The sequence below is a fragment of the Halorubrum sp. Atlit-26R genome, from assembly GCF_003666015.1.
Classification (GTDB): domain Archaea; phylum Halobacteriota; class Halobacteria; order Halobacteriales; family Haloferacaceae; genus Halorubrum.
On record NZ_QPLT01000019.1, the window covers coordinates 1 to 57,241 of the forward strand.

Consider the following 57,241-nt stretch of genomic DNA (forward strand, 5'->3'; position numbering starts at 1 on the left):
CCGGTCGTTACAGAGTGTCTGTGAGACGATGACGGCGCTGTATCCCCGCCCTACTGCGCTACTCGGTCGCTTCGCTCCCTGCGTTGCTCTTTGAGGACGGGGCATTAGCGCCTGAATTTTAGGTAAACTACCGCCCTACTCGCTCACGGCTTCGCCGTTCGCTTCGTTGAGGATTACCCGTGCGCCCGGGCTGGCGTTCTAGCTGTCAGAGGCGGGTTCGTGATCACCGTTCAACGTACCAGCCACAACCCCGAGTTAGCTTTGATCTGCTCTGTTGAATCCGATGATGACGCGGGGATTGTAGGTACACAGTATCAAGTTGCTCCCGAATCAATCGGCTTTATCCACCAGTATCTGCGGTGGAGAACGACTCCACGAAAGCACCAATCGAGAGGTCACTTCTGACAGTTGTTCTTCCAGCTGATTCTATAACCGATCCCGATGCCTTCTGCGGATTCAACAGAGCGAATAACTACAAACGCATTTTACGTCTCTCAGCGTCTTCGGTTATTTTATTTGTACAGACTAACCACATCGAATCTGTATGGCCCTCCAACTCAGCCATGCGGTTAGCGACGGCATTCGCCGAACAGTCTCCCGAACTGGTGGAATCCTATTACTCGGATTTCTCGCGATACAGTTCGGGCTTCAAACGAGCGCCAACAGCGCCGTGTTGGGGCTTCTCCCGCCAGAGGCTGCCGAACAGTTCGGTCAGAACGCTGGGATCGCGCTTCCGATTCCCGGAAGCGTCGGTGTCGCTCTGTTCGTCGTGCTCGTGGTGTTGAGTTCGACGTACTTCGTCATTCTCTCGCGAACGTTTGCTCGACCGCAAAGCGAGATGTCACGATTCCCTGCGACGTCGGGACGGCGGCTTGGACGGACTACGGTCTTCGCACTTGTCGGCGGACTAATCGTCTCAGTCTTGATCATGCTTGGTACCGTCCTCTTAATTTTCCCGGGGCTGTTCCTCGCGGCCTCCTTCCTGTTTTTCATTTTCGCCGTCGCTGTCGAAAATCAAGGAATCATCAGTAGTCTCAAGCGGAGCTGGGGGCTGGCCCGTGGATCTCGGCTCAAGCTCGGTATCCTCGTTGTTGTGACTGCGGTCTTTGGCGGTGTAATCGGGGCTATTACGCCGTTGTTGACTCTTGCCGGCCTACCGGTCGCAGCCGATATTGCGACGATCGTTCTCACAACGGCGTTCTTCGTGCCGTACTACGGGATCATCGCATCGGCGTACCTCCAACTGCGAGATGAACAGGATGCCCCGAACGGGTCGACACAGAACCCGGTTGACGCATCAGAGACTCCCAAGCTCTAGCGGACGACAAATACAGGGCGACGAGCCCAGTACCCCAAGAAACATTGCCGGACGAAACAGGAATCTGGGGATAGCAGTTGAGAGTGTATTGGGTTCGAGATTCCTGCTGGATCACCATTTATATCGGGGGGATCCATCTCAAAATTGCTTTCCAAAACAAAATTTTGATACAAGTGGCCCTGTTGAAACCCTTGCTGACAAACATGACTGGAGAGTAGTTGGAGGAAGATGGATGCTCTCCCGAAGTCACGACTCCTTCGATTCGTCGAACGTGCTGTCGTGCTGGCTCGCCGTGCTGTTTCTCGGTTCTCGACTCGCTATTCGCGGAAGCGGTTCACGCTCCGCCAGCACGTTGTCTTGCTCTGCCTCAAAGTAAAGAAGACGACCATGTACCGCGACCTCGTTGACGAACTCATCGAGATGTCCCGCATCCGTGACGCCCTCAACCTTGATTCGATTCCTGCCCCCTCGACACTCTGCAAGGCATTCGACCGCTTGGAGATGGCCGTCTGGCGAGTGTTACTGAACGTCTCGCTCGCGGACTTACCCCTGAATGGTGTGACCGGTATCGATGCATCCGGTTTTGAGCGTGCGCACGCCTCAACTCACTACACGAAGCGAACGAACCTCACTATCCAGCAGTTGAAGACAACACTGTTGGTCGTACGGCGACCAACGCCGTTCTCGATATTCACGTCACGACTACGCGGAAGCACGATACACAGATTGCGCCACTGGTAGTGAAACGGAACGTACAGTCCATCGCGGTGTTGACCGCTGACAAGGGATACGACGATCAGAAACTCCGGCGGCTTGCCCGTGCCCACGATATTCGACCACTCATCAAGCATCGTGAGTTCACACCTCTCCACAAAGCGTGGAATGTACGGTTGGACAGTGATCTCTACCACAGGCGGAACATGAACGAGACAGTCAACGCGGCGATCAAACAGAAATTCGGTGCATTCGTCCGGTCACGTCTCTGGTAGAAGCAGTTCCGCGAACTCGTTATCAAGTGCATCGTTCACAACGTGGAGCGAAGCCTCGCTATTTCACACGAAGAGTGCAACTGTCCGTGATTCCGAGAGGAACGGACTGCTGAATATAGAGAGTGAGTTCAGCAAGCCATTGATGTTTGTTTCACTCGACCAGTAACAAAAAATCCCTCAGGTAGTGCGCATTTGCTGCTTCAATCTCGCACCGCTGTCTGTTCCGGAGGATATAGGTCGTATCACAGACATACAGTAGACAGTTGAATATGCGCGACGCTATAGCCGAGACACTTCCGGGGTGGGCCACCTATCTTGCGGTGGTTTTCACCGTCGTCCTTGGTTTTCTTGTGGGCGATTTCTTTGGACTCGGTATTCTAAGTCGGGTTGTGGTAACTCTAGTCATCTATGTGATATTTAGTAAGACACTCGGCCTCATTTTGAACTAAAGAAGTATATACAGTTGCTTTTGTTGAGATCGAGAACGCTATGAATCTAACACCGAGACCAGCGGGGTCGAGTGACCGACTTGCGCGTTGTATTCAGCAGGACTGCTGAAACCCATCATCGATCGAGGGTTTCAACAAGGCCTATTCTTCAGATATATTTTCGCCTGAAACAGCCGGTCGATGAGAGCTGCGTATCTATCTCCCGCGAACGAGTGGCGGCACGAAGGCGTAAGCACAGACAAGTAGACTGGCAATGAAGAGAGGGAATGCCAATGGGTCTTCTCGAATGATTAGCCCTGTTGCAAGAACCGATACCGCTACAGCGACGAGTGCTGTGCGGATTGAACGGAGATGTGCAAGGAGCACCGTCTGCTCGCCAGCCATATGTGGAGCATACGTGTATTCGGTATTAGCCTTGTGGAGTGAGGCTACTGTATTGACCGCGACCAGGTTATAATATGTCACTTGCTGAGGATTCAACAGAGCCGGATGATCTGGAATCGACGATCGAACACTTGGATGTCGATCGGGAGGAAGCGGACATGGATGAGTTAGCTGCGCGGAAATCTTTGACTGAATTGGTAGGGGGAACTGGTGAGAAGTAGTTACGACGGTACGAATAGCCGGAACGGACGAAGAAACCGGACCAGAGCGCGCCAGGTGTTGTCCTTGACGAACGCCCACGTCCCGATCTTCGACTCGTCAAGGTACCACTGACCGCCGTCGCTGTAGGCGGTGTCCGCCTGCTCGTGGTAGTCCAGTGCCTCGCGGACACGTGATTCGGTCATGTCACAGGCATCAGCGAGTTCCGAGACCGTCTTCGGCCCGTCCTTCAGCTCCTCTGCCACGAGGTGGCCGACCTGCATCGACAGAAACACTTCACTGGAGTCGGCGTCAGCCATCTCGTCCTCGTCCGACCGGATGCCTTCCTGAAGGCTATAGAGTGCGTCCAACAGAAGCCAGCCACCGACCCCGACTCCGACCGCGGCGACAGTCGTGTCTCCCTGCGCCCAATAGGCGACCCCACCAGCAGCTACGACAACGAGGCCGAGCGCGAGTCGGAAATGGCGTTCATCCAGTCCGGGCAACGGGTTCGCGAGTTCGGCGGATTCACCCACGAGTACGATAGCTACGACGATGATGGCTTGTGACCAAGTGAAACCGAACGCGATACCGAACAGTGCGATCAGCCCCACCGCGTAGGCGGCACGACGGACGAGGCTGGTTCCTAGGAGGGAGTCGGTCGGAGACATCATGTGTCAAGACAGCGCCCAACTCTTAAAACAGTCAGGCCACGGTGCCATGGTCGGAAACACCAATGCGGATGTGTCGTTGCTGATTACATCCTCTATCTTTTGTACGCAGTTCGTACCAGCTTCTAGGAGTACCCACAGTCCTCGTACGAAGGTTATATGATGCTTCTCGGTCAATTCTCAATCCGTATGTCCCCGTCGCTCCTCCAGACTGTGCCATCGACGTGGCGATTCGCGCTCATTGGCGCGCTCGCTTCGTTGCCGGTTGCTGCCATGATCGATCTGCTACCGAACTCGGAGGCGACTATCGGTGGTGGTGTTGTGATCATCGGAGCGTTCATCGCCGGAGTCATCGCTGCGGTCCGTGTTACAGACCCAGATGCTGCCGGACTTCGCGCTGGTTTCCTCGGTGGCATCCTCGGGATCTGTTCGTTCATTGTGACTGTAGTCAGTACTGCGACCAGCGGTACGGCTGCGGCATGGCCGCTTTCCAGGGTTGTATTTTGGATCTTCGCTATTGTGCTGGTTCTGTGCGCTTCCTCGGTATTCGGTCTGGTATGCGGTCATGTCGGAGGGTGGATAGCAAACACCGTTCTCTCACGGGTGCCGATCGGCGTGAACGCAACATGATATCCCGTGGTGGGATCCCCGCGTCTTCAGGCGCGGGAGGAGGTCAAACGTCGTTAGTTATTCACGACTAAATTCGTGGCCTTCTTCTCTCGGAATCAATGTGAAATATCCACTATTCGACAATGACGGCGCCACGGTGTCCGAGAGCATGGTGGGGTTTACAGCCGTATCTGAAGACGCCGGTTTCGGAGAACGTCTCTTCGAAGTGGACGCCAGACTCAACGTGAATCGACTCACTACCGAAGTCATCATCTCTGAATTCGATATTATGTGCGCCACCCTTCCCAGTCCACGACCACCGGACTGTCGTACCGGCTGAGACTTTCACCGCGTGGGGGTCGAACGCCAAGTGACCGCCATTACCCTTCGCTCCGGTGGTTATCTCGACGAGGTCAGTGTCTGTTTGGTCCGTAATGGTTCCATCGTATCCGTTTGTTCCAGCGAGCCACTCGTCGACAGTCGGATACTCGCTCGACGGGGCGGTGTCGACCACGACGACACCTCGCATCCCCGCGTCGGCATACGGTTCGCTGACGTATTTGTGCGTCCCTTCCGCGTCGAAGGTGTGCTCAAATGTTTCCCCAGCCTCCGAAAGCGGCTGCCCACTGTCGAAAGCCCCATCGGTCGCTACAACGTTGTACTCAACGTCGTCCGAGATCCACTCCCACGTTACCGTAGTCTCCGGTGTCACCTTGATCGCGGGCGGGGAGAACGAGTTTGTATTCGACATACCGAGGTACACTGTCGGCGGGTCGTCATACCGGAGATCGCGGATCCGGTGCGTCTGTGGATCATTCGCGGTCGCGAGCCAAGTGTCAAGGGAGTTCTCTCCGTCGCTATCGTCTGCTGTGGCAGTTGTACTCGTATCGTGCGTTCGTAGTGCGCTCACTCCGGTCAGCGAACCGAGTCCAACAGCTGTACTTACGGCAAGGAATGTGCGGCGATTGTTGGAGGGCATTCCGTCTTGTCGTCGGTGCGATAATATATACAAACTTGTGGGTAGTTTCAGTTTATTAGAATTAGACCGTTTAGCGTCTTTTACAGCGGTCATGAGGGGTGTCCGACAGATGAACAAGGCGAGTTCTTCGGAACTTGACCCTGAGATAGTTCACAACTTCTCGAGTCCAAGATCGACGGCAGTAGCAATACTCAGTGTCGAATCCGGCCACACTATTCAAACTAGTTTATAACCAATATGATTAAGATGCGTCACACATGATCTAATTCAAAATGAGAACGCAAGATCTGCCTTCGAAGGCGCCGGGACACTACCGGCAGTCACATCCCCATCCATACTACATTCCAGAAAAGTTGCCCGTCTCATCCCCAATCGAGATCGATGACGAGCTCACATCGAGGATATCGGACGCAACGTTTCAACTCGGACGTATCGATGGAATAAGTCCAACAGTCGATTTCTCGCCGGTGTTGTACACATCGCTTCTCAGACTCGAAGCCGTCGAGACCGCCGAAATAGAAGGGGCAGACATCGAGATGGACGAGGTATACGCGTACCACACACGGAGTAAGTCTGGCAACACTGAGAGTGTGAGCCGTGACTTACAAGAGGTCCTCAACGCCGAACGCGCTCTCAGAAACGGATTTGACGCGATTAAAAGCGGTGAGCCAATCTCGTTAGCATTGCTGAAGTCACTACATGAAACACTGCTCGAAGGGGTTCGGAATGAAGGCGAAATTGTCGGAGAGTGGCGAGATAGTGACGTTCATATTCCGTCACCACGTCGGAGTCAGTCTCCGTTCGTTCCGCCACCAGCAACCAGCGTCCCGGAATTGATGGAGTCTCTTGAGGCGTACATCCAAATGGGAGGTGAGTATCACCCGTTAGTCGACCTAGCGATCACTCATTACCAGTTCGAAACAATCCATCCCTGCTCGGATGGCAACGGGCGGCTTGGACGCATCTTGATCGTGTTACAACTCTGTGAAGCCGGCTATCTATCCGATCCGTATCTCTATCCGAGTGCGTACTTCAACCGGAACAAACAGGAGTACGTTGAAAAGATGCGGGCGGTCAGCGAAGGGGGCAACTGGCGTGACTGGATTGCGTTCTTTATTAAGGGCATTGAAGAACAAGCTCGAGATTCCTACGAGCGAACGTTCGAACTGATCGAACTGCGCCGAAAATACGAAGAGCAGTATCCGAGCCAAAAGACGAGCCACAAGCTCGCGCGAAATCTATTCGAGCTTCCGTACTTCACTGCGAACGACGTCACAGAACGGTTCAATGTGAGTCGACAGACTGCCTACAACGCGATCGAAGAGGTCCAAACAGACGGCCTGGTTGTTGAAGTGACTGGACAACAGCGCAATCGAGAGTACAAAGCAATCGATATCTTCGATATCCTAGAGCGAGCTCCACACCGTTGATTAGGTTTCTGGACGTTTCCGGAAACGGAGTGTTTCCACAATCAAAATCGGGAGACAGCGACAGTATAGGAGGAGCATTTCAACAGCGATGAGGAGCTTTCTGGAACTGACCCGGTGAAGTTTTTATAACCTGACCGGAAATTACTCTGGCAGAAACAAATGATCCGTGATGCTCGCGTCCTCCGCGCCGGGTTCGTCCCTCGAGAAGTCGAGCATCGCGACGCCGAAGTCAACCACCTCTCGAGCGTTCTTGAACCGATCACGAACGGAGAGCCAGCTAACACGGCTATCGTCACCGGTCCGAGCGGTGTCGGTAAAACCTGTGTCTCGAAGTTTGTTACCGAACGGCTCCGCGAGGAAGTGCTCGACGTCGAGGCCACCTACGTCAACTGCTGGCGAAACTACAGCCGCTTCCGAACGCTGTACCAGATCCTCGACGACATCGGCGCGACGATAGACATCCATCGCCAGTCGACACCCCACGACGAGCTCATTGACCGGCTCCAACAGTACGACGGCCCGCGAACTGTCGTCATTCTCGACGAGGTCGATCAACTCGAAGATCCGAGTCTCATCTACGACCTCCACAGTATGGAGCAGTTCGCGGTGATCTGTATCGCGAACAAAGAAGAAGAACTGTTCAGCCGCGTCGACGACCGGCTTGTGAGTCGCCTACGCTCCAGCGAACACGTCCGGATGGACAAGTACCACGACGAGCAGCTGTACGATATCCTGAGTGCGCGGGCAAAGTGGGGCCTCGAAGAGGATGTCATCACCGACGATCAGCTCTATCAGATCGGTGATGCCGCTGCTGGTGATGCTCGGCTGGCTATCGGGATGCTCCGGAGCGCAGCCAGCACAGCTGACCGCGAAAATTGCGAGGAGATCACCAACGACATGCTCCTAGACGCTGCTGAAGATGCTCGGGCTCAAATTAAGCAGAAGAGCCTGGACTCACTCACGCCGCATCAGCGAGTCGTCTACGATATTGTTCGCGACCACGGCCCGATCGGGCCGAGCGAGATCCACGAGCGCTATACCGAGGACGTCGATGACCCACGGACGAAGCGGACTATCCGCACGTACCTCTCGAAGATGGCCCAGTACAACCTCCTCGAGGCGAAAGGAACGAGTCGGGACCGAGAGTACTCACTCGTCGATTCGGCAGCTGCGTCGCCGGTCTCGTAAGTCGACGGGCGAGCCGCGGACCTCCGCATCGACCGCGTCGCGGTCCCGAGGCGAGACTGGGACCGACTCGTCGACTCGTTCGGCGGTGCCAGCCTCCTAGTTGCGTGCGGCGGCCGTCAGGGGAATTCACAGCGAGATGTCCGTCCCGTCCCCCGCCGCCACGGCCTCTCGGTAAACGGTCTCGCCGGCCGCAGCGTCCAGCGTCGCGGACCCGACGCTGACGACCACCACGACCCCGTCGGGTGACTCGCGGACGTACCCGTCTGCGAGGGGAACGCCGAGTTCGACCAAGTCGTCCGCGTCGAGGTCGCTCGCAAGGAGGTCGCCGGTCTCGGCGACCTCCGCTGGTACGTCGGCGAACGTCCGTTCCGCGCGCTCGAGGACGCGAGGGTCGATCTCCTGCATCTCCGCCGTGAACGCGCCGACGGCGACGACGAGACTCCCCGCTTCGAGCGCGTCGGACGGAAAGACGGGCTCGGTTGCGGTCGTCGCGGTCACGACGACGTCGGCCCCCTCGACGGCCGCCCGGGAAGTGTCGACCGCGCGCGCCGGGATCCCCTCCGCGCTCAGGTCCGCGGCGCACGCGGTCCGCGAGTCGCTCGGCGAGTGGATCCGAACGTCCGAGAGCGCCGCGACGGTCGCGATGGCCCGGGTCTGCCAGCGTGCCTGCGTGCCCGCGCCAAGAACGCCGAGCGTGAGGTCCTCGCCGTCCGGGTCTGGGGCCAGTTTCCGAACCGAGACCGCCCCGATACAGCCCGTCCGGGCGTTGGTGATCGTCGTCCCCGCCATGAACGCCTTCGGGAGGCCTGTCCGGGCGTCCGTGAGCGCGATCTGGGCGTTGACCGTCGGAAGCCCCCGCTCCGGGTTCCCCTCGTGGACGCCAACGAGCTTCGTCGCGTAGTGGTCCGCGCCGTGGACGTACGCCGGCATCGCGATCCCGGTTCCGGCGGAATCGTCGCCGTCGAGACCCGCACCGACCGGAAAGTGCGGTCGCGGGGGCCGCTCGACCTCGCCGGCGGCCTGTTTCACCAACGCGTCGTCCACCACGTCGACGAGCGCCGCCAGATCGAGGTTCCGTTCGACCTCCGTCGCGGAGAGTACGAGCACCATGTCCGAGGCGTCGCTCCCCGGTGACTTAGACTGCTCGTCGACCCGGCCGGTGTCATACGCTTATTTCTCGAGGGGTCGATCGATGGCTATGGACGCACTCGTCGTCGGCGGGGGGATCATCGGCCTCGCCGCCGCACACTCGCTCGCTGACCGCGGCGTGGACGTGACGCTCGTCGAGAAGGGATCGCTGGGGAACGCGAGCACCGCTCGCTCGGCCGGCGGGATCCGGTCGCAGTTCTCCACGCGTGTGAACGTCGAACTGTCGCTCGCCAGCAAGGCGGTCTGGAACTCGTTTAAGCAGCGCTTCGGTGTGGACATCGGGCTCCGGAAGAACGGCTACCTGTTTCTCGCGCGGACCGACGAGACCGCAGAGCGGTTCCGCGAGAACGTCGACATGCAGCGCGAGCTCGGCGCGGAGAGCGAACTGCTCACGCCCGCGGAGGCGACCGAGCATTGTCCAGGACTCGATCCCGACCCCTTCGTCGCGGCGACGTACAACCCCGACGACGGGATCGCCGACCCGAACCTCGCCGTACAGGGATACGCCGAGGCCGCCCGCGAGCGCGGCGTCGACATCCGGACGAGGACAGCCGTCACGGCCCTCCACCGCGAGGGCGGTCGCGTCGTCGGCGCGGACATTCGGGCGGTCGGCGCGGACGAAGCCGAGCGCCACGAGGTCGACTGCGTCGTGAACGCGGCAGGCGCGTGGGCCGCCGCAATCGGCGAGATGACCGGCGTGGACCTCCCGATCGCGCCCCGGCGGCGACAGATCGCCGTAGTCGACCCATCACCGCCGGTGCCCGAGTCGGTGCCGCTGACGATCGACCTCGAGACGGGGTCGTACTTCCGGCCCGAGCGGGACGGAGTGGCGCTCGTTGGCGGCCACTTCGACGAGGACGACCCCGATCGAGACCCCGACGCCTACGACGAGGGGATGGACGTCGAGTGGGCGGCACGCGCGGTCGAGCACGCCGCCGCGTACACCGAGTACTTCGGGCTCGATAGCCGGATCAAACGCGGCTGGGCCGGGCTGTACGCGGTCACGCCCGACCACCACCCGGTCGTCGAGGAGACGGTCCCCGGTTTCGTGACCGTCGCCGGGTTCTCCGGACACGGGTTCCAGCACGCGCCCGCCTCCGGACGGATCGCCGCCGACCTCGTCGTCGATGGGGAAACGGATCTCCTTGACGCCTCGTCGCTTTCGGCCGATCGGTTCGAGCGCGGCGAAACCCTCACCGAGCGAAGCGTCGCCTGACCGACCAAGGGACGATCACGGGGGTAAGTCGACTTCGGAAACGGCCTCGGAAACGGCCGCGCAGTCCGAATATCCGGTGACTGAGTTCGAATGAGCGCTCGGTCGATTCATTTCTGGAAACCCGGAAGCGCCGCGCCGGCGCTTATTGAGACGGTGAACGGGTATCGGGTATGGGAGACCACGCAACATCGAACCGATTGGCGGTGGACCAGCCGACACGGGGCGCAGACCGCAATCGATCCCTTGCTGACCAAGCCGATCCGGCTACGGACGAGATGCTGTTGCCGTCACTCAACGACGGCATCACGCTGCTCGATGTCGAGGGAGGCCGCGGCGTCCCGATCCTACAGTCGCTCGTGCTCGACCATCTCCTCCTACACGACGGGCCCGCCTTCTGGGTCGACGCAAACGGCCACGCGACAACGACCACACTCGCTCAGATCGCGCCCAGCCAACGGTTGCTCAACCGAATCCACGTCGCCCGCGGATTTACCGCCTACCAGCACTACGGCGCCGTCTGTGATCTCCCGACGGCAGTGAACAAGTCGATCCAGATGTCCACCACCGACGCCAGGGCAGCCGGTCGAGGGGAACCGAGTCGTGACGAGGACACGTCGCCCCACACACCCGCCCTCATCGTCGCGCCGGCCGTCGACACCCAGTACCGCGACGACGATACCCTTGGCGAGACCCACGCGAAAACCCTCCAAGCCCGTGCCCTTGCCCGGTTAGCGACCTACGCCGAGGGGTACGACATCCCGGTGCTCGTTACGCGGAACGAACGAAACGAATTCACCGAGTCAGTCGCGACGGTCGCCGACCACCACCTGGAGTGTGAGCAGACGCGGATGGGGCCACGGGTCATCGGCGAAGACTTCGAGACGCTCGTCTATCCCGTCGACGACGGCGCGTACTACCAGACCACGTTCGCGTACTGGCGGCAGCTGCTCGCGGCACGCGCCACGCAGGTCGGCGTGGAGCCGACGACGCCGGCGCCGTCGACGTCGACCCCGGAGGGTGTCGGGACGGGCGTCACAGCTGATGGTGAAACGGTGGCGACCACCGCGGATCCCTTGCTCGATGCGTGGACTGCGACCGGGACAGGAGGCCGATAGCGGTGACATCCTCATCCGCCGAAAACGGCGGGGCTTCCAACACGGTTGGATTCCGGCCCTGCCGCCAACGTGGCAAGCCCGGAGAGGTTTCAGTCCGTAAACGCCGTGAGTCTCATCTGCGAGGATTCCTCGCTCGTCTCACGGTGGACTGTGGCGCTGTCACGGGCGCTCCCATCCCGAGGCGAGTCATTGCCTGTCGGTTCCCAAGACAGGCTCTCTCCCCACGGGTCAACGCGGCCAGCGATATTCGCCGCCGCGTTCAGATCGGCGTGGAACACTGTTATGTGGCAATCGTTGTTCTGGCACCGAAAGTCGTCGCCGTCCCGGGTTCCGATGTGGCGGCAGGCGTGGCACGTTTGCGACGTGTAGGCGGCGTTGATGTACTCGACCGGGATACCGGCGTCTCGGGCTTTATCCTCGATACGACCCTGTACTCGAGCGAACGCCCAGGCGTGGAGTCGTCGGTTCATCCACTTGCCATAGTCCAGCGATTCGCGGATGTAGGTCAGGTTCTCCATGACGACTACGGGGTTCTCGAACCCACGGGCATACTCGATAGCCTGCCGAGACACCTTCTCGACAATATCAGTGAGCGCGTTCTGGTAGTAGTCGAAGCGCTCGTCGATCCGCCACTCAGCGGCCTCACGCTTTTGGAGCCGCTGGAGCGTCGTGTGCATCTCTTTCCGCAGACGTCGCGCTCGATTGCCACTGACGATAATCGGCTCCCGTGGCACGTCGCGTTTCAGGGCACAGCCCGTAATCAACGCGCTCTCACCAACGTCGAAGCCGATGTACGTCGGTTCTGTATAGTCCGAATTGGTCTGTTCGACCTCGTACTCGACGGTGACGTGCAACTCCCACGACGTTCGGTGTCGCTGGAGTTGGATTTCACCGGGTTCTGCCCCATCGCCGGTCAACAGATCGTTCCACAGCGACTCCTGCTCGGGATTGATACGCAGTGGAATCCAGAAATTCGTCCCGCGACCGGGTTGGGGAACCTGCCACACGTAGCCATGCTCACGCTCGTCGGAGTAGTCGAATTTCGCGGCACGGTTAACAAGTCGAAGCGGATGCTCGTCGTCCAACTCCGAAGCGTTGTATGTGTCCCGAAGTTTGGGGACGTAGGACTTGAGCGCGTCTTTGGCTTGATACGGGAGGTCGTAGGGTGTCACAATATCGTTGACCGCAGACATTGTTTCAGCCCTGGCGTCGAAGGCGTCGTGCAGTGCCTCACGATATGTGTCCAGCAGACGCGACAGGCGTTGCTCTTTGCCTGCTGTGGGTGGCACGAGCGTAGCCTGAAGCGTTTTCATCACCGGCTCAGACACACGAATAAGTACACACTATACACACTTATGCGCATCGAACACACAGAACGTGGTGATGATACGGAAGAACATCACCATCACGGAAGAGCAGGCCGAGTGGATAGACGAGAATCACATCAACCTATCGAGCCTCGTCAGAGAGTGTATCGACACAAAACGAGGGGAATCGGGCAATGTCGACTAACGGCAGCTGCGTCTGAGAGTGACACGACTCCCGCCTGTCCTGAAGGCTGGGATTCCCTTACTGTCTAAAGATGGGACGCACAAACCCAACCTACCGGGATGCGCTCCGGGGCATCGAAGAGCGCTGGGCGGAGTTCCGGCGGGCACTGCGGCGTCGCGACCAGCCGCGCTTCGACCAGCTGTTCGAGTACGCCCGCGAGCACGCCGACGCGAGCGGGCTGTTGAACCACCAGAACCCGCTGCTACCGGCGCTGTTCAGCATCGATCTCGAACAGGAGGCTAAATTGGAAGACCACGAGGAACGCCTCGAAGCGCTCGAACGCCGGCTCAACGAACAGAGCACCGATGAGCAGTTCCCCGATAAAGAAGCCAGCGAGGCACCTGAATGAGTGCACTCGCCACGATTGCGTTCGACATCGAGACGACAGGGTTTTCGACGACTGACCAGCTGACCGTCGTCGGCTTCGATGCTGAGATCGGCTCGAGAGTGTTCCTCAATACAGCCGGGAGTGCGTGTGCCTCAGATATCGAACAGCACGTGAACGACTATCTCACTACGCCAGTGACGCTCTCTGTTCACGACGATGAGGACACGCTGTTGGACGCCGTCCAGACGTTCGTCGACGCCACGATCGCACAGCGAGACGTCAAACTCGTAGCCTATAACGGGGAAACTTGGAAAGGCGGATTCGATCTGCCGTTTCTTCGAGCGCGGTTGAGTCATCACGGACGCGAGTGGCCGTTCGCCGAGCTGCCGTACATCGACGTGATGGAGATCTTCTCCTCACGGTTCAATACGAGTGAGAACAACCTCACTGGAGTGTATGACGAGCTCGTGGCTTCCGGCCACGGTACAGACGATCCATTTGAAGAAAGTAGCGAAGCGGTCAACGCGTGGCAGACAAGCGATTTCGAAGCGGTCGTACTCCACAACATCGCCGATATTCGACGTACACGAGCGCTGATGGCCGTTGCGGAACGGTACTGCTCAAAATCAGACTTTCGATGAAATCGCTCGATCCGGTGATGGGTAGCCAGTGACTCGATCAACGTGGCGTCCTCCTTGTCGTGAACGGTGAGAAAGATATCACGGTGGGTTTTCTGCGTCGTTGACCCCTTCGAATGTTCCATTCGTGTAGGCGTATCGCCACCGTTGGAGAATCGCGCGCGTCACAAGGCTGGTCTCAGACACAGCAATACAGGATGGGTCAACGGGACGGCTCGGCGCATCAGGGGGTGGATGGAAGTGTCTGCGCGGCGCGTCAGGTTTCGGGTGACAGTCGAACCGAAAATTCCGGTCTCGGGCATCTGTGTAGTGTGCGGCGTAGTTCCCGGTGAGGCTCCATCGGACGTCTATCCGCGCAGTTGACGCCGCTCCGACCCCGTCGGAGAGTTCAACCGAGAGTGTTTGTGGATTCAGCGGGTCGTCCAATGACGCGGTCCGGACCAGCGGCTCAAGGTCCACGAACAGGTCTCGTATCTCCCGTAATGCCCCGGCGTCGATGGGGCCAAACACCTCAGACTGCTCGTCTGGCTGAATATGGTGAGTGGGGTCTCCGTCGTCGGTCATACGACGATGGATGTATCGCCATTACCATCGTCGTCTGTGTCCGTGCCAGTGAGGTGACCAGTTTGACTCACTTCACCGATCGCGAGTGTTGCCTGTGCGAGCGCGAGGTTACGTCGCGTCGTTTGCCATTCTGTGAGGAGCGCACCGTGGTCGCTGTCGGCGTCGCCGATATTCAGTTCTCGGGCGAATTCCTCGGGTGAATCAACACCATATTCCTCGCGCCACGCCTGTATTTGCGCCTTCATATCAGCGATGCCGGACGCGATCTCTTCGGGCGTCCGTTCCGCGAGGAGCGACTGGGCGTGTTCAGTGACGATAGCCGTTTCCGACCGTCGGTAGTGCGTCGTCTGACCATCCTGAGACGTCGTTACCTCACCAGCGCTCTCGAGCGTTCGCAGGTGCTTTCGCGCCGTGGTCGATGAGACGCGGGCACGCTCGGCAACCTGTGCTGCAGACAGCGGATCGTACACACGAGAGATGACTTCGTACACTCGTTCAAATGGCGTCGTCTCCTCGATCCATTCCTCTTCGACGACGTCGTTCACGTCACGGTGTTCAGTACCACCATCCGAGCTCACTCGGTGGGGTAGGGACGGCTCTTCGGACATTATGTGCCAACCAACGGGAGAGCGGTATAATAATCTGTGGGGTATTATATTGATCACCAAATCTTGGATATGGAGGACTGTCCACAGCAGTTTTAACCAACAGCGATCTGTAGGACGGTTGTTCTGTTGGTTAACACGCTACCGGATGTTCAGTTAACAAACCCAGAAACGATTCTGGAAGTGGGGTTAACAGAGCGAACCCGCGAGAGTACGCTGTTTCTGTCAAGGCGATCTACATTCCATGAAATCCGGAACAGACACGCCGGCGATTATGCGAGACTCCGGTATAGAGACGGGAAGGTGGGTGACTTACGAAAATGCCGTTCACAACCGATTTCCTTGACGATGGTCGCGTCCTCGAGTGGGAGGCGACCAACGACGGCGCGACCGCGACCGAACGCGACGACTACACGCCCCGTTTCTTCGTCGCAGCACGTGACCCTGACACCGACATCGATCTTACACAACTTCATTCACTATACGAACGGCATCCTGACGTCGTCGCGACCGAGATCGTATCCCGGCGGCCTGGATTCCGTCGTGACGACGAGCGCGCTCTGGCTGTCGACGTCAACCATGTCGAGCGCGTCACACCGCTTGCGCGACAGGCACACCAACTGTCAGCGTACCCCGTTGGAGATCTCGCCTGCTTCAACGTCGATTTCTCACGGGAGTTTCGCTACTGTCTGGAGACGAATCGTGATCCAACGCCGGCGGCGGAACTGTCGACGCTCCGGCTCGGTATTCCAGTGACCGAGACAGGCCAAGACACGTACAGCGAGCTCACAGTTGCCGGGGAGACTGTTACTGGATCATCGGGAGACATCCTCACCACCGTTCAAGCGGCGATCGAGACACACGACCCAGACATCCTCGTCTGCTCAACGAGCGAGATCATCCCGACCCTGTACGAGATGGCGACGGACGCCGGCGTCGATGACTTCTCGTTGAGTCGGTGGCCAGACACCGACTACCAGCAGCTCGCGAGCCGGTCGACGTACTCGAGCTACGGCCGCGTCGGTCACTCGCCGGCGCGGTACAACGTCCCCGGGCGGGCGATCATCGACGAGTCGAACACGTTCTTCTACGGGGAGACGAACCTTGAGGGCGTCCTCGACCTCGTGTCGCGCTCGAACAAGCCCGTCCAGGAGCTTGCGTGGGCGTCGATCGGGAACGTGCTGACGGCGATCCAGATCTGCGAGGCCCACGACCGCGGTGTCCTCGTCCCGTGGAACTCCTGGCGCCACGAGTTCTACAAGCCGATGGGGACGCTCCACGACGCCGACCGTGGCGGCTTCATCTTCGCGCCCGAGGTCGGCATCCACGAGAACGTCCACGAACTCGATTTCTCCTCGTTGTATCCGAACATCATCTGTACCCGAAACGTCTCGCCGGACGTCATCCGGTGTAGCTGCCACAGCGACCGCGACGACGTCCCCGACCTCGGATACTCGATCTGTGACGACCAGGGCTACCTCGTCGACGTGCTACAGCCGATCATCGACGCGCGCGACGAGATCAAGGCGGCCATCCGTCGCGAGAAGGAACGGGACGACCCCGACGAGGACCGGCTGGCGGAACTCGAGGGGCGGTCGGGCGCACTGAAGTGGATCCTCGTCGCCTGCTTCGGCTATCAGGGGTTCAGCAACGCGAAGTTCGGCCGTATCGAGTGCCACGAGGCAATCAACGCGTTCGCTCGCGAAATTCTGCTGACGGCGAAACAGCGGCTGGAAGCCGGCGGCTGGCGGGTCGTCCACGGCATCGTCGACTCCATCTGGGTGACCCCGGACCCTGACGTCGACGACGAGGACCGCGAGGACCTCGAGACGCTCGCGACGGCAATCACGGAAGAGGTCGAGATCCGGCTCGAACACGAAGCCCACTACGACTGGGTGGCGTTCGTGCCGCAGCGCGAGAGCGACGCCGGCGCGTTAACGAAGTACTTCGGGAAGGTCGCCGGCGACGACGACTTCAAGATCAGAGGCATTGAAGCCCGGCAGCGCTCAACCCCGCCGTTCATCGGGGCCGTCCAGCGGGATTGTCTTGATCGGCTCGACGCGACTCGGTCTCCGGATGCCGTCCTCGACTGTCTTCAGGATGCGATCAAGCGGCTCCACGCTGGAACGGTGCCGGTCGAGCAGCTCGTCGAACGGAATCGGGTCTCCAAGCCGCTGGAAGGCTACACGCAGACCACTCAGAACGTGGCGGCGCTGAAGCGGGCTCGAGAGCAGAACCTCGCAATCCACCCGGGACAAGATATCGAGTACGTAGTTGTCGACGACGAGAAGAGTTCGCGAGAGCGAGTCGCGTTGGCCCACGAAGAGGTAGAGTCGTACGATGCGTTGTACTACGAGACGCAACTCGTCAGAGCTGTCGAGAGTGTGCTGGCACCGCTTGGCTGGGATCGGGCGGAGATTCAACAAGAACTCGCAGGGACGCGTGAGCCAGAGCTAACGGAGTTCTGGTGATCGAGTAGCGAATGATTTCAGGAGAGAACCACGGTCACACTCCCTCCCCCCGTCATCGATGTGTAAAACCATGAGAGGAGGGAGGGGGGTGACGAGCGGAGAACGCCGAAAAACGGCGATGAAACCACAAACACGAAGGAGGACGTCTCAGCGGTCGAATCTATATTCTCGTAAGCAATGTATATTGTCTGACGAAGTTTTATACATAGTGCGTTATAACCTAAACCGTACTGGGATTGGATGTGAAGGTTAGGAGAAGTGAAACTTCGACTAACCGAACACGAATGACTCCACCACGCCTCTCGTCTTCATACACGATCTTCCTTGTTTTCAACCGTCTCGTGGTGTCAAACCCGACTTTCGTGATTTGCTTCAAGTGAGTTCCCCCTTCCACCCCCTACTGTTTACACATCGATGATGGGGGGTGGGGGTCACGAGACTTCGTGGCTTGATCTCATTTTCAGTCCGTTAGGAGGATCCGGTTTGGAAGCGGCTGGTTCGTGTTCTCTGACTCACCGATCCCAGTTCAGGACTCTCTCGAATTCTGTCCCGCTCCCATTTCGACTTTACACATCGAACACGGGGGGTGTGTTCTCCATCGAATGCTCCACCGGACCTCACTCCTTATGAAACTCTTTCAGCTGAGCATTCACGACTGAACTGAGGAGTTCTTCCTGCTGGGCTATTCCTTCTAGGCGTGTATCATCGACGATCCGAGTCATCATCGCTTCAGGATCACCCGTGAATGTGAATTCCATATACATTCCGCCGCCTCGTCCGCGGCTTTTCCGAGATGTTGAAATCAACCCGTACGTCGAAAGTTCTTTGACATATTTGACGTACGTCTCACGAGTCATCTGGTCCGCATCGAGTTCGTTCGTGACCCACTGGTAGACTTTGAATCCAACCGGGCTTGGGACGGAGCTTCCCGTCCGACTCGAGTGATACGCAACGGCTGCGGTTGCGTACAGTGAAATCTTCTTTTGTGTCGTAAGCCCTTCAACGAGCTTCAGCGACCGGTCTTTGTCAATCTCTTCCTGAGATTCTCGGACGTGGTCCTCCGTAACCACTTCATCTCGCCGTTCGTCTGCAAGGTCACCGGCACCGCGGAACAGGTCGATCGCCTTCCGTGCGTCACCGTGACTTTGTGCAGCAAATGCCGCTACGAGCGGAATCACATCGTCCTTGAGAGCATTTTGACGGAACGCATCGCGTCGATTTTCGAGAATTTCGCGCAGCTGGTTTGCGTCGTAATCTGGAAAATAGACGTCACGTGGATTGAATGAACTCTCGGCACGCCCGTCGATGTCTTCCATAAACTTTGGATCGTTCGTCAGCGCTGCGACGGACACGCGGCCTTCGATTTCGTTCGTGTTACTTGCCCGCGATAGCTGATAGAGAAGCTTCGAGTATGCGGGTTCGTCGTTTTCGCGCCGGCCGACCAAGAGATCGATCTCGTCGAGAATGAAGATGACCGAATCGTAGTGCTCGTTGATCAGTTCGTACAGACGTCGGTACTTGCGCTTCGTCGAGACGCCGGTCTCTGGAACACCGACTTCAGTACCAACGTCCTGGGCGACAGTTTGGACGAGTTCGTAGACGGCCTGATCGAGCGTATTGATTGGTTGGCAATTGATATCGACAACGCCGAAACGTTCGCCTTTGGATTGACAGAGCTCGATGATTTGTTGCGTGACAGCCCCGATGATGAGTGACTTACCTGTCCCTGCGGGACCGTACAGTAGCATATTCGGCGGCCGATTTCCTTGGAGAGTCGGCTTCAGAAACGAGACGACGGATTCGAGCTGATCGTCACGGCCGACAATTCGCTCCTCGTCGATGATCGTGTCAGGCTCGACGAGGTCCCGGTTGACGAACACCGATGCCTCCCCTTCATCATCGAGCATATCACGGATCGACCGCTGAGCGGTCTCTTCGGTCGACCCTTGATTTTGGCTTGCGTTTTCGGCAGCATCCTCACGGGCGGATTCTAACTGCTGTCCATCCGATGTAGAACTAGTTTCTTCATCAAGGGTGGATTGGTCCGCCCCTTCTTGATCACTACCGGCCATATGCCTGCTGTACGCCGGAGCATTAAAAAGATTAACCTACGTCGATGTTTATCCGTCCTCTGTATCGGATATTTCGCCTGATTTCGGCGTTTTCGCGGCTTGTTAGTTACAACCGACACCGAAGTATATCCGGTGGGAGACCCCCCGTCATCGATGTGTAACGCAAAATCGGCGGCCCTCTTGTGAATTTGCGTATCTGTAATCGGAACTAGTTGTTCCACATCCCGTTATCGAAGTACAAGCCGCACGTCTGACACCCCCCGTCATCGAAGTGTAAACGCAGGGTCGACCATCCCCCCGTCATCGAAGTGGAAATCGGTTCAGTCTCCGTCCCTCTTGATGTTCACCGTTCGAATTTCATTTTGTACACGGGGTGTTCCCGCTCGACTTGTTACTCAATTCATCTCTTACACGGAGTCCAGTACGTCTGTATCACCCCACGGATTGTAGGCCATATTCAATATACAAAACCAGCCTAATAACTCTCTATCGTCGGAATACGGCACATTTACACTTTGTACACGGGGTGTGTGATGAGAACCTATCAGTGGATACACTCGTGATCAGGGGTGTGGTCTGTCTCAAATAGAAAAACCATGCTTCAACTGTGAAACCTGTTCGACTGTTGGTGTGTAAAAACGGCTCTATCGACTATTAACGGCTCAATCTAATCTCAAATTCTTTCTCGTTCCTACTGTTTTCACTCTGGACGAGGGGTGTGTAGTCACCACTTTTCCAAGTACCCAAAATCAAATAGCACACGGGGTGTGAGAAATCGATAATCGGATGTATTGACCCCTCATTCGTCCGGATTGACTAGCCCTTTATATTTGGACGTGACCTTGTCCCCCTCTCTCCACTGCCAGTAGTAGTAGCGGTTGTCGTTAATCTCCTTGATCGTGATCGTGGCCTTCGCCGGGACGTCGTCCGGCAGATCGTCGGGACGTTCTTCGATTTCGCTTTCATCTGAATCCTCTTCGAGACGTGCCTCGCGAGCTTTGTGCTCAGCTAGATCTTCAGCGTATCGGGCAACGTGCTGGAGCTGCTCAGAAGAGGACTCGTTGAGCGTATTGACGAGGTCTGTCGGGAGTTCCGCCGGCGGCGTCGGTGGCTCGTAGGACATCAGCGGTCGCCTCGTATTAACCAACAAAGCGCGTATTGGCATAGATTTGTTGGTTAATAAGATACCGGCCCGTCACGGGCTGAAGAGTATGAATAGCAAACTATTCGGGAATAGAACGTTACATTAGATGTCGTCGGGACGGGGCGCGTTCTCGTACTTGACCACCTTCTCGGGCTTGTCGGAGATGGTCTCGTAGATCTGCTGAAGCGTCTCTTCAGCGGCGAGCAGGTTGTGTTCTTCCAGGAACTCCCGACCCTCTTTGGTGAGTCCGTAGAACTTCCAGGAGTAACCCTGTCAGCGCTGGTCGCCGTCCAGGGCGAGCTCCTTCACGATGCCCTCATCGATCAGCTTCTGGATGTGCTTGTAGACAGTGGCGTCACTCACGCTGGGGTTGAGCTCCTCGAGTTCGTACATCGAGGGGAGCTGGTCAGGATGCTGGAGGATGTTGTTGATCAGCGCGAACCGCGTCTGTTGGGTGACGAAGTGGACGAGTTCGCGTTGTGTCGTGTCGTCCTCATCGCCCAGACTGGCGCCCATTGCTGTCTGTTCGACTGAGAGTGACAAAGTAGTTTACCTTAGAGTTAACTACGAAGATCCAATCTGCTTAACCAACAATATCTTCCTATCGTCTCCTGTGTTGGTTAATAGAACCGACCATCTCCCCACGACTGATAGAGACGCATTCACTACCTTGGTTCCCCGCAGATACACTCGTGTCCCTGTCGGGATCGCCCAGTAACGTACGCATGAATCTCGGTGGCGAGGTCGTACATCGCGTCTGTACGCGCTGCTGAGGCGAGCCCATCCTGATAGTACGTTTTTCCCCGGTGGTCGCGCCAGAGATCTGCGAGATCAGCCGCCATCGATTCGTCGAACACACCGACTGCTGCCGCCTCTCGGTAGACACCAGGATGTGTGCCGGGGAGATCATCCGGCTGTATCGTGCCACGTTCGAGAAGCCGGAATTCCACGGTCCGTTCAATAGCGACGAACGACGCTTCGATGACGAGCGTGTAGTAGCTGGCATCCTGTAGTGCCTCGGCGCCGGCGAGTAAGCGACAGGCCTTCCGTAGCTGGAGGAGAGCGGCATCCTCGACATCAAGCCCGGCTTCGATATCTGTTGGGCGGCGGTCGAACGCGGCTTGGACGTTGTCGATGAGGTGTTCGATTCGCGTACTACTCATCGGCGACGACCTCCTTTCGGAGTGAGTCAAGGTGGTCGCTCCCATACACTGTAATGCCCTCTCCAAAGATATCATGGAGTTTTGACCCGGCTCTACGTGCGCTCTCGGCGGATTCAACATACGGTTCGAACACGAATCGGTCACCGTCGAAGCGCTCTGATTGGAGATCTGCGACGACGTCGGTGATCTGTCGGCGGGCTGTCGTCCGGTCGCCATCGACGACGACAAAACAATCGATGTCACTTTGCCGGTCAGCCTCGCCCCGGGCGACACTCCCGAAAATAACGATTCCGAGGAGGGCATCGACATCATCGGCGTTAGTGAGCGTGGCCTGTACGCGAGCAACGAATGCCCGGATCGGTGTATGGAACTCTGACTGCGGAATGGCAAGTACCGGATCGTCCTTCTGGAGGCGGTCGGGGTCGATCGCGATGTGGTTTCGTTGTGGCGTCTCTCGAATTCGGATGGCCCCGATACTGTCGAGCAGGTTCACAGCTCGCCAGGCCGTTGAGTGGGTGACACCTGTGGCGTCGACAAGTTCAGGAATCGTGAACTACCCTACCCTACTCAGCCACAGGTGTGGCTTCGTTGAGGGTGGGGCTTCCTGTTTCCACGACGCGCTTTGCAGACACCGAATGGGTGTCCGTAGGGAACGCAGTCTCCACAGGCGTATCTTCGGGCCATCCCAGCCCTAGCTCAGAAAACCCTCTCTGCAAGATGTTCATCGCCGCGTTCGCGTCACGGTCACACTCAAATCCACAACTGGGACACGAGTGGTCTCGTACCCAGATGGGTTTTGCTGTTTCCACCCCACACGTCGCACACTCTTTTGTCGTTCCTGCTGCGTCGACTTGTACGACGTGTGTCCCGTACAGCTCACCCTTGTATTCGAGCAAGGTGATAAACTGTCGCCACGCAGCGTCTTGCTTGTTCCGCGCGTTCCCATCGCCTTGAAGCATCCCAGTGACGTTCAGGTCTTCTACGAACACCGCATCGTACTCTGTGACGAGCCACGTCGTGAGCTTGTGCTGGTAGTCCAGCACCTTCTGGCGGATGTGGCGTTTGACCTTTGCAACTGTTTGGCGCTGATTCTCGTAGTTGTTTGACCCGTATTCCTTCCGTGAGAGCTTTCGCTGCTCTCGACGGAGACGAGCGTACTCGTCTTCCAACTCAAGCCAGTCCACGGTCGTGCCGTCCGATGTGTAGATGTAGTTCAGAATGCCAAGGTCAATCCCGATACTGTTGCTCGTATCGAGCGTCTCCACGTCGGGTTTTCCAGGCAGATCTGCCGTGTCAGTTTCGAGGCCGAAGGAGACGAACCACTTGCCGGTCGTTTCCTGTTTCACCGTGACTTCTTTGATGGTTGCCTGGTCGGGGATTTCGCGATGGTAGCGGATCTCGATATCTCCGATTTTGGAGAGCCAGAGTGTCGCGGTGCGGCCACTCGTATTTTTGAGCTCGAAGCCGGACTGCGAGTACGTCATGCTTTGGTAGTCTCTGGGTGATTTCCACGTGAGTTTCCCGACCGTGTTCCCATTTTGCTTCTGTTCGGAGAGTCCGGTGAGGTTCTGATAGAACCGCGTGACGGTTCGTTGGAGAGCCTTCGAATTGACGTCCGAGAAGACGGGAAACTCGTCTTTCCAGTCGGGAAGTCGGGAGTGGTGCTTGTACGCAGAGCTGATGTCGTCGGCGTCTGTGTTTTCGTACTCGTACAGAGTGTAGTTGTACGCTTGACGATGAACATCGATGTGGTAGTCAAGCCGCTCCGCTACCTCTTGTGTTGGGTAGGCGTGGTAGCGGTGACTGTACTCCATCGCTGTCTCGTGATTAGAAATATGTCGATTTAATGGTTTGTATTGGTGTGCGGCGATTCATCCCCTCCCTACTCGGTCGCGATACTCGCTCGTGGAGAAAGGGGCATTCTCGCCTCAATTTTGGTAAACTCCGTCTCGTGGGCGTCGACGAGTAGCCGGAAGATGTCGTCTGCGGCACCGATACGAAAAATATCGGTGTCCTGGTCGGGATACGCATCGATACAGACCGTTATATCCTGTTTAGCCATTTCAGACACTATCTGATTTTGCGCAACAAGGTTTAAATGAATAGCGGCGCCACGCAGGTAGGCATTCTACCACTCCCCGGGCGATCCGGCTAGGGCTCCGTCGGCTCCAGCATGGCTGGCTCGACGTTGATTCGGAGGCGATACGTACCGTCGGTCGATCCGGTGTCGGGTCGCGTGGGGTCTAGCAGGGAGTACCCACTCGTGAACGACGCGACGAGTTCCCCGCGGCCGGGGAGGTCGATGCCGAGCTGGTCGGCGAGGTAGACGATCCGCTTGGTCGCAGCGCCGTTGTCGAGGCGTTCGAGGTACTCGCTGACGGTGTCCCAGTCGCAGCCCCGGTCGTCGGCGGTGCGCATCGCGGTTGCGAGTTTTCGAAGGCCACCACAGAACTCGGGGTGGTCCGCACAGTCGACCAGCGTCTTCTCCAGGTCGCTGACCTGAACGGTTGTGCCCTCGATCGATGTCGGCTCAAAGCCGAAGAATTTCTGCTCGGTGACTGTCGTGACGCGGTACGGGACACCGTGGATCTCTCGGCTTTGCGCTCGGGTCGGCGTGACGACGTACACCGTCCGGGGAACCTGTTCGGTCAGCCCGTGGTGGCTGAGGGCGCTGTAGTAGCCGATGTACATTGGCTCGGCGACGTGGGCGGCGATGAGGTACTCGTGGGTGGTGTACACGGCTTCCTCGCCGGCTGTGAGTGGAATGATGAGATACGTACCCGGGAAGAGCCGGTCGAGCCAGCCCTTCTCGGTGAGTCGGGAGGCGATCTCGCGGGCGGTATTTGGGGGGACCTCCAGCGTCGTCTCGATGTCGTCGACGGAGATGATCTGGTGACCCGCGCCAGCGAGTCGTGCAAGGAGTCGACTTTCTCGAGTCGAGAGACCCTGGCGTATATTTTGTGTTTGCTCTATGGTTCCCACACCTGCGTTTCTCACATAGAGTATAAACATGGGCCTGCTTTAGCCTTGCGACTGCTGCGGACGGCGGAGACGAGCTGACTTAACCAACGAAATTGGGGGCGTAGAATCGAGTATTGGTTAAACACTCAGACGCCGTCTTCGAGAGCGTCGATGATCTCTTCTGCCGTGTTGCTGATCCGGCCCAGGCGCTCGCGAACGACCTCGGGGTCGTCCGACTCCCACGCGGCGAGGTAGAACACTGACCCGCTCGTGTCGAGCCCGTAGTAACGGCCGACGACGTAGGCGACGGCTTCGGCCTCGACTTCGCGTTTCGCCCGCTCGGTGTCGTCGTCGACGGCACGCGGCGCGCGATCATCGTCGAGTACAAGCACACGGGGACGGTCGGGCGGCCAGTCGTCCAGAAGCTCCACTTGGCGATCGCGACCTTCGACTTCGACGGCCCGAAGCGCGGGATGGTCGTCACCACGAGTCGGTTCACGGGTCCAGCCGAGGAGTACGCCGACCGCCTCCAGCAGAACGACGATCCGCACCCGATCGAGCTGCTCGACGGCGAGGACCTCCGGGAGGTCGCCGACGAGATCGGCCTCGATCTCTACAACGGTCGCATCAAGATTCTCTGCGACGAGACGCTCCGCCCGTATGACCGGCCGCCGACGTCGACGCGCCAGTCACGGAGGCGTTCCGGGACATCGAGAACATCGAGGCCGCCGACCTCCCAGAACCACATTCGGCGGTGACGTTCCGTCCGGTAGTCGCGGTCATCGCGGACACGAACGCCGTCTTCGAGACGTCGGTGGGCGTCATCCACCGGATCAACGACCGGACGCGATTCGTTGCCCACGCCGAACGCGGGCAGCCGCAGGGAATTCCCTATCGGGTATTCGGCTCGAAGCCAGCGGCTGTAGGAGCGCTGAGTCTCTTGAGCCCAGACAGCAGCGTTTCCTCCCTCACGTTTCGTGTATAGCATATCTCTAAGCCAGCCTGCTGAAGAGCCTGATTCCAACAAAAAAGAATATCAACATCAAACTTGATTTACATGTGTGCCAGTAGTTGCTTGCCCCTTCTGTGGAAAAAATGTGAATACAACGATGTCAAGTACTGGTTTTGTGAATAAAAATGAACCAGATGATGACAAAATGTGGTTAAGTTTAGATTGTCCGGAAGGCCACACGTTTTGGTTTTTGCCAAGAGGACAAGAGTCAGATTCAGATTCTGACGGGGGGACTATGACAAAAGTAGGGGATAACAGGTACGAATGGCGTCCTGAGTAAGTCGTCAGCATACTAGAGGGAGATTGATATCGATACCAGTGGGCACGTCATCCGTCTTTAGTTAAGCCTCACACTTCGGTTGTGTAGCAGTAGCGAGCGTCTCTTGTAAGATTGGTCGTTACTTGTTGTGATCGATATACTCGGCTTCCCATTCTACCCGTGCTTCGATTTCCCGAGTGCCTCGACGAGTGGTGGTGTACTCGTTGGTCCGCCGATCACGCTGACTTTTCTCGACAAGTCCCTTCTCAACGAGCGTGTCGAGATTCGGATAGAGGCGGCCGTGATGGATCTCTTTTTCGTAATAATCCTCGAGTTCGTCTTTGATCGCGAGCCCGTGGGGATCATCAAGACCGGCGATCACGTACAGTAAGTCGCGCTGAAAGCCAGTGAGGTCATACATACCTTGGGTTTCACATTCAAGTTTTGAAATACTATTGATTCCAAAGTGGCTGGTTACTGTCATGATGGTCGGACCAGGGTTGCTAAGACGTTTAACCTATATGGTATTTACGCACCCGATCTCGTGCAATATACATCGAAACGGCTTTGTTGAAATCCTATTCTTCGGATATAAACCGGGATGAAACACCCGGTCGTTAAATGGTGCGACCTATTCTATTTTCTACCACAGAAACACCCATCAGGAGTTAATAAGTATTGAGCAACAACAGTAGGGTATGGAAAAGCATCCGCAACCGCAACGAGGAACAAACGGAGATGTGGTCTGGCACCGAGTGGGTGCATTCTTGATCGACTCGATTCTCATGGGGCTCATCTGGGGTCCCGTTGTACTCGTCGGGGCGGCCCTCGGCGATATCGGTTTCCTCGTGCTGGCGTCCGTGGGGCTGGCCGCAACATTAGTGTACGGTTTTCTACTTGAGGGACTGTACGGTTACACGCCGGGGAAATACCTACTTGGCCTGGTCGTTATCAAGTCCGACGGGTCAAACTGCTCGATCGGCGCGTCAATACTACGGAACCTGCTGTGGGTCGTTGATGCACTCCCGACGTTCAACCTCATCGCAATAGGATCTATACTGCTTACAGACGACAACCAACGGGTCGGCGACCTCGTTGCAGATACCGTCGTCGTCAAGCAACAGGAAGGGCCTTAGCGCCTCAATTCAGGTAATCAGAGCGAATCCTCTCTGTTCGCCCTGTACTGACCACACTCCGGTCAGAATGTATCACTTCCTAAGGATTTCAACAGAGCCACTTACGCAAATGTCGTTCACAATCGATTTCCTTAACGATGATCGCGTCCTAGAATGAGAAGCGACCAACGGCGGCGCGACCGCAACCGAACGCGACGACTACACACCTCGTTTCTACGTCGCACCACGTGCCCTGACACTGACACCTATCCCACACCACTTCGCTTACAATACGAACAACACCCCATCGAACGGTGGTCTGTGAAAGGTAGTGACGGATTCATCCCCGGGGTAAAGCGCGAGGCTTTCTCCTCGATTCTCCGTAACCGAGACCAGCCAAGACACGTACAGCGAGCGCACAATTGCCGGCGAGACTGTCGCACAGAGCGGTACTCGGGCGTCCCTCGCGACCGCGGAGAATTGCCTCTAATGGTTATTAGCGTGTCGCCACGTTCTCCCGCTACCGAGCGCTAGCGTCACTTCGCGGGCGTCACTGCGAACAGTGCGGCGTGCTCGATAGCGATGCGACTCAGGATGGTGATGGTGTTGATCATCAGGTGGCATCACAAATTATTCAATAACCTACCCACAATCTGGCGATCGGGACCATAGGTCCCTGATGGGAGCGGGTTTAGTCAGCCCACGTCACAGACCAACTCCCGGACACGCCGCTCTCGATCCATACCCGTCGGCCCACCCAACCCCGACGTGAGGGCGGCGCAGCGCGGAGCCGGCTGACATGCCCGGCTCCGCGTTCTTCGATGATAGAGATACGAGCGCATACTCCCGCCTTCCCGTGAGCGACGAGTGTTCCGACGCTCTGTCGGAACCGAGGAGCGAACAGGCGGGGGTCGAGCGGACAGCATAGTGTGATAGTCTATCGTTCTATTGTATGGCCGGATTTCCCACGGTTTCCGCAAGATATTTGCCATAACATAACCATAGTGTGTAACACGGATAAAGACCACACGGCACGCAACCTACAACCTCAACTACCACCTCGTGTGGATTCCGAAGTACCGCCAATCGGTACTGACGGAGCAGGTTGCCGACCGTGTGCGAACCATCCTCCACGAAATTGCCGACGAGAAGGGCTTGGACATTCAAAACCTGACCGTTCAGCCCGACCACGTTCATCTGTTCGTCAGTAGCCCGCCAAAACACAGTCCGGCACTGCTCGCCAACTGGTTCAAGGGTATTTCCTCACGGAAGTACAACCACCGCTACGCCGACCACGACGGCGAGAAAATCCGGTGGGCACGCGGCTACTACGCCGGAACAGCCGGGCACGTCTCCAGCGAAACTGTCGAGAACTACATCGACCAGCACAAGGAGGCAGAAGCGTGACCGAAGTCACGAAAACGCTTGAACTGAAGCTTGTGGACCCGAATGTCCACAAGCGACAGAAGCTTCGTGAGACGCGGGACGCCTACCAGAACGCGCTTCAGGCCGCCTTCGCCGCTGGCTGTGACACACAGTCAGCGGCCAATGACGTCGTTGTCGAGTACGACCTGAGCGGCTACGCGAAAAACGCCCTCAAAAAGTACGTCCCCCAACTCTGTGGGAACAGCTACGACGCAAACGAGATTCACGACGACCACCCGGTGCGGTTCACAAACGAGGGCCTGCAACTCGACCACCAGCCACAGAACGCTATCGAGTGGTACGTCAAAATCCCGCACCACGAGGATTACCGCCTCTGGATACCGGCACGCGCCAATCCCGAACAGCGGGATTGGCTTGAAGCGTTAGACGCAGACGACGCTGAGATGGGTGAAAGTCGGCTGTTTGAGCGGAAAGGGACGTGGTATCTCCACGTCACCGCAACCCGCGACGTGGAGGACAAATCTGAGGCGTCCGCCGACGAGCGGACGCCGATTGGTGTGGACATCGGTGAAGCGAGTCTCGTCACGGTGTGTCACCGCGACGGCTCTGGTTCTCCGGTTCGCCCCCGCCTGTGGGCCGGCGACGGCAAAGCCGTTCGTCGGCTCCGCAAAACCTACTTCACGGCCAAGAGACGCCTTCAGAAGCGTGGAAGTGAGCGAATCGCAGACTCGTTCGGTGACGCACTGTGGAACCAGATTGACGATGTGTTCCACCGTGTGACCCGCGAGGTCGTGGAGTACGCCGAGTCCGTCGAGAACCTAGTGCTGGTGCTGGAAGACCTGACGTACATCCGCGAGAACATGGACTATGGCGAGTACATGAATCGGCGGTTGCACGGGTGGGGCTTTGCGAAGCTCCACGCACAGATTCGCTACAAAGCCGCCGAGAAGGGGATTCCCGTCGAGACGGTGAATCCCCGGAACACGTCGAAGGCGTGCCACGCCTGCGGTGAACACGGCTACCGGCCACGACAGGCGACGTTCAGATGCTCGAACGGCGGCTGTTGGGTCGGTGAGTATCAAGCCGACGTGAACGGGGCGATAAACATTGCAGATCGCTACCGTAGTGGAGAGAGTCACCGCCGAAGTGACCGGGCTTCCGGTCAGAAGGCTGGTGCCGATGACTCGGCTACGGATGGGGCCTCTTTGACCGGGCCACAAGACAGCCAAGCCGATGCTGAAACCCAGCAGACGACGCTTGGAACGTATGCGTCTTGAAACCAACAGGCCGCTTCGCTCGGCCTGAAATCCCGTGGTGGGATTCCTCCGCGTTCACGCGGAGGAGGAGGTCAATCCTGACCCCTTGTGCGGATGATGTGTCTCAGCCGAGATCAAAAATAATTTCAAGAGTCTTCTCACAATGGGACAGTAGGGACAATTGGTCCCTGATGAGAGCGAGATTGCTCCCTTCGCTCTCGTTCGATCTGCCCTCCCCCCATCCATTCGCCTGCCCGCGATTACAAGGGTAGATCAACGCGATCCGGGCTGCCATCCCCGGTATCGCATTCTGATCTGATCGACTCTGTTGAAATCCTCAATTGGTGGTATGTTCTTGGAGACGTCCTGAATACAGAGCGCGAATGTGGAACGAACCGAGGCCGATCTACGGGAAAGATCGATCAGTAAGTTGAAAAGTTGTTCACCGGATAGTGTGTCCAGCCACACGAGTTTATGTCTCATCAACTAGGTTTATTCTGAGACGAGGGTATCGTCTTTGGCGACTACCTCGTCGCGTTTCCGGTCCACGAAGAGCGCGTCTTGCCACTTAGAACCGCCAGTATCCGACTCCTCTGAAACGTCTTCAAGATTTTCCAGTCTCGCGGCCGTATCGAATTTGGCAGCCGAAAGTGACCTGTGAGCCTGCCCGTCAATTGCCTCGATTTTATGCCGGGCTCCTCCGGGAACGTAGACGAACTCCATCGGGCCGATCTCTAAGGTTTGGTGACTTCCATCTTCCCGTTCGAGAGTGTATCTGGCTCGCCCCTCGAGACACAGGTTCACCTCATCAAGTCCAGGCACGTGCGTGTGCCAGTCAATTTCCCCGGACGGTCCGAGCTCGAAGTAGAGTAATCGAAACTCGTTAGTCCTGATTATCAGTGGGGAGTGGCGAACGCCCTCGGGGTCTTCCCCGTGAGCCTCCGGAGTCTGAACCTTATACATCGTCTGCTCGGGGAGGTACTTGTGAGCAAGGTCTTCCGGTGTCAGATCCGAGTCATTTTTCTGACCCATGAATCGGTGTCAAAAGGCACAAACTTGATTGTTTTTATGTCATTAGGGAGTATCGTAGTGACCGATCGTTCTGTCCCCCGAAGGGGGACGGAACGTAGCGTCTTGGAGGGCCAGCGGGGGAACTGCCGGCAGGGAGGGGGAGAGGGATTCCGGCGAGGGGTGTGGACCACAGCCCGTCGTTCGTCACGACGGGTACCTTCTGCTTCGTGTACAGGAGGAAAGTAAGGAGAGGGAGTGTTTCGCAGTCTGAAACAGATTTATCCTGTTTCTGAGCCCGCAACGCACACTAGGAGATTATTGAGGGGCCACACCAATATCCAGTATGGCGGTTTTCATCAACCGGACGATCAGTCTTGGACCGAAATACTGGCTGTTACGCTTTGGTGTGGCCGTGTTCCTGCCGGTGTTGCGCTCACCGTCAACTGCCCCCGTCGATGACGTCGTCGGTGGTACGAGTATTCCCCGTGGTGCCAGCGGCGACAGTATCACAACAGGGGGGACTGTTGACAACACATTCCGACAACTTCGGAGGCGAGACCGACAGTGAGCTCCCACCGACGCCGCGATAATCGATCACCGGCCTCAATACGGGTACGCCGGAAGAGCCGAACGGTATCGACGACACGATGAACGTCTTCTCTCTCTCGGCCTCGCTGGCCATCGACGGAGTTGCCGTCGCACTGTTGGCGTGGGTGACGTGGCAGGCCGCTAGGGATCGATCGCCACCGAACGCGACCACCTTCGGTGCTATGACTGCCGGATTGTTGTTATGGGCGCTTCTATCGCTTCTTTCTGAGTTCCCACACGAGTGGTCGGTTGGGGCGGGGATGGCCGCTGTCGCGCAGGTTCTACCGATCGTATTCATCCCCGCGGTCTGGCTGGTATACGTGCTCGGCTACACCGGCCGTGGCACCGGACTGACTCGTCCACGGCTGGCGTTGTTCGTTCTCCTCGCGCTTCCGCTTGTTGGCGCGGCGGCCACGTTCGAGGGCGACCCTTCAACAGAGGCGGTCCAACGCTCACTCGCGTCGCTCGTGGGGACTGAATTGATACTCCTGTTCGTCGTGTACGTGTACGCGGCCGTTGTCTTCCTCAACTATGGGTGGAGCCACGGACGAATCTCGAAGGCGCAGCTTGCGGCACAGCTCGGTGGAATCTCAGCACCGTACGTGGTCGGTACGTGGCTAAACGGTAGTCGCATCGTTGACGGAGTGACAGCCGGACTGCTCCTCTCCGGGTTGCTGTTGGCGATATCGATCCGGCGCTACCCCGTGCTGACAGGATTCCCGAAGGCAGACTACGTCGCCCGTTCGCGCGTCGTCGAAGCGCTACAGGAGGCCGTAATCGTCGTCGACTGGGACGGGCACATCCTCGACGCCAACGCAACGGCTGAGGACCTGTTTGACCGATCGACTCGAGAGATGATCGGCACGCCGATGATCTCGATCGTCGACGGGATCGACGACATCGATCTGTCGCCCGGGACGACCGGCAACGTCACGCTCAGAACGACCCGGGGACACCGCCAGTTCCAGTTCACCGTCTCTGCGGTTGAAGGAGACGATGCCGACAGCGGAGGAACGCCGGTCGCCAGAGCGGTGTTACTCCGGGACGTGACCGACCAACGCACCCGGGAGCAGCGACTCTCTGTACTCAACCGCGTCCTGAGACACAACGTGCGGAACAAACTCGATGTGATCCTCGCCCACGCCGATCACGTCGATGATGAGACCCATCAAACGGTGATCCGGGACAGTGCCACCGATCTGTCGTCAATTAGCCGAAAAGCCCGAGACGCCGAAGCTGTGATGACTGACAGCAACGGTCCCCCATCGCCGGTCGATCTCGCCGCCGTGACCCAGAAGGTCGCTACGACCGCCCGAGAGGACTATCCCGAGAGCACCGTTTCGGTCGACGCACCCGAAAGCCTACAAATCCCCTCTCATCAGACAATAATTCGCCGTCTCGTGACCGAACTTGTCGAGAACGCGATCGTCCACTCGACTGATCCCGCACGCGTGGACATCGAGGTTGGCACGACCGCCGAAGGAACTCCACAACTCTGTGTCGCCGATAACGGACCGGGTATCCCAGATCGCGAACGCGAACTGCTCACGGGGGCAGGCGAAACTCAGCTCGAACACGGGCTCGGTGTGGGCCTTTGGTTCGTCAACTGGGCGGTCAACCAACTCGGTGCCGAACTCGAGTTCGAGCAGGCCAATCCCGAAGGGACCGTCGTCATCGTCCGCTTCCACGATGTCAATGGACCTACTGACAAGAGAATGGACCCGTCTGACGACGCTACAGACCGAAACTGACGGCTGCTTCGATATCGCCATCGTCGAGGGAGATCGAGAGGTGTTGGGCCGACGCAGTGAACTGTTCGCGGTGGTGGCCGTCAGAAGAGATATGATTCTCACTCGTGACGAGTCCGGCGTCCCGGAGCTCGTTAAGACGACGGTACGCCGTCGCCCGCGAGACGTCGGCTACTTCGGCGACGGCACGTCCGCCGCGAGGTCGCTCCGAGACTGCCTCGAACACGCGACGGGTGTACTCGTCGCCGAGTAGATCGAGAAGCTCTGCGGTCGTCGGTCGGGAAGTCGGTTCTCCTGTACGTTCGTGACTTGGTTGAGGGCGTACAGCCATACAACTACGGAGCGCTGGAACCCCCTTGGTCGAACATGCTCAGTATCCAGACGAACAGATACGCACGTATCTCACTATACAGATTGAGAGGGACCACCACAGTGTCCCACGTCGAACGACACCAGTTATGTGGATCCGATGGAGAATCTTAGACACGCTCCACCATGGCGGATATCGACACCGACCAAGGCCACAGGATTCTCGTCGTCGACGACGAGCGGGAAGTCGCCGACGCCTACGCGCTCCGACTCCGCGGCGAATGTGCGGTGGAGACGGCCTACGGAGGTCAGGAGGCGCTGTCGACAGTCGAAGATCAGACGGTGGATATCGTCCTCCTCGACCGCCATATGCCCGACATCTCTGGCGACGAGGTACTCGAAACACTAGACGAACGCGGGTTCGAGGGCCGCGTCGTGATGGTGACCGCGATCGATCCGGGGTTTGACGTGTTGGACCTCCCCTTCGACGACTATCTCTGTAAGCCGGTCGACCGTGCGGATATCCGTTCGGTCGTCGACCACCAGCGACGGGTCCTCGCCTACGAGACTCTCGGGGAGTACTTCAGTGCGAAGTCCACAGAGACGGTCCTGACATCCCAGACTAGCCCCGAACAGCGTGAGAATCACGAGGAGTTTGTGGCGGTACGCGAACGCGCGAACCGGCTCGAACGCCGTGTACGGCGACTGCTGGATGACGAGGCGGTTCTCGAAGAGTTCGCGGATGTCGATCGCGACGGACGGTGAATACTTACAATTGACATCCTCTTCCGCGTAAACGCGGAGGAATCCCGAGCGGTGGGAGTTTCAGGTTCACAACCATGAATCCGATTTCTTCTTCGGGAACCCGTTTAACCCATCACGAAACGGTGGCTGACTGGCGGTGCCAAACCGCCGGTACTCCTATCCTCTATGTCGTTGATTCCCACCTGTTGTTTTTGCCAGCAGGGAATGGCTGACACTTCGACAGACTTGGAGTTACCTTTGGGCGTACTCAACCAACAAGCACAGACGAACGCTTCTGGCATTCGCGTTCACCGTGTTGGTGTTTCGGATATTGTCTCATTGAGTGGCGGCGAGGCCGCCTCCGAAGGCCGTTCGGAATCCGCTCCGTTCCGACCTAACCGTACTCTTTGATACGAATTGAATCCACTTGAAACTGCGGACTTTGGAAACTCGGGAATGCCGCCGAACAGTGGTCCGTGGAGGGTTCTGTCGGATTCATCCTGCGGCTAAAGCCGCAGGTATTCTCCCCGAATCTTTATAACAGCCTAGAAGCAGCACGAGACAGATGTTTTGCCTCCGTTGCGTGGATCATACCACAGATTGGTCACCGACAACGACTCAGCTACTTCGGCACCTACTGTAAAGCCGTGGGGGGATGTCAAGATCTGTCGTCTTTGTGCTCGTCGTAGAACGCTTCAAGCAACTTCCGCTGGCTCGCACGTAGGTGATGTAGCAGCGTTGATCCCGTGATCCCAAGCGACTCGGCAACTTCCTCGGCCGTACTCCCCCGTGGCGATTCGAAATAGTCCGCGAGGTAAGCCGTCCGAAGCACGGTTTCCTGTCGGTCAGTGAGTCGCTCACTCAGTTCGTCCCCGAACTCTCGCGCCGTCGTCGGCGACCGCGTCCGGTCTCGGCGGACGAGAACAGGTGCGGGCTCATCGTCGCCGATTTCGACCGCCAATCGGCGAACAGTCGCGTCGGTGGACAGTTCGACGACTAATCGACCGGTGCCACCCTCGAACGTCGCCGTCCGAATGGTCGCCCCGTGGGTGACGGCTGCCACGAGCGGTGCCTCACTCCTGAGCGAGAGTTCGATTCGTCCGTAGCCTTCGTCCGACTGTCGGACGACCCGCCCGCCATCGATATTCTGCGTCGGTTCAGTCGCTTCGACGACCGCTTCCGGAGCAGCACCCGAGACAGTGAGGAAACAGGTGAGGCCGTCGTCGCCAGCCGGGACCGTGCCGTCGAGCGTGAGTTCTGCGTCACAGGATTCGCTGAGCCGGGCGATAGGGGAGTACTGCCCGAGCTCGAACGTAACCTCGGTGATCGTGTCCGCGAGTAGCAGCTGACGGTTTCGAGTTGCGTTGATCGCCAGCCCTGCGAGTTCACCGAGCGCCTCGAAGCTCGATCGCTCGTGATCGCTGAACGCCTCCTTCGTTCCCGCGTAGACGCCGACGACCCCGTAGACGCTAGACCCGTATACCAGTGGCACGGCCAGCACTGACTGGACACCGTCGCCGAACCCGGCGACGCGGACCGATTCGGGGACCGTTTTGTCGCCGCTCAGCGACTGAATTAGTTGCGGGCGTTGTCGCTCAACCGCCCGCTGTTCGGGAGTGGTTTCGCCGCGCTCTACCGTCGCGCGGACCGCCGGGAAGGTCTCGCCTCGGTTGCCCGCGACGCCCTCCACGTCCAGGCCCTCGCCGTCAGCAACGCGGACACCGGTCCATGCGAACTGATACTGGTCGGAGTTCCCCAATCGCTCCCGGATCGTCTCCGTTATTTCCTCTCGTGAGGCCGCACCGACCAGTCCCTGGAGAACGTCGGCGATCAGGCGGTCGACTACGGCGACCCGCTCGTGTTCGGCACGGAGCCGTTCACGCGCCTGTTGGTGAGTCTTTCGCTCGGTTACGTCGTCGACGTAGACAGTTGCGGTTCCGTCGTCTGGAACGACTGACACCGATAACCACCGGTCGATCGTTGGGTAGTACTCCTCGAAGGTCGTGTCCGTCACCGACTCCTCGTCGAACGCTTTCAGGAGTGAGTTCGCAACCGACCGTGGGAACACGTCAGCTATCGACTCGCCACTAGGGTCGTCGGCCGTGAGGAGTTCCGACGCGATCTCGTTGCTCGACATCACGGTCCGATCTCGCACCGTGATCACGCCGATCGGTGCGTTCCGGAGGCGGTCCTCCATCGTCACGCCTCCGCGTCGAACCGGATCTCGATTCGTGTTCCACCACTTTTGCTTTCGACGATCGAAACCGTCCATCCGTGGGCCTCCACGATCCGATGGACGATTGCGAGGCCGAGCCCCGTGCCGCTCCCATTAACAGTGTATCCCGGTCGGAAGACAGCGTCACGCTCGGATACAGGAATACCGGGGCCATCATCAGCGACGGACAGCCCGGCCGTTTCGTCTGTCAGTGTGTCCACGCGAACAGTTCCACTCTCGGACCCGTGTTCGATACTGTTCCGAAAGAGGTTCTCGAACAGTCGTTGGAATCGATCGGGATCGGTTCTCACCGTCGGGAGTGATCCGCCGAACTGGAGCGTCCATGATTCGGTCTCGACGGTATGCCAGGCGCGCTCCGCCGTCTCGTGGACCGAGACGCCATGATCGGGACTCAGCGCTGCCTCACCACGAGCGAGCGTCAGCACGTCCTGAATGATTCCCTCCATTCGATCGTGAGCGGCGTCGATGGCGTCGAAGTGCTCATCCGCCCCCGTCTCGCGTGCGGCCTCGAGGTGTGCGCCGGCCACATCGAGCGGGTTCCGCAGATCGTGACTGACCACACTCGCGACCTGTCCGACATCGACGTTGTCGGTCAACGGAGCGGCGACATCGCAGTCGACGAAAACTATCGCTCCGCCGTCTTTGTCGGGCGTAAGTACGTGAGCCACGTACTGGCTGGCATCGGCAGTTTCTAAGAGGAATTCGACCGCTTCACCAGCACGAAATTGTTCCGTGAGAGTCTCCCCGCCAGACGATTTTACCGTGTTGAACAGCTCGAAAAGGGCTGAGACTGGCTCCCCAGGATCGACACCGATCGCCGCGTCGAACGCGTCGTTCGTCGCCGTCACTGTGGGGACGTCGTCCCGCATCTCGTACATAAGTACGGGATCGGGATGGGAGGCGAGCGAGACCCGTAGCGCGTTGGGGTCGCTCACCGTTACCTCGACGCGGTCAGATGCGTTGTCGCTCGGTTAGCCATCCTGATACCAACTGTAGACAGCATCCGGTTTAATGTCTGTTCTCTGCTGCGCGAGGAGAAACACGGGTTGACAGATCCCTATCGACATACTTGTTCGACCGCGAGAGCGGGATGTTTCGCACGAGAGCGCAAGTGATGTCGTAGACCGACAAATATCCCAACTTGCGGTACGGGAAGCCCCGTCGTTTACGACGGGGAGGATGTCACATGGAAATGCTGATCAAATAGACACCACCAATCGTGTTGCAGAGCCAGAGACGCAGGGAAATGGCTTTGTTGCGAATACTGGCACTCCTGAACGCCAATGGACTTGGACGAATTTGCCGATGCGAACGCGCCCGAGGAAAATAGAGACGGCTTCCGGAAAGTCAACAAGCGACTATTGGAGATCCCCTTTGAGGGGACTGTAATGGTAAAAGCCGGATCAATGATCGCCTACACCGGCGACGCGACGTTCACCGGGAAATCCTCCGCCGAGGGCGGGCTCGCTGGCTTCGTGAAAGACGCCGTCAGCGGCGAAGGGACACCGATCATGGAGGCCGAGGGCTCCGGAACGCTCTACCTGGCTGAACAGGGCAAGAAGGTACAGACCCTCTCGCTCGACGCCGACGAGTCGATCTCGGTCAACGGCACCGACATCCTCGCGTTCGAGAAGGAGGTCGACTACGAGATCAGCACCGTCGGGGGGCTCTCCCAAGCCGCCGCGGGCGGACTCACCAACGTGTTCCTCACCGGTCCCGGAGAAGTGGCGGTCACGACTCACGGCGACCCCGTTGTGATGACACCACCGGTCACGACCGATCCCGACGCCACCGTCGCGTGGAGCGCCAACCTCTCGCCTTCGATTGGGACGAACAAGACGATCGAAATCGGTCAGACGTCCGGTGAACAGCTACAGATGCAGTTCACCGGTTCCCAAGGGTTCGTCGTCGTCCAGCCCTACGAGGAAGGCGGTCAGATTTGACATCCTCCCCGCCCGGAAGGGCGAGGATTCCTTCGTGGGACAGCACGCCGTTCGTGTGTCTCCGAAGGCACCCTGACCGAGACCACCGAGGTCTCGGCTGTGGTTTGTGAGTAGTGCGTCGGGCCACCAGAGGTGGCGTGATGAGCTTGGGTATCCGCTTACACCTCACAGGCCGTGCCATCGACCCGACCTAACCGCGATGGTTGAGTAGACATCGACGCAGGGTTGCTTTTTGTTGACGGAGACCTCAATCCAACTCCAATTTTTGTCTGATGTGACTGCCTTATAGTAAACTGACTGGTAGAATAAAACTCGTGGTTAGCGTCCCTGTTGTCGGATTAATCCCCGTGCTAAAGCACGGGGCTTTCTCCTCGCACTTCCATAAGCCTAAATCGCGAGTATCCACTGTTCGATGTTCAAATGATATCGTGATGTCACGACACGATTCCTTGGATGTAGATGTGCGCATAAGCGCTTGCCCACACGATAGAAAACAGTTCACCGATACTTGCTGACAGCATACTCAAAACGGGATTCAACGCAACCATGCCCGTCCCCACCTCTGGAAGAGATGTTGGTAAATAGATGCTGAGTGCGCTTCCGGTAGCAATCACAGCGATAAGTACGAATTTTCCTCGGTAGTTCGTCGTGATATGCCAGCTAATCCGTAGCGATTCAATAGGACCGTACTGGCCGATAACACAGGCTTCCGGTGCGAACCAGAACTTGAACAATAAGAGGAGAAACGGCACGGCAAAGACAAGTCCACCGACTGCCGCTGCGACGGGAAAGCCAACCATCTCCACGAGATTGCCTGGGACAGTGCCGACCAGAACAAGCAGTGGAAGCAAAATGAGAAATGGGAGCGTCATAACAGAGAATACGATGAGAACGATCAAACCAACTAACGCCGGCATTCGAGCGAAACTCCGATACAGACCCTCTCGTATCGTAACGGGGTCGGAGGTTAATTCTCCAGCGACGATCGTTCCCACGTAGGCTCGAATCAAGACGATGAATGCGAATGCCGTCGTTGCCTCAATCATGCTGATTGCGGGCATCGGAAGTATGTTGATTGCGTTTGTTTCGAGCAGCCGGTTTGTGAGGATAATTATCCCCGCGAACGCGACAACTGACGGGTAGGATCGAAACAGACGAACGGACCAGACAAACGCATCGAGGACAGTACGACGAGTTACGGTTGTTTCGATATTACGGCACTCAAGACAGCCACAGCCATCGATATCGTCTCGGGCCTTGATCGTCGGTGCCACGTCGCGCGCAGGTGTGCCGCGGCTAGAAGACATCTCTTGGGCTGATGAATCGGTGTGTTCGTTCATTCCGTAGTAACGAACTGAGCAATAGTTTCACCAGCGGCAATCAGAATCGATGGGGGGCCGAGCAGCGATGCGAAGGATTTGAAGGCGCGCTTAAGACTTGGCTGGTCGTCCTCAGTGCCGAGAAAGAGGAGAGTGGGGTCTTCCGAAACGACAAAGACGCTCATTTCACGGCCTTTCTCCGAATAGCAGGTATCTGTGACTTCGATTACTCCAGCTGCTTCGAGATTCTCCAAGTGGTAATGGACGTTCTGTATGCTATGGTCAAGTTGGTCAGCGACCCGCGACGGGGTTGCTGGCGTCTCATTAAGCAGTCGGAAGATCTCGTAGGCGGTCTCAGAGGACAACGCTTCGATCACGTCTCGTGTCGCGTCATCGTCAAGGCTCAGTACAGCCGGAGTATCACTTCGTTCGACGGCAGCGTCGGTTTGTGTCGGAAGGAGTCTTGCCATGGGTGCGATTAGCTTCTGTGGGTGGCGGTCGCGGGGATCCGGTCCGGTTGGATACTGTTCGAAACTATCGTACGTAATTGTTGGTGGGTGGTCATGCCGATTCCGGGACATTATCTGAAACAGCGATTAATCGCAAGTAGTAGGCCACGTACACCGTATAGAAGTACGCGAAGCCGATCGCGGAAAGGACGATCCCGATCGGAAGCAGGACCGCGATCGGAATTCCGAGGTCAATCGGTAATACGTCAGCCGGCCCAGTGTCCGTCATCGTCAACTGGAGTAGATACTCGGGGATGTAGAAGACGTTCAAGAGAACAAGCCACACCAGCGAAAATCCAGTGACGCTTTTCAGATTCGAGTGGACAAATTGAATGCTTCTTTGGAACGCATCGATAACACCCTTGTTTTCGATGACGATCGCGGTGTCGTAGAACTGTACGAACATGATGACGACGAGGATCGACACCAACCAGATAAGTAAGGGGATGACGCCTGCGATGAACGCAGCCATCTCGTTAATGGCGGCGAGCGCCAGCGTTCCTATTCCGAGAACGAACCCGATGAGCCCAAATACGATCGCGGTTCCAAACACGAGTAGCACAAACACTACAGCGGCAAGGAGCAGTCGGAGGTAATGTGTCCGGGCTTCGGTGAAAAAGTAGGAGAGCGATGCGTCTGTTCCTTCGATCGCAGCTCGGGCAGTGCCGATAAACCCGCCAAGAATGAACGGGAAGACGATCAGCCAGACGAGCGACACGCCTGCCGAGAGGAGTGGTGATTCAATTAGCTGATCGACGTATTGTAGTTGGCTGCCGCCCCCAATGAAGATCCCGGCAACGAACAGGATAGGATTCGAGCGGAGGGCAGTTAATCCATCCTTGAATGCGGAGACTGTGACCATCGTATCTACGAATTGCCGCCGTCACATATTAGGTCGAACGTAGTATCAAAACGAGATTTAAGGCTCTGTTGAATTCCTCATTTGGTGATATATTCTCGGAGCCGTGCTGAATCCAGAGTGTGAGTCGGTCAGCGCCATCAGCACCGTTTCACGATCACGCTATACTTGTCTCAGCGGCGGGTACGCAACCCCCGAAATATTTGAACGTCGCCGGAGACACCACGCTTGATGCCCTCCATTATCGATGAGACCGTGTTCGGCGAGCCCTCTAGAGGGGATTGAGCCGGTTGGGTTGAGTTCACCGCTCTTGTAAGGAGTTCATTCGCACGGAGGACTCATTGGGAGTGACCGAAAAGACAATAGGTGAGATTGCTACACGCACCCTCTGTATCTCGCACGCCGATTCTACCAGCTCTTAAGGATTTCAACAGAGCCAGATTTAATTATTTTGGGCCTTCTAATATCTGTTTCGGGAATACAACGCAAAGGATAATTTGGCTTTGTTGGCTCTGTTGAAATCCTATTCTTCTGACAAATACTCGGCCGAAACAGCCGGTCGCTGAAGAGTGCGTCTCTATCGAATTCCGACAATCAGTCGTGATCGCGGTGATGGTTAGCGAACAGTTCGACAAAGATTCCGATAGCTGGGATGAGATGAGCGACTGCGCCGGTGAGATCATCCATCGGTACGAACCTGTAGGCGGCCAAGGTGAAGCCGCCGAGTAGCAGCAGACAGCCGCCAGCCGAGGTCAAAGAGTCATCTACTTCAAAGAAATAGAACCGAGAAGTACCCCAGAAAACCAAAACCACCGGAGTAGCCCATTCGAACACGGGAAGAATCTGCGGATACAGCGCCAGCGCTCCAAATACGAGGCTCACCCCGATGAGGAGGGTCAAGGACGGCCAAACGGATTGCCTCAGACCTTCTCGGCCGATTGACTGACGCTCATTGCTCAACTTTCGCGATGAGTTCCGAAGATATCTGACTTTCTGAGGATTTCAACAGAACCAATCCGATTTAGCTACGATCCCCGAGTGCCGCTGTCAGCGCCCGGAGTTGTTCCCACCCGTTTGTTCGGAGTGCCGCAGGCAAACGACGACGTGCTCCATCAAGCGCCGACTTCAGGGTAGCCGAGGGGCTCTCAAAGATTCCGGGACCGTGTCCGACAAGGATTCGTTGTGGAGACAGCCCTTCGAATACGCCTCGTGGTGGTGCGAATCGGCATAGAAGGTACATCCCGAGCTGCTCCTCACTCACGGTGAACAGGGAAGACGTCCCGAGGACATCGGGGACGTAGAGTGTTTCGTCGAATTCACGATAGGCAACCGCTTCAGACCAGCCCGGAAACGGACGGCAACGGTAGAGCTCGAATCCGGACGTGCCGACCGAATTCGTCTCTGGTTCGATCGGCTCATCAAGTTGAGAGGCCGCCCGAGAGAGCCACGGAGGACAGTATACTGGCACATTATGACGTGCGGCGAAAACTTCCGCATCACGGACGTGGTAGTTCGAACAGACAATCACGCCCCGCACATCGCCAAGTGTCAATAGATCTTCGTCAATTCCTGGTGCGTCGATCGGATCGATGAGCCACACACCATCGTCTTCTCCGACGACAGCGTGACTCGTCCGGTGACCAGCCTCGTTCGGATGTACGAGCCATCCGAGCCCGCTGTCCCACCGATCGAGAATCTCGTACTCTGAAGGAGAACTCCGGTCGTAGATCGGCATCGTCAGCTCTCCGAAAAGACGGTATCTGGTTCTCGCACATTGAACGGGCCAACCTGTAGACCTGTCGTCGCGTATCGATACAGTATCGTCCGGACGATTACGGTGTGCTCTGACCAAGGAACTTCTATTTCATTTTTCATTTGGGACTCGATTTAGTTGCAAGAAGATTCAGCCCCTGGGGCAAAAACCTATTCCAGAACGACATATGGGCTATGCGTCTTCCGGACGGGGAGCATTCTCGTACTTGACCATCTTTTCGGGCTTGTCGGAGATGGTATCGTAGATCTGCTGGAGCGTGTCCTCTGCGGCGAGGAGGTTGTGGTCGTCGAGGAACTCCCGACCTTCCTCTGTGAGCCCATAGAACTTCCTAGGGTAGCCCTGTCGGCGCTGGTCGTCGTTCAGGGCGACCTCCTTCACGATTCCCTCATCGATCAACTTCTGGATGTGTTTGTAGACGGTGGCGTCGCTCACACTGGGGTTGAGTTCCTCGAGCTCGTACATCGAGGGGAGCTGGTCAGGATGCTGGCGGATGTTGTTGATCAGCGCGAACCGCGTCTGTTGGGTGACAAAGTGGACGAGTTCCCGGGATTCCATCCCTTCAGAAATCTGGCTCTGTTGAAATCCTATTATCCAAATATTTTCTTTCACGAAAATATTTGTCGCTAACGGCTGTGTCCCGAGCAGGGGTATGACTCCACCGTTGTACCCAACATTCTTTTCAATTTGTCTCAAGTGTAGAGTATGCGGACAAAAGAATTCGCCAGAGATACCCACGTCGTGTTTGACGCTTGTAGGGAAGTGGTCGGATACGTTGGATGGAAGACAGCCGACGTTGACAGTGATGAATTGACTCTGAAGGCTCTCACACCGCTTTCTTGGAAGTCTTTTGGCGATGAAATTGAAATCCAAGTGTCCACCAAAGGTGGTAACACCGTCGTGACCGTGTCATCGAAACCAAGATTCTCGCTCATGAATTGGGGGAAAGATCTCGCAAATGAGGGCGTTTTCTTAGAGAAATTGGCACAAGAAATACACAGGTACAATTCCCGCTAACGAGCAGTGACAACTCATGCTGTACTGAGTGATCGAGGGGGGAAGAAATATCAATTTCTGAGGATTTCAACAGAGCCAGAAATCTCTAATTCTGTGCTCATACGACACGATACACATCCTAGCGGCAAGTAGTTCACCCTTGAGTAAATCACTCTGGAGTAAATCACTACGGTTGAATTGGTGATATCCCAACTCAACGGTACGGTGACGTGGGATTATCGCGTCTTCAAGCGCGGGAGGATGTCCAAAGACAAATAACGAAATTGTTAATTGGATCGTTGTAACACCAACCATTTGTGACTGCCCTCCAACCTCAAACCACATTTCTTCATCGGCGCCTCGACGCCGGTCTCCTTAGGCGAAGTGAGAGTTTTCAACCAAACAGCATCTGCTGTCCCCGCGGTGATACCATATGAAACTCAGCATCGAAAACCTGGGAAAACAGTACGGTGAAGATACCTGGGGAATTCAAGATATCTCATTAGAGCTTGAAGATGGTATTCACGGGCTTCTCGGACCAAACGGTGCTGGAAAGTCGACGTTGATGGGGATTCTTTCGACAGTGGTGAAACCTACGATGGGGACGGTGTATTGGAACGGGACCGATATCGTCGAGTCGCCCGCTGTCGTGCGCTCAGTTCTCGGGTATCTCCCACAAGAATTTGGGGTCTACCCCGATCTGACACTCGAAGAGTTCTTGGAATACGTCGCCGCACTACGTGGTCTCGATAGTGAAACTGCCAGTGCCCGTATCGACGAGATGATCTCACTCACGAATCTTGTCGACGTTCGGAATCGAAAACTCAAGACCTTCTCTGGTGGGATGCGACAACGAGTCGGTATCGCGCAAGCGCTCCTCAACGATCCAGATCTACTCATCGTCGACGAACCAACTGTGGGCTTGGACCCCGAAGAGCGCGTCCGGCTTCGGAGTGCGCTTGCAAACACTGCCACGGATCGGATCGTACTCCTCTCGACGCACATTGTTCCGGATGTCGAAGCAACGGCAAACGAACTTGCGATCCTCGATAACGGTCGGCTGGTGACGCATTCAACCGTGGATCAGTTCGTCGACCGTGTGTCCGGCAGGGTCTATGAGAGTCTCGTCTCCCAGTCCGAACTCTCCACGCTCAGAGAGGACTATCAGGTGTGTAGCACAGTCCAGCATTCTGATGGCATCAAGGTTCGATTGATTGGTGAGACGCATCCAACCGAAACTGCCGAGGAAGTACCGGCGACCCTTGAGGATGCGTACCTCGATGCGATCGGCCGGCCTGCCGAGGTGTGAGATGCGTCGAGTGTATCACATCGGGCGGGCGGACTTCCTGCAAAGGGTTCGATCACGTCGACTGCTGGTCGTCCTCGCTATCGTCGCGTTCTTTGGGTATCTCGTCAACGTCGGACAGATCGAACTCGCATATCAGCTCGATCGCGGTGGTGATCTGACGAACGTCGCCGGTACAAACACAGCTTCGTTCGTCGGGTTGAAAGCAGCTATGACCGGGTCGATGGTATTGCTGTTCGCCGGCTTCTATCTGATGAAAGGGACGCTAGAACGGGACCGGCTCCACAATGTCGATCAAGTGGTAGCGAGCACCCCAATCACGGATCAGGCGTACCTCTTCGGGAAATGGTTGAGCAATATCGGTCTGGGGATCGTCATTCTCACCACACTTGGATTCGCAACGGTCATCAATCACGCTGTCCACGGTGTCGGACCGACGAAGCTGGTTGCGTTGGTGGGGCCGATTTTTGTGATTGCCCTCCCGTTGAGTGCCCTCGTCGGTGCCGTTGTACTTCTCTTTGAAACTATCGACCGGCTGAGTGGAACGCTGGGAAATATTGGATACTTCTTTCTCGCAACGTTCGCCCTCGCTGGTCTTCAATCGGCCGCAGGATACGCCCCGAACGAACTGCCGGTTTTAGTTAGAGCGGTCGATCTCATGGGTCACCTCACTGTCTACACGCTGACTGCCGACGCGTTGCTTACAGAGGCCCCAGATGCGATTGGTGTTCTCCCATCTTTCGGGACGCTCAGCGGTGAGGAACAGATATTTCACTACGGTGGCCAGCCGTGGCCACTGTGGATTTTTGTCCAGCGAGTAGGCCTGTTGTTGCCAGCCATCGTGACCGTGTTCGTCGCTACAATACCGTTTACGCGGAGGTCGGTGAGTACTGCCTCTTCGGGTACTGGGCGGCTGTCACGGCTGGAAACCTGGATACCCAGTATTGGTCGCAGTTCCGATATAGCCGAGACGCCGACTGACGGTTCGTCCGTCGATTCGATGTCGCTGACAAGTGTTGAAGACCGAGCCAGTTGGAGCTTCTGGCGACTGGTCGCTGTAGAGACGCGACTCGCAATCCGTGGCCAACGGTGGTGGTGGTACAGTACTGCTGCCGTCATCATCGTGGCCCCAATTGGTCTGCTCGCGGGATCCGGTCTCTCAAGTGCCTCGTCCGAACTCGCGCGACGAGTGTTGTTTCCGTTCGCATTTATCTGGCCGATCTTCGTGTGGTCCGAACTGGGTGTACGGGTCACCAAACATCGGGTAGCAAATCTCGTACTGTCGTCTAATCATCCGGTCAAACAACTCGTTGCGGAATGGCTCGCGGGCGTCATCGTGGCTGTGTGTGTCAGTAGTGGGCTCGCCACGTTTTTTGTCGTCAGTGGCCAGATGAGTGCGCTCTTGGGGATCGCAAGCGGGACACTGTTTGCTCCGGCGCTTGCGATCGCATTGGGGATTTGGAGTGGTTCGTCTTGGCTGTTCGAGATGACGTACCTGCTAGTATGGTACATTGGACCGCTTAATGGAGCGACAGCAGCCGATTTTATTGGTTCGATGACAACAAGCGTGGAGGAAGGAATCCCACTCATATTCATCGCCCTCAGTGTAGTGTTGGTCGGTTTTGCGCTGGCTCGACGAACGATGGAATTACGTGGGACTGTTTAGCTGAGCGAGCTTGAGAAATGAGGCTACGGAAGCGTAAGGAGAAATACCCGCCCTTGAGGGTGGAGGGAACATCATCCATGTGAACAGACAAGGCAGTTGGAAGAACGAATGCCTACCGACGGCAACTCCGTTGCGAGCTGCGGTTGACGAGAAACGGATAGTGGTTGACTGTGAGTCACAGTGGCTCCTCACGTGGACAGATATATTCCTCAGTTCCCGCTGTTTCGAAGGCGGTCAATTCTGTTGTGTTGAATAGATGCTAAGTCGCGGTTACAGCGGTTCTATGTTGATGATGGCAAAAACCAAACGATCCCACAGAACTGCCGATACCAGCCGAGCGCTCGCACCGCGTCGACTCAGGCGGCCGGGAGCGCCCACTCCCACGCCGACCTGAGGGCGACGACGCCGAACGGGCCGCCAAACCCGTCGGCGATTGCCGCGATGGTGGGGGCGGAGTAGGCGAGGCCCGCCACGGCGGCGACGCCAGAGGCTCCGACCGCGGCCGCCGCCCCGGCCACCCGTCGGTCGAGCGGGCCGAAGGCCGTCGTCTCCACGGGGAGTTCGAACGCCTCAACGGCCCGGTCGTATTCACCGGAGATGCGCGACGCTGAGTCCGTACTCCCCCGCAACCGGGGTGAGCGAAAACGTCCGGGTGTCGCAAGCGCGGTCGCTGGCGTCACTTTGAGCGACCAAACGATGAGTCAGACGGCCACCGTTGAGCGACTTGAAGATGTCGATGCCGACAACCCGCGAATCGTCACGCGGGCGGTTGCCGATCGGTACGCATCGAACACGCTCAACCGGCCGCAGTACCGAGTCGGTGACACAGATGTCAGCGTGGTGAACGGGACTCCCTACTGGGCGGCACCGCTCGCTCCAGACGGCCTGTTCAATAAGATCACCAAACGACAGGCTGGGACCGTGCTCGTCGACATGACGACCCAACAGGCGAATGTACGGTCCGTTGATGGCGAGCTTGAGACTGGCGTCGGAACGATTTTCCACCGAAACTATCGGTGGGAACTCCTCAAATCGCAGGCGTATCTTGTCGACTACGGTGACCCGAAGATGGTCATTCACAACGATACGCAGTACATTGCCGTCCCGTACTCGGAACCACAGTTCCATCTGACGCCACTTCCACACTCTACACCACAGTGGGGAGGCGTCGCCGTCATCGATCCAAGTGGTTCGATCGATACACTCTCGCCCTCCGAGGCCGCAGCCAGCCCGATTCTCGACAACCAGCAACTGTACCCAGAAGATCTTGCGCTCCAGTCGGTCGCAGCAACAAAGTATCGCAACGGAATACTCAACACGTACACGAGCCACGAAGACGAGATCGAGATTGCACCGCTTCCCGGGGACGGAAACGACCAGCCGTTCTTCATCCTCTCTGAATCGGGCCCGCAGTACGTTGTCGCCGTCGAACCGTACGGCGACGCACAGGGACTCCAAGAGCTGTGGACCATCGACGGTCAAAACGGAACCTTCGAACGGTACGTGCCAGCCGACTCACTGTTCGGCCCCCAGCGAGCAGCGGACCTCGTAAGGCAATCAGCGCCACAAACAGATTGGGACCGCTTTACGCCAGCCGAGCCGATCCTTACAGTTATCGACGATCGAGAGTACTGGCAAGTACGCGTCGTCCCTGAGGACAACAGCGGGATTGTATACGTTGCATTTGTCGACGCAAGATCCGGTGACGTCGATTCATTTGAACAGACAGATGCGATCACACAGTTCCTCGCAGGTGAGACCCCAGTTGAGGCACCCACAGAGACGGATCCAAGTGAGACGACTACAGAGACGCCAACAGTTATCGTCCAACGAGTTGCTGAGAACGGCACTGTGATTGAGACCATGACTGTGTACGACGACGAATCGGTCGAGATCCGGACACCGACAAACAGCACCGCTGACACAGAGAACACGACCGCCAGAGCGCTAGGCAGCTAGACTCAGTTGCGCATCACGGACACAGCGACAGAGGTTGTGAATCGGACATATTTTCTCGTCTACGACAAAGTGGTTCTGTTAGGTTGAACGAGAGGGGTACAGGAGATTCTCGATCAAACAGGCTCTGTTGAAGTCCTCAAAAGTGATATTTTCTGATCCAGTGGGGCTCAATACGAGAAGAAAAATACTAAAGACTACTTTTTATTCATCCGGACTGTTTATTTGGTCGAACTCTTGGTTGTACGCATGGGAATATTCCAGCAGAAACTGTTTCGTAAGCCAGATGGGCGAAGGAAAGGAATTATCTTTTTGTCCTTGTCGTCTATCTGCCTGCTCACGTGGGTGTACACTAGTATCGTACTCAATAGTTCCCACTTCTTTCTCTTTACTGGTCTCGCGCTTGGATTCTCTGGGTTCGCCGAATCGCTGCCTCTAGAGCGACGACGGTCAGCCGGGATACTTCGAATATTCTCCGTTAGTATTCTCATTATGTTCCTCGGTCTCCTCGCATCAGTTCCTGAATTACTATTCGAGTAGCGAAAGTACTCAGTTTGGGTAGGTATCTGAGATATTTCGGTGGTATTCTGAGACGGTCGGTAGCTCTGTCCCTTTCAGTGACCAGCTGTTTCAAGCGAGAATATGTTCAACGAATAGGATTTCAACAGAGCCACTCAAGCAAAAGTCAACTACTCACTGTGCCTATTCATCCTCGGTATCTGTTGCGGCCAAAATCTCAGGATACCGGTTCCGTATCGTCATCTCGCTCACGTCCGTAGCATGAGCGATATCTGCTTGTCGGAGAGACTCATCGCACTGTTTGGCAGCCGCGTACAGTGCCCCCGCGGCGATGCCTACCGGATGTTTCCCGCTGTGTACGCCGTTTTCAACCGCGATTCCGGCGAGACGTCGTGCCTCTCGCTCTGTCGCGTCCGTACACTCCACGTCCGACGCGATCCGTCCGATGAACGAACGAGGATCTGTTGGAGGAATTTCTAACCCGAGTTCACGTGAGACGTGTCGATATGCCCGCTCAACGCGAATTTGTTCGACGCGGCTCACTGCCGAGACCTCGTCGGTAGAGCGCGGGACACCGTCCATGCGACTCGCCGCGTATAGCGCCGCAGTGGCGACGCTTTCAACGGCTCGACCCGTAACGAGCCCGTCCGCAAGTGCGCGACGATAGATGACGCCTGCTGTCTCTCGGGTGCTGTCCGGCACGCCAAGCGCGGAAGCCATGCGATTGATCTCACCGAGTGCATGCATAAGATTCCTATCCGCAGATGAGCGTCGTCGGAAGCGCTCATCCCACCGTCGGAGGCGACGCATCTGTTGTCGCTGCTCTCCTGACAGCGCGTTCCCCTTCGCATCGGTGTTTTGCCACCCAATCATTGTTGACAACCCCTTATCGTGTAAGAGGTTCGTGCTTGCTGGTCCGACGCGGGAGTCCTGATCGCCGGTGCCGTTCGGCGTGTACAGTTTGATGTTCGTATCAAGCGTTGCGTCTGAAACGACGAGTCCACAGTCGTCACAGACCGCATCAACGTCATCATCGGCTCGACGAAGTCGCCCGTGACACTCCGGACACGTAGTCTGACTGTGCCGTTCGTCCCCATTCTCCTCCGAAACGGAGTCGGTAACAGACTGTCCGTCGCCGGTTTCGCTTGACGAGGGCGCATCAGTACCGTTTTTGCGGGAAACTGTGTCCGATCGCTCTTGGTTAGTGCGCTCGTTCATCACGTGTCATCACCTCTCGTGACCGGGACAGAACAGACGCGTCCCACCGTGTGTCTGGCCAGTACCGTTCATTGTGGGCTCTGAGCCGGCGTCGAGTCGCTGATCCTGATACCGTGCGCGGTGACTCTCGTAGCAACGGCAGATGGAACTGACCACACTGTCTCGGTGGGTACTGTCACTCCGTCGATCGCGAGACAGACGAGTTTCCCTCGTCCCCGCCGCGCCGCAACGACAAATTCAAACCGCCGTGATCGGTCGTCAGTCGCTGTCACGTGGATCGTTGAGAGCCCGTTCACACTCTCCCACGTTGTCGTGTCGACGACCCTGAGGTCGCCCGCAGGAGTGACAGCAGTCGAGCCACAGGCCGGGCAGGACCCCTCGTGTGGACTTGTCCCGAGATACCCATAATCGGTCTCACACGCAAAGCAGTGTTCCATGGTCTGAGACTAGTATCGATCCACGATCGTCTCTGCGATGTGTGCCCGACCGGAACATGCTGGACAGGCAACTACGTCACCACCGTCTAACCCGAACACGGTCACAAATTGTTGTGAGACGTGTGCTCCGCAGTGGGCGCACTCAGGCATCGGATTACCCCAGCGAGCCCTCCATTTCGAGTTCGACGAGCCGGTTGAGCTCGACGGCGTACTCGATCGGCAGCTCCTCCGTGATGGGCTCGATGAAGCCCGAAACGATCATCTGCTTGGCGTCGTCGTCGTCGAGGCCCCGCGACTGGAGGTAGAAGATGTCCTCGTCGCCGATCTTCCCGACGGTCGCCTCGTGGGCGACGTCGACTTTCGACTCGTTGATCTCCATGTACGGCATCGTGTCCGACGTCGACTCGTTGTCGAACATCAGCGCGTCGCACTCCACGGCCGTCGAGGAGTTCTCGGCGCCGTCCGCGATGTGGACGAGCCCGCGGTAGTTGGTGCGGCCGCCGTCCTTCGCGATCGACTTCGACTCGACGGTCGACTTGGTGTCCGGCGCGTTGTGGTACACCTTCGCGCCGGTGTCGATGTCTTGGCCCTCGCCCGCGAAGGCGATGGTGATGTGGTTGTCGGAGGCGCCGCGCCCCTTCAGGATCGTCGAGGGGTACAGCATCGTCGCCTTCGACCCCATCGACCCGGAGATCCACTCCATGCGCCCGTCCTTCTCGGCGATGGCGCGCTTCGTGTTCAGGTTGTACGTGTTTTTCGACCAGTTCTGGACGGTCGAGTACTGGACGTGGGCGTCCTCGTCGACGAAGACTTCGACACCGCCACAGTGAAGATTGAATTTCGAGTACTTCGGCGCGGAACAGCCCTCAATGTAGTGGACCTCAGATCCTTCCTCAGCGATGATGAGCGTATGCTCGAACTGGCCCATCCCCTCGGAGTTCATCCGGAAGTACGCCTGAACCGGCATCTCCACGGTGGTGTTTTCGGGGATGTAGACGAATGAGCCGCCGGACCAGATGGCACCGTGGAGCGCGGCGAACTTGTTGTCGCTCGGGGGGACGCACTTCGTCATGAAGTGCTCGCGGACGAGCTCCTCGTGCTCTTGGACGGCCTCATCCATATTACAGAAGATGACGCCCTTCTCCTCCCACCGCTCCTGCATGTTCTGGTAGACGACCTCCGATTCGTACTGCGCGCCGACACCAGAGAGCGCGTTCTTCTCGGCCTCCGGGATGCCCAGCTTGTCGAACGTGTCCTTGATGTCGTCCGGGAGTTCCGTCCAGTCGTCGACGCCGGCACGAACGTCCACGTCCGGCCGAATGTAGGGAACGATCTCGTCGACGTCGACCTCGCTCAGGTCGGGCTGTCCGGGCCAGTCGGTCGGCATCGGCATCTCTTGGAACTGTTCGAGCGCTCGCAGGCGGCGCTCCAGCATCCACTCTGGTTCGTCTTTGTCCTCCGAGATGACGCGGACCGTCTCCTCAGTGAGACCCTTCTCGGTCTGGAAGGCAGACTTCTCCTCCTTCTTGAACTCGAAACGGGCCTCGGTGTTTGTCTCTTTGAGATCGTCTTGTTTTGAACTCATCAAAGTATTCTTCAGAGACTACGAATATAAGTGTGGTGCGCTGGAACACTCATTAGTAACTTATACTGGTTTCTTTAACGAAAATGAATAACTTTGTGTGATTTAATTCGGTTTCTCTATTTGGTAGAATTTAAGATGTGGCGAGAGGGCTATTCCGTCGAGACAAGGTTACCGTCACTCGTTAGCGAGAATGACTTGACAGCACTCGATCGCTGCTTCGATGTGGCGGTCGGCGACCACGTCGCCCGTTTCGTCAGCCGACTCAAGCAGTGTGGCAACTTGCCGAACCCGTTTCCGTCTGGTTTGCGTGTCAAGATCATCACTGGCAGCATCGCGGGCGACGGCTTCAGCCTCTCCGAGCCATCGGTTCGTCGCTGGCGGAACTGGGCGATCTGCGGTCGCAGTTAGGTGGGTCGCTAGTGCGTCGACCGCAGCCCGCGGCTTGGTTGGGATGTCGATTTCGTCCGTCATCGTCTGTGTATTGGCGCCCACTCTGAAGAATTGTTGCGCCAAGCCACACTCCAGATGCTTTCGGACGTCTCCAGCCGAGTGTGACCTCTTCTTAGCCTATAGTCAGGGTGTTATAGAACGGTTGGCATACCTCCCTTTGCTCTCTCGAATTGTTCACTGTAGGGGATTATTCTCCGAGTTTGTCTGTTACCGTTTTGTAGAGTCGGTCTGTCCACGCTGGGAAGACGAGAGCAGCGAGGGTTCCAACGACGACACCAGCAACAATTCCCTGTGTGATATCTTGGAGAACTATCGTTCCGAGTGCCGCTCCGAACGTCACTCCAACGAGCATTGCGAAGACGACCCGTTCTCCCCCAGTGTCGTCGGAGTCAGCAGACATCTGTATCGGATGAATTTTCGAGAGGCAGAAATAACTGGGGGCAGGTCGCGTGAGCTAAAACGGCTGTGTAGTTCACAGGAGCGGTGTATCAGGCAATTCCCACTAAACCTAGGGTGTCGTAGAAGATTTATCACGATATTTATTTCGTGAATTCATAGCTGAAACAGCCGATAGAATGCGCTTGCGAATGTATCAAAACCCATTTGTTGGGAGACGAATAGCCGGACGTTATGACAACTACGGTGTATTTCGACCTTGATGGAACCCTTCTCGACTACACTACCCCTTTCGCAGAACTCTTCGCACAGACACTACCAACCACTGCCTCCGACGAGATGGTTGAAACGTATTCTGAACAGGTACTATCAGGGATTACGCAAGTAGATGAAGGCCCATACAGACGAGCGTTCGAGATGGTTCGTCAAGAGTACGACCTCAATATCAATCCAGAGACACTTGCGGCGGAGTATATCAAGAGGGAGGCCGATGCGACTCAACTGTCTCCATCAGTAAAACGACTCGTAGAGTCTGTTGCAAGCCAACATCAAACCGGTATTCTCACAAACGGAGATGGACGAATGCAGCGTCAGAAGCTCAAACAACACGCGCTCGACGAACTCGTAGATACGGTTATCGTTTCGAATGAAGTCGAGTCACGGAAGCCGAGCCAAAAAATATTTGAAGAAGCCAAGGAACGGCTTCCGGCAGAAACATTCGTTTACATCGGAGATACGTTTGAGGAGGACATCATACCAGCACGCGAAGCAGGGTTTAAGACAGTCTATGTCGGTGAGGACAACCAACCGGACGCAGCAGTAGCCACCAGAGGAACAGAAGAACTGGCGGAGATACTTCTCCCATTAATCGAGGAGATCTCTGTAAAGTAGTTCTTCTGTATTGACCGGAACCGGACTAAAACGTATCACTTTCTGAGGATTTCAACAGAGCCATAGTAGTGTGAGGGAGTCATAGAAGTCTTTTCACAGCTACACGGGAATCGCTCGGTACAGACGGCCCAATTATTGACTTTACGCTGATCAGAGGTGCTAATCCGAAGAAGTCTCAACGTCGTATTCGTATCCGAGCTTCTCACGTAGCTGACGGAACGCATCTAACAGTTGTTCTCTATCTTCACCAGCAGGGATCTCGACTCGTGTCGGCGGAGCAGCACTCTTCGAACCCAGAACTCGCCAGACCGTTCGACGAAGTAACGACTCCTCGGACGCCGGCTTCCAATCAAACTGTAGGAGGTCCTCAAGAGGCAGTACGATCACCCGCGTTAGCCGTTCCAAGTCATACGACGTACTCTTCTCTCTACCGGAACAGTACAGAGAGTTCCATTTCAAATCATACGCGGTACCGTCAGCTGTCCACGAGGTAAGTCCACCAAACGGAACAATAGCTGAGCCTCGAACCTGAGTAAATGTCTCGTTCAGTTTCTCAATAACTCCCTCGTGTTCCCCTGCGTTGATTTCTCTGATATGGGCCTCATGCGGCACCGAGCGATATAGCCACGACCGGTCGGTTAGAACCGCAAATTCGACGAGGTGGAACAGACGGTCCGCCCACGCATCAGTATCACCGTCCGCGATTTCGAGTACCGACTCAACCAACGCCCGGTCCTCAGGAAGCGACGCTCGAAATTCGTGATCCGAACCAATAAAGATACATTCTGAGTCGGGAATCTGCGTCAGCTCCCGTTGTACAGTCTCAAATTGACCGTGTCTCGGATCAACCCCCAGGTGGACAGTAGTTCCGTAGTCCATCAGAACGCGAACCGCTCGGTTCTCGACTGTCACACGGCCGAGCTCGTCCCAGTCCTTCACACCGGATAAACTCCGAGAGACGAGTAGATGTGTCGGTTCTGCGGCGTCGACGTTCTCTGTAAACTCCATTGCCGTTACGTACTCGCGGGATCGTTGAACTCCTTAGTCGTAAGATGTCCTATCCGGTTGCGATCAATCTGGGCCATTCAGGAAGCGCCCATCGCAGAGAGTATTGTTCCGAGAAAGGACAGACAGGCGCAACCAGCCAACACGAGAAGGGCGATAGCAGGGGCAGTAAACTCCTCTGGGTCGGTTCGGAGCAATTCGCAGCCGGCAGTGACAAGCATGCCCGCTCCACCGATCGCCATGAGCAGGGGATGCGTAGACTGCTCACTACAGATTTGGTATTATATTAGTAAAACCTCCCAATACAGATTCACCCTTGGTAGTACACCTTTGCTACTTATGTGTCTCTGAGTAGTAACTACTCACGATACAGATGACTTTCGAACATTCCGAGAACGGTAAACAAGTCAGTGAAAGTTGGGACACAGTGTTCAAATCGCTCTCGGTTGAGCCACGCCGTCAGCTCATTGTTTCTCTCTTGGACACCCCACCGGATCAATCGGTTCCATTACCTGAGAGTGCCGCGATGCCAAATATTCCGTTAGATCCTGAAGAGTTACGTGTTGAACTTTATCACATTCATCTGCCGATATTAGCGGAGAACGGATTCATTACTTGGGAGACAGATCCATTAGTCGCTTCTCGTGGCCCACGATTCAATGAGCTAGCGGTGGTTTTCGATGCGCTCCACTCGGAAGCAGCCAACATTCCTGATTCATTAGTCATCGGGTGCCAGCGGCTTGAGCACGAGCGGCAGAGGAGCGTAGGTCGCGGATAGGTAGTTTCGACGTTACGTTCGCTATCTCCTGTGATCACTACGCAAGCGCGTTCTATTGGCTGATTCGGCTGTGAATTCACGAAATAAATGTCGTGACAAATCCTCTATGACGCCCTATAGTAGTGTGAGGAGTTTGCGATAACCACACGTTCGTACCAACCTACGGTCCTAGACTTCCCCGCGAAGGGTGTCATCAACGACATCAGCGAACGCAACGTTCTCACGCACCTGTTGTATCTCGACGGTGACGCGGTCCCCGACACTCGTTTTGGGAACGATCACAACGTAGCCGCGCTCGACTTTCGCGATCCCGTCACCTTGGTCACCGAGGTTCTCGATTTCAACGTCTCGCTGTTCGCCCTCCTCAACAGGCGGGCCGTCGTATTCGTGTAGCTGACCAGCGTGGTCAGCTGATTGAGTGGCCTCAGTCGTGTCGGTAGCTTCGGTATCCGACGTGGATGTCGATATAAGCGCAACACAGTATATTTTACCCTCAGAGAGTGTTCCGGTGGCTATCTCACGGTCTGGCACAGTTATCTGGTAGGTGCCATCGTCTTGCTCAACAGTCGCAGTATACAGTGTCTGGAGCGTCTCAGAAATGTCCATAAATCGCGTATTGTGTTGACCCGTGCCAGCAGACTTGTTTCTAGCGTTTCTAGTGCTCTCAACTGATTACCGTCGGTCTGATCAAGGTTCCCGAGAGACCACGTCAGGACTCATTGTCGGCATCAAACACGGCCGCAAAGTCTTCGAGAAGCTCCTGTGGCGATCGCTCATCACT

At 56.9% G+C, this 57,241-nt stretch carries 52 protein-coding genes and 6 pseudogenes (1 of these 58 cut by a window edge); 24 read left to right on the top strand and 34 right to left on the bottom strand.

Annotation, left to right across the window (positions count from 1 at the left end; translation table 11 throughout):
* Nucleotides 1-544: 544 nt before the first annotated feature.
* Both DVK07_RS23400 and DVK07_RS16485 read left to right on the top strand, forming a co-directional pair.
* Entirely contained in the window at nt 545-1,318 is a 774-nt protein-coding gene (locus DVK07_RS23400) for a hypothetical protein (RefSeq protein ID WP_199719563.1), read from the top strand.
* Between the two features lie 228 nt (nt 1,319-1,546).
* Nucleotides 1,547-2,307, top strand: a pseudogene (locus DVK07_RS16485) (IS5 family transposase).
* A gap of 1,054 nt (nt 2,308-3,361) precedes the next feature.
* On the opposite strand, the gene DVK07_RS16500 reads toward DVK07_RS16485, so the two are convergent.
* A complete protein-coding gene (locus tag DVK07_RS16500) occupies nt 3,362-4,009 on the bottom strand; it encodes a hypothetical protein (protein WP_147441192.1) in 648 nt (215 codons plus the stop codon).
* A gap of 189 nt (nt 4,010-4,198) precedes the next feature.
* On the opposite strand from DVK07_RS16500, the gene DVK07_RS16505 reads away from it, so the two are divergent.
* Nucleotides 4,199-4,639, top strand: a complete 441-nt coding sequence (locus tag DVK07_RS16505) for a DUF5518 domain-containing protein (RefSeq protein ID WP_233565483.1) — start codon at nt 4,199-4,201, stop codon at nt 4,637-4,639.
* Between the two features lie 112 nt (nt 4,640-4,751).
* Here DVK07_RS16505 and DVK07_RS16510 read toward each other — a convergent pair whose 3' ends face one another.
* Complete coding sequence (locus DVK07_RS16510) at nt 4,752-5,597, bottom strand: halocyanin domain-containing protein (RefSeq protein WP_233565484.1); 846 nt, start codon at nt 5,595-5,597, stop codon at nt 4,752-4,754.
* Nucleotides 5,598-5,869: 272 nt separating this feature from the next.
* Between DVK07_RS16510 and DVK07_RS16515 the strand changes: the two genes are divergently transcribed.
* The gene (locus DVK07_RS16515; protein ID WP_121598053.1) at nt 5,870-7,027 is read left to right on the top strand and encodes a Fic family protein; all 1,158 of its coding nucleotides are present in this window, start codon (nt 5,870-5,872) and stop codon (nt 7,025-7,027) included.
* A 159-nt stretch (nt 7,028-7,186) separates the two neighbouring features.
* Complete coding sequence (locus DVK07_RS16520; RefSeq protein WP_121598054.1) at nt 7,187-8,215, top strand: Cdc6/Cdc18 family protein; 1,029 nt, start codon at nt 7,187-7,189, stop codon at nt 8,213-8,215.
* Between the two features lie 126 nt (nt 8,216-8,341).
* Here DVK07_RS16520 and DVK07_RS16525 read toward each other — a convergent pair whose 3' ends face one another.
* The gene (locus DVK07_RS16525) at nt 8,342-9,325 is read right to left on the bottom strand and encodes an ornithine cyclodeaminase family protein (RefSeq protein ID WP_121598055.1); all 984 of its coding nucleotides are present in this window, start codon (nt 9,323-9,325) and stop codon (nt 8,342-8,344) included.
* A gap of 88 nt (nt 9,326-9,413) precedes the next feature.
* Between DVK07_RS16525 and DVK07_RS16530 the strand changes: the two genes are divergently transcribed.
* Together DVK07_RS16530 and DVK07_RS16535 are read left to right on the top strand one after the other, a co-directional pair.
* On the top strand, nt 9,414-10,580 hold the full coding sequence (locus DVK07_RS16530) for an FAD-binding oxidoreductase (RefSeq protein ID WP_121598056.1): 1,167 nt from the start codon (nt 9,414-9,416) through the stop codon (nt 10,578-10,580).
* Between the two features lie 170 nt (nt 10,581-10,750).
* Nucleotides 10,751-11,695 carry a hypothetical protein gene (locus DVK07_RS16535; RefSeq protein WP_394338887.1) on the top strand — a complete coding sequence of 315 codons (945 nt, stop codon included), beginning with the start codon at nt 10,751-10,753 and terminating at the stop codon, nt 11,693-11,695.
* An 89-nt stretch (nt 11,696-11,784) separates the two neighbouring features.
* Here the strand turns inward: DVK07_RS16535 and DVK07_RS16540 are convergent, their stop codons facing one another.
* Nucleotides 11,785-13,023: an RNA-guided endonuclease TnpB family protein gene (locus tag DVK07_RS16540; RefSeq protein WP_121598057.1), complete on the bottom strand. Its 1,239-nt coding sequence runs from the start codon at nt 13,021-13,023 to the stop codon at nt 11,785-11,787.
* 55 nt (nt 13,024-13,078) lie between these two features.
* On the opposite strand from DVK07_RS16540, the gene DVK07_RS24225 reads away from it, so the two are divergent.
* The 3 genes from DVK07_RS24225 (at nt 13,079) to DVK07_RS16550 (ending at nt 14,215) form a co-directional block, all read left to right on the top strand.
* Complete coding sequence (locus tag DVK07_RS24225; RefSeq protein WP_255410492.1) at nt 13,079-13,207, top strand: hypothetical protein; 129 nt, start codon at nt 13,079-13,081, stop codon at nt 13,205-13,207.
* Between the two features lie 70 nt (nt 13,208-13,277).
* On the top strand, nt 13,278-13,595 hold the full coding sequence (locus tag DVK07_RS16545; RefSeq protein ID WP_121598058.1) for a hypothetical protein: 318 nt from the start codon (nt 13,278-13,280) through the stop codon (nt 13,593-13,595).
* Entirely contained in the window at nt 13,592-14,215 is a 624-nt protein-coding gene (locus DVK07_RS16550; protein ID WP_394338888.1) for a ribonuclease H-like domain-containing protein, read from the top strand. Before DVK07_RS16545 ends, DVK07_RS16550 begins: the two co-directional genes overlap by 4 nt.
* A gap of 78 nt (nt 14,216-14,293) precedes the next feature.
* Here the strand turns inward: DVK07_RS16550 and DVK07_RS16555 are convergent, their stop codons facing one another.
* Both DVK07_RS16555 and DVK07_RS16560 read right to left on the bottom strand, forming a co-directional pair.
* Nucleotides 14,294-14,776: a hypothetical protein gene (locus tag DVK07_RS16555; RefSeq protein ID WP_233565485.1), complete on the bottom strand. Its 483-nt coding sequence runs from the start codon at nt 14,774-14,776 to the stop codon at nt 14,294-14,296.
* Nucleotides 14,773-15,321 carry a winged helix-turn-helix domain-containing protein gene (locus DVK07_RS16560; RefSeq protein WP_121598099.1) on the bottom strand — a complete coding sequence of 183 codons (549 nt, stop codon included), beginning with the start codon at nt 15,319-15,321 and terminating at the stop codon, nt 14,773-14,775. Before DVK07_RS16560 ends, DVK07_RS16555 begins: the two co-directional genes overlap by 4 nt.
* A gap of 380 nt (nt 15,322-15,701) precedes the next feature.
* On the opposite strand from DVK07_RS16560, the gene DVK07_RS16565 reads away from it, so the two are divergent.
* Nucleotides 15,702-17,852, top strand: a complete 2,151-nt coding sequence (locus tag DVK07_RS16565) for a type B DNA-directed DNA polymerase (RefSeq protein WP_121598059.1) — start codon at nt 15,702-15,704, stop codon at nt 17,850-17,852.
* A 617-nt stretch (nt 17,853-18,469) separates the two neighbouring features.
* Here DVK07_RS16565 and DVK07_RS16570 read toward each other — a convergent pair.
* The 9 genes and pseudogenes from DVK07_RS16570 to DVK07_RS16610 all read right to left on the bottom strand — a co-directional run bounded on the left by DVK07_RS16570 (nt 18,470) and on the right by DVK07_RS16610 (nt 25,623).
* Nucleotides 18,470-19,924, bottom strand: a complete 1,455-nt coding sequence (locus DVK07_RS16570; RefSeq protein ID WP_121598060.1) for an orc1/cdc6 family replication initiation protein — start codon at nt 19,922-19,924, stop codon at nt 18,470-18,472.
* 799 nt (nt 19,925-20,723) lie between these two features.
* Nucleotides 20,724-21,047 (bottom strand): hypothetical protein, encoded by a 324-nt coding sequence (locus DVK07_RS16575; RefSeq protein WP_121598061.1) that lies wholly within the window; start codon nt 21,045-21,047, stop codon nt 20,724-20,726.
* 123 nt (nt 21,048-21,170) lie between these two features.
* Nucleotides 21,171-21,584 (bottom strand): annotated as a pseudogene (locus tag DVK07_RS16580) (PadR family transcriptional regulator).
* A gap of 149 nt (nt 21,585-21,733) precedes the next feature.
* Nucleotides 21,734-22,231 (bottom strand): hypothetical protein, encoded by a 498-nt coding sequence (locus tag DVK07_RS16585; protein ID WP_121598062.1) that lies wholly within the window; start codon nt 22,229-22,231, stop codon nt 21,734-21,736.
* Nucleotides 22,224-22,784, bottom strand: a pseudogene (locus DVK07_RS16590) (nucleotidyltransferase domain-containing protein); the annotation flags it as partial. The gene DVK07_RS16585 and the pseudogene DVK07_RS16590, both read right to left, overlap by 8 nt.
* 10 nt (nt 22,785-22,794) lie before the next feature.
* Entirely contained in the window at nt 22,795-24,045 is a 1,251-nt protein-coding gene (locus tag DVK07_RS16595; protein ID WP_121598064.1) for an RNA-guided endonuclease TnpB family protein, read from the bottom strand.
* A gap of 122 nt (nt 24,046-24,167) precedes the next feature.
* Nucleotides 24,168-24,293 (bottom strand): annotated as a pseudogene (locus DVK07_RS16600) (DNA polymerase subunit beta); the annotation flags it as partial.
* Between the two features lie 89 nt (nt 24,294-24,382).
* Complete coding sequence (locus DVK07_RS16605) at nt 24,383-25,213, bottom strand: type IV toxin-antitoxin system AbiEi family antitoxin (RefSeq protein WP_121598065.1); 831 nt, start codon at nt 25,211-25,213, stop codon at nt 24,383-24,385.
* Between the two features lie 125 nt (nt 25,214-25,338).
* Complete coding sequence (locus DVK07_RS16610) at nt 25,339-25,623, bottom strand: hypothetical protein (protein WP_394338889.1); 285 nt, start codon at nt 25,621-25,623, stop codon at nt 25,339-25,341.
* On the opposite strand from DVK07_RS16610, the pseudogene DVK07_RS16615 reads away from it, so the two are divergent.
* Nucleotides 25,540-26,075: pseudogene (locus DVK07_RS16615) on the top strand (restriction endonuclease); the annotation flags it as partial. The gene DVK07_RS16610 and the pseudogene DVK07_RS16615 sit on opposite strands and share 84 nt — an antisense overlap.
* Before the next feature lie 527 nt (nt 26,076-26,602).
* Here DVK07_RS16615 and DVK07_RS16620 read toward each other — a convergent pair.
* Entirely contained in the window at nt 26,603-26,884 is a 282-nt protein-coding gene (locus DVK07_RS16620) for a helix-turn-helix transcriptional regulator (protein ID WP_121598066.1), read from the bottom strand.
* A 277-nt stretch (nt 26,885-27,161) separates the two neighbouring features.
* Here DVK07_RS16620 and DVK07_RS16625 point away from each other — a divergent pair, with 277 nt between their 5' ends.
* The 3 genes from DVK07_RS16625 (at nt 27,162) to DVK07_RS16635 (ending at nt 30,241) form a co-directional block, all read left to right on the top strand.
* The gene (locus tag DVK07_RS16625; RefSeq protein WP_121598067.1) at nt 27,162-27,599 is read left to right on the top strand and encodes an RDD family protein; all 438 of its coding nucleotides are present in this window, start codon (nt 27,162-27,164) and stop codon (nt 27,597-27,599) included.
* Nucleotides 27,600-28,595: 996 nt separating this feature from the next.
* The gene (gene tnpA, locus DVK07_RS16630; protein ID WP_121598068.1) at nt 28,596-28,985 is read left to right on the top strand and encodes an IS200/IS605 family transposase; all 390 of its coding nucleotides are present in this window, start codon (nt 28,596-28,598) and stop codon (nt 28,983-28,985) included.
* Nucleotides 28,982-30,241 (top strand): RNA-guided endonuclease TnpB family protein, encoded by a 1,260-nt coding sequence (locus DVK07_RS16635; protein ID WP_121598069.1) that lies wholly within the window; start codon nt 28,982-28,984, stop codon nt 30,239-30,241. The genes tnpA and DVK07_RS16635 overlap by 4 nt, the downstream gene beginning before the upstream one ends.
* Nucleotides 30,242-30,712: 471 nt before the next feature.
* On the opposite strand, the gene DVK07_RS16640 is transcribed toward DVK07_RS16635, so the two are convergent.
* Nucleotides 30,713-31,252, bottom strand: coding sequence for a cupin domain-containing protein (locus DVK07_RS16640; RefSeq protein ID WP_121598070.1), 540 nt, complete (start codon nt 31,250-31,252; stop codon nt 30,713-30,715).
* 626 nt (nt 31,253-31,878) lie between these two features.
* Here DVK07_RS16640 and DVK07_RS16645 point away from each other — a divergent pair.
* Nucleotides 31,879-33,570 (top strand): sensor histidine kinase, encoded by a 1,692-nt coding sequence (locus tag DVK07_RS16645; RefSeq protein WP_121598071.1) that lies wholly within the window; start codon nt 31,879-31,881, stop codon nt 33,568-33,570.
* Here the strand turns inward: DVK07_RS16645 and DVK07_RS16650 are convergent.
* A complete protein-coding gene (locus DVK07_RS16650) occupies nt 33,554-33,898 on the bottom strand; it encodes a winged helix-turn-helix domain-containing protein (RefSeq protein WP_121598072.1) in 345 nt (114 codons plus the stop codon). The two genes, DVK07_RS16645 and DVK07_RS16650, sit on opposite strands and share 17 nt — an antisense overlap.
* A gap of 164 nt (nt 33,899-34,062) precedes the next feature.
* Between DVK07_RS16650 and DVK07_RS16655 the strand changes: the two genes are divergently transcribed.
* A complete protein-coding gene (locus DVK07_RS16655) occupies nt 34,063-34,641 on the top strand; it encodes a response regulator (protein WP_121598073.1) in 579 nt (192 codons plus the stop codon).
* Between the two features lie 637 nt (nt 34,642-35,278).
* On the opposite strand, the gene DVK07_RS16660 is transcribed toward DVK07_RS16655, so the two are convergent.
* Entirely contained in the window at nt 35,279-36,817 is a 1,539-nt protein-coding gene (locus DVK07_RS16660; protein ID WP_199719564.1) for a bacterio-opsin activator domain-containing protein, read from the bottom strand.
* A gap of 2 nt (nt 36,818-36,819) precedes the next feature.
* Nucleotides 36,820-37,791, bottom strand: a complete 972-nt coding sequence (locus DVK07_RS16665; protein ID WP_121598075.1) for a HAMP domain-containing sensor histidine kinase — start codon at nt 37,789-37,791, stop codon at nt 36,820-36,822.
* Nucleotides 37,792-38,139: 348 nt separating this feature from the next.
* On the opposite strand from DVK07_RS16665, the gene DVK07_RS16670 reads away from it, so the two are divergent.
* The gene (locus DVK07_RS16670; RefSeq protein WP_121598076.1) at nt 38,140-38,799 is read left to right on the top strand and encodes an AIM24 family protein; all 660 of its coding nucleotides are present in this window, start codon (nt 38,140-38,142) and stop codon (nt 38,797-38,799) included.
* Nucleotides 38,800-39,233: 434 nt separating this feature from the next.
* Here the strand turns inward: DVK07_RS16670 and DVK07_RS16675 are convergent, their stop codons facing one another.
* The 6 genes from DVK07_RS16675 to DVK07_RS16700 form a co-directional block, all read right to left on the bottom strand.
* The gene (locus DVK07_RS16675; protein ID WP_233565490.1) at nt 39,234-40,139 is read right to left on the bottom strand and encodes a hypothetical protein; all 906 of its coding nucleotides are present in this window, start codon (nt 40,137-40,139) and stop codon (nt 39,234-39,236) included.
* On the bottom strand, nt 40,136-40,588 hold the full coding sequence (locus DVK07_RS16680; protein ID WP_121598077.1) for a helix-turn-helix domain-containing protein: 453 nt from the start codon (nt 40,586-40,588) through the stop codon (nt 40,136-40,138). The genes DVK07_RS16675 and DVK07_RS16680 overlap by 4 nt, the downstream gene beginning before the upstream one ends.
* Nucleotides 40,589-40,679: 91 nt before the next feature.
* Nucleotides 40,680-41,489, bottom strand: coding sequence for a hypothetical protein (locus DVK07_RS16685; RefSeq protein ID WP_121598078.1), 810 nt, complete (start codon nt 41,487-41,489; stop codon nt 40,680-40,682).
* 591 nt (nt 41,490-42,080) lie between these two features.
* On the bottom strand, nt 42,081-42,386 hold the full coding sequence (locus DVK07_RS16690; RefSeq protein ID WP_199719566.1) for a hypothetical protein: 306 nt from the start codon (nt 42,384-42,386) through the stop codon (nt 42,081-42,083).
* Between the two features lie 121 nt (nt 42,387-42,507).
* Entirely contained in the window at nt 42,508-43,221 is a 714-nt protein-coding gene (locus DVK07_RS16695; RefSeq protein ID WP_121598079.1) for a hypothetical protein, read from the bottom strand.
* 210 nt (nt 43,222-43,431) lie between these two features.
* Nucleotides 43,432-43,815: a helix-turn-helix transcriptional regulator gene (locus DVK07_RS16700; RefSeq protein ID WP_121598080.1), complete on the bottom strand. Its 384-nt coding sequence runs from the start codon at nt 43,813-43,815 to the stop codon at nt 43,432-43,434.
* 147 nt (nt 43,816-43,962) lie between these two features.
* Here DVK07_RS16700 and DVK07_RS22325 point away from each other — a divergent pair, with 147 nt between their 5' ends.
* From DVK07_RS22325 to DVK07_RS16710, 3 genes are all read left to right on the top strand, one after another.
* Nucleotides 43,963-44,274, top strand: a complete 312-nt coding sequence (locus DVK07_RS22325) for a hypothetical protein (RefSeq protein WP_147441193.1) — start codon at nt 43,963-43,965, stop codon at nt 44,272-44,274.
* 412 nt (nt 44,275-44,686) lie between these two features.
* Nucleotides 44,687-45,562, top strand: coding sequence for an ABC transporter ATP-binding protein (locus tag DVK07_RS16705; protein WP_121598081.1), 876 nt, complete (start codon nt 44,687-44,689; stop codon nt 45,560-45,562).
* A 1-nt stretch (nt 45,563) separates the two neighbouring features.
* Entirely contained in the window at nt 45,564-47,225 is a 1,662-nt protein-coding gene (locus tag DVK07_RS16710; RefSeq protein ID WP_233565492.1) for a hypothetical protein, read from the top strand.
* 356 nt (nt 47,226-47,581) lie between these two features.
* Here the strand turns inward: DVK07_RS16710 and DVK07_RS16715 are convergent.
* Nucleotides 47,582-47,897: pseudogene (locus DVK07_RS16715) on the bottom strand (hypothetical protein); the annotation flags it as partial.
* Nucleotides 47,898-47,921: 24 nt separating this feature from the next.
* Between DVK07_RS16715 and DVK07_RS16720 the strand changes: the two are divergent.
* Nucleotides 47,922-49,184 (top strand): hypothetical protein, encoded by a 1,263-nt coding sequence (locus DVK07_RS16720; protein ID WP_233565494.1) that lies wholly within the window; start codon nt 47,922-47,924, stop codon nt 49,182-49,184.
* Nucleotides 49,185-49,883: 699 nt separating this feature from the next.
* On the opposite strand, the gene DVK07_RS16730 is transcribed toward DVK07_RS16720, so the two are convergent.
* From DVK07_RS16730 to DVK07_RS22330, 4 genes are all read right to left on the bottom strand, one after another.
* Nucleotides 49,884-50,918: a transcription initiation factor IIB family protein gene (locus DVK07_RS16730; protein ID WP_233565495.1), complete on the bottom strand. Its 1,035-nt coding sequence runs from the start codon at nt 50,916-50,918 to the stop codon at nt 49,884-49,886.
* A gap of 591 nt (nt 50,919-51,509) precedes the next feature.
* Nucleotides 51,510-52,940, bottom strand: coding sequence for a Fe-S cluster assembly protein SufB (gene sufB, locus DVK07_RS16740; RefSeq protein WP_121598084.1), 1,431 nt, complete (start codon nt 52,938-52,940; stop codon nt 51,510-51,512).
* A gap of 174 nt (nt 52,941-53,114) precedes the next feature.
* On the bottom strand, nt 53,115-53,411 hold the full coding sequence (locus DVK07_RS16745) for a hypothetical protein (RefSeq protein ID WP_121598085.1): 297 nt from the start codon (nt 53,409-53,411) through the stop codon (nt 53,115-53,117).
* A 166-nt stretch (nt 53,412-53,577) separates the two neighbouring features.
* Complete coding sequence (locus tag DVK07_RS22330; RefSeq protein ID WP_147441194.1) at nt 53,578-53,790, bottom strand: hypothetical protein; 213 nt, start codon at nt 53,788-53,790, stop codon at nt 53,578-53,580.
* Between the two features lie 230 nt (nt 53,791-54,020).
* On the opposite strand from DVK07_RS22330, the gene DVK07_RS16750 reads away from it, so the two are divergent.
* The gene (locus tag DVK07_RS16750; RefSeq protein ID WP_199719570.1) at nt 54,021-54,677 is read left to right on the top strand and encodes an HAD family hydrolase; all 657 of its coding nucleotides are present in this window, start codon (nt 54,021-54,023) and stop codon (nt 54,675-54,677) included.
* A 159-nt stretch (nt 54,678-54,836) separates the two neighbouring features.
* Here the strand turns inward: DVK07_RS16750 and DVK07_RS16755 are convergent, their stop codons facing one another.
* Nucleotides 54,837-55,685, bottom strand: coding sequence for a hypothetical protein (locus DVK07_RS16755; protein ID WP_121598086.1), 849 nt, complete (start codon nt 55,683-55,685; stop codon nt 54,837-54,839).
* Between the two features lie 370 nt (nt 55,686-56,055).
* Between DVK07_RS16755 and DVK07_RS24405 the strand changes: the two genes are divergently transcribed.
* Complete coding sequence (locus DVK07_RS24405) at nt 56,056-56,460, top strand: hypothetical protein (RefSeq protein WP_121598087.1); 405 nt, start codon at nt 56,056-56,058, stop codon at nt 56,458-56,460.
* A 168-nt stretch (nt 56,461-56,628) separates the two neighbouring features.
* Here the strand turns inward: DVK07_RS24405 and DVK07_RS16765 are convergent, their stop codons facing one another.
* Nucleotides 56,629-57,066 (bottom strand): TRAM domain-containing protein, encoded by a 438-nt coding sequence (locus tag DVK07_RS16765; protein WP_121598088.1) that lies wholly within the window; start codon nt 57,064-57,066, stop codon nt 56,629-56,631.
* 103 nt (nt 57,067-57,169) lie between these two features.
* Nucleotides 57,170-57,241: the end of a hypothetical protein gene (locus DVK07_RS16770; protein ID WP_121598089.1), read on the bottom strand. It continues 222 nt past the right edge of the window; 72 of the gene's 294 nt are visible here — the last part of the coding sequence; the start codon falls outside the window, past its right edge; its stop codon occupies nt 57,170-57,172.

Bases quoted from the DNA above. Each gene is read 5' to 3' on its own strand.
- DVK07_RS16655 (WP_121598073.1), top strand. From the start codon at position 34,063: ATGGCGGATATCGACACCGACCAAGGCCACAGGATTCTCGTCGTCGAC.
- DVK07_RS16720 (WP_233565494.1), top strand. From the start codon at position 47,922: ATGAGTCAGACGGCCACCGTTGAGCGACTTGAAGATGTCGATGCCGAC.
- DVK07_RS16555 (WP_233565485.1), bottom strand. From the start codon at position 14,776: ATGACCGACGACGGAGACCCCACTCACCATATTCAGCCAGACGAGCAG.
- DVK07_RS16510 (WP_233565484.1), bottom strand. From the start codon at position 5,597: ATGCCCTCCAACAATCGCCGCACATTCCTTGCCGTAAGTACAGCTGTT.
- DVK07_RS16755 (WP_121598086.1), bottom strand. From the start codon at position 55,685: ATGGAGTTTACAGAGAACGTCGACGCCGCAGAACCGACACATCTACTC.
- DVK07_RS16525 (WP_121598055.1), bottom strand. From the start codon at position 9,325: ATGGTGCTCGTACTCTCCGCGACGGAGGTCGAACGGAACCTCGATCTG.
- DVK07_RS16640 (WP_121598070.1), bottom strand. From the start codon at position 31,252: ATGGGTCAGAAAAATGACTCGGATCTGACACCGGAAGACCTTGCTCAC.
- DVK07_RS16745 (WP_121598085.1), bottom strand. From the start codon at position 53,411: ATGACGGACGAAATCGACATCCCAACCAAGCCGCGGGCTGCGGTCGAC.
- DVK07_RS16700 (WP_121598080.1), bottom strand. From the start codon at position 43,815: ATGGAATCCCGGGAACTCGTCCACTTTGTCACCCAACAGACGCGGTTC.
- DVK07_RS16765 (WP_121598088.1), bottom strand. From the start codon at position 57,066: ATGGACATTTCTGAGACGCTCCAGACACTGTATACTGCGACTGTTGAG.
- sufB (WP_121598084.1), bottom strand. From the start codon at position 52,940: ATGAGTTCAAAACAAGACGATCTCAAAGAGACAAACACCGAGGCCCGT.
- DVK07_RS16530 (WP_121598056.1), top strand. From the start codon at position 9,414: ATGGACGCACTCGTCGTCGGCGGGGGGATCATCGGCCTCGCCGCCGCA.
- DVK07_RS16730 (WP_233565495.1), bottom strand. From the start codon at position 50,918: ATGAACGAGCGCACTAACCAAGAGCGATCGGACACAGTTTCCCGCAAA.
- DVK07_RS16675 (WP_233565490.1), bottom strand. From the start codon at position 40,139: ATGAACGAACACACCGATTCATCAGCCCAAGAGATGTCTTCTAGCCGC.
- DVK07_RS16585 (WP_121598062.1), bottom strand. From the start codon at position 22,231: ATGAGTAGTACGCGAATCGAACACCTCATCGACAACGTCCAAGCCGCG.
- DVK07_RS16565 (WP_121598059.1), top strand. From the start codon at position 15,702: ATGCCGTTCACAACCGATTTCCTTGACGATGGTCGCGTCCTCGAGTGG.
- DVK07_RS16500 (WP_147441192.1), bottom strand. From the start codon at position 4,009: ATGTCTCCGACCGACTCCCTCCTAGGAACCAGCCTCGTCCGTCGTGCC.
- DVK07_RS16550 (WP_394338888.1), top strand. From the start codon at position 13,592: ATGAGTGCACTCGCCACGATTGCGTTCGACATCGAGACGACAGGGTTT.
- DVK07_RS16570 (WP_121598060.1), bottom strand. From the start codon at position 19,924: ATGGCCGGTAGTGATCAAGAAGGGGCGGACCAATCCACCCTTGATGAA.
- DVK07_RS22325 (WP_147441193.1), top strand. From the start codon at position 43,963: ATGCGGACAAAAGAATTCGCCAGAGATACCCACGTCGTGTTTGACGCT.
- DVK07_RS16660 (WP_199719564.1), bottom strand. From the start codon at position 36,817: ATGGAGGACCGCCTCCGGAACGCACCGATCGGCGTGATCACGGTGCGA.
- DVK07_RS16705 (WP_121598081.1), top strand. From the start codon at position 44,687: ATGAAACTCAGCATCGAAAACCTGGGAAAACAGTACGGTGAAGATACC.
- DVK07_RS16620 (WP_121598066.1), bottom strand. From the start codon at position 26,884: ATGTATGACCTCACTGGCTTTCAGCGCGACTTACTGTACGTGATCGCC.
- DVK07_RS22330 (WP_147441194.1), bottom strand. From the start codon at position 53,790: ATGTCTGCTGACTCCGACGACACTGGGGGAGAACGGGTCGTCTTCGCA.
- DVK07_RS16535 (WP_394338887.1), top strand. From the start codon at position 10,751: ATGGGAGACCACGCAACATCGAACCGATTGGCGGTGGACCAGCCGACA.
- DVK07_RS16515 (WP_121598053.1), top strand. From the start codon at position 5,870: ATGAGAACGCAAGATCTGCCTTCGAAGGCGCCGGGACACTACCGGCAG.
- DVK07_RS23400 (WP_199719563.1), top strand. From the start codon at position 545: ATGGCCCTCCAACTCAGCCATGCGGTTAGCGACGGCATTCGCCGAACA.
- DVK07_RS16545 (WP_121598058.1), top strand. From the start codon at position 13,278: ATGGGACGCACAAACCCAACCTACCGGGATGCGCTCCGGGGCATCGAA.
- DVK07_RS16595 (WP_121598064.1), bottom strand. From the start codon at position 24,045: ATGGAGTACAGTCACCGCTACCACGCCTACCCAACACAAGAGGTAGCG.
- DVK07_RS16685 (WP_121598078.1), bottom strand. From the start codon at position 41,489: ATGGTCACAGTCTCCGCATTCAAGGATGGATTAACTGCCCTCCGCTCG.
- DVK07_RS24405 (WP_121598087.1), top strand. From the start codon at position 56,056: ATGACTTTCGAACATTCCGAGAACGGTAAACAAGTCAGTGAAAGTTGG.
- DVK07_RS16645 (WP_121598071.1), top strand. From the start codon at position 31,879: ATGAACGTCTTCTCTCTCTCGGCCTCGCTGGCCATCGACGGAGTTGCC.
- DVK07_RS16710 (WP_233565492.1), top strand. From the start codon at position 45,564: ATGCGTCGAGTGTATCACATCGGGCGGGCGGACTTCCTGCAAAGGGTT.
- DVK07_RS16625 (WP_121598067.1), top strand. From the start codon at position 27,162: ATGGAAAAGCATCCGCAACCGCAACGAGGAACAAACGGAGATGTGGTC.
- DVK07_RS16680 (WP_121598077.1), bottom strand. From the start codon at position 40,588: ATGGCAAGACTCCTTCCGACACAAACCGACGCTGCCGTCGAACGAAGT.
- DVK07_RS16750 (WP_199719570.1), top strand. From the start codon at position 54,021: ATGACAACTACGGTGTATTTCGACCTTGATGGAACCCTTCTCGACTAC.
- DVK07_RS16575 (WP_121598061.1), bottom strand. From the start codon at position 21,047: ATGTCCTACGAGCCACCGACGCCGCCGGCGGAACTCCCGACAGACCTC.
- DVK07_RS16520 (WP_121598054.1), top strand. From the start codon at position 7,187: ATGATCCGTGATGCTCGCGTCCTCCGCGCCGGGTTCGTCCCTCGAGAA.
- DVK07_RS16695 (WP_121598079.1), bottom strand. From the start codon at position 43,221: ATGCCGATCTACGACCGGAGTTCTCCTTCAGAGTACGAGATTCTCGAT.
- DVK07_RS16505 (WP_233565483.1), top strand. From the start codon at position 4,199: ATGTCCCCGTCGCTCCTCCAGACTGTGCCATCGACGTGGCGATTCGCG.
- DVK07_RS16650 (WP_121598072.1), bottom strand. From the start codon at position 33,898: ATGGCTGTACGCCCTCAACCAAGTCACGAACGTACAGGAGAACCGACT.
- DVK07_RS24225 (WP_255410492.1), top strand. From the start codon at position 13,079: ATGATACGGAAGAACATCACCATCACGGAAGAGCAGGCCGAGTGGATA.
- DVK07_RS16670 (WP_121598076.1), top strand. From the start codon at position 38,140: ATGGACTTGGACGAATTTGCCGATGCGAACGCGCCCGAGGAAAATAGA.